Here is a 55,668-nt window from a genome sequence, read left to right as displayed (position 1 = left end):
GCGGCCCGCATCGGCAAGCACCTGCATCGGCAGGTCCTTGCCCAGACGCAGTCCCTTGTCAGGGGGAGACATGGTTGCCGGGCTCAGCACGAAAAATGCGAGCAGCCCGAGCGATACCGTGATCCATGCAATAAAAGTAAATTTTTGTGTGTTTCTCTGAACTGTGAGCATTCGAGAGTGTTCGTGCATGGCGGCGGACGTTCACCCCAATGAAAATCCGCGCACCAATAGGCAAACATCATGCAGCAGACACTAGAGCCATCGATCGAGTTCACCGTCGCCGTCGTAGAGGACGACGAGGATATTCGTATCAATGTGTGTCGATTTTTAACAAAGTCTGGCCTGCATGCCTGGGGCACGGATTCTGCAGAAGACTTCTACATAAAGCTACTGCGCGAAAAGGCAGATCTGGTCGTCGTCGACCTGGGTCTGCCCGGCGAGGACGGGCTGAGCCTGGTCAAGCGCCTGGCCGAGCAGGAGATCCCCGTGGTGGTGCTCACGGCACGCGGCGATCTGGACAGCCGCATTGCCGGCCTCAATGCCGGCGCGTTGCAGTACTTCGTCAAGCCCACCGACATGAACGAGCTGGTGGCCGGCATCCGCTCCCAGCTTCGCCGCAACACCGGTCAGCCGGGCAGGGCGTCCGCCCCATTCCTGACCTGGCGCCTTGACCCCCTGTCGGCCTGCATGGTCGCACCCAACCACCAGATCATTGCCCTGACCAGCCGCGAGCTGGAATTGCTCGGCTGCCTGATGGCAACCCCCGGGACCATGGTGTCCAAGCAGACCCTGATCGAGGCCATGGGCTATGCCGATGTGGATGACGGTTTTCATCGCATTGAATCGCAGTTGACGCGGCTTCGCCGCAAGACCCTGGATATCTCCGGGCTGGCCCTGCCGGTGAGGGCCGTGTTCGGTCGAGGGCTGGTGTTCGTGCCTTAGGCGCCTTTTTCTTCTCCATTTCAGCTTTTTGAACCGCTGCCGTCCGGGCATGCGGAAGGGATTCGTTCGCCCATTTTTTTGCTGCAAAAGCGCGTGCGCGTGATTGGGCGGCTTGGTGCTGGCGGTGTGCGCAAGCCGGCGGCGTGGGCCGTCGGGGTTTTCATCCGTGATCAAACACACATGAAGAGAGGAATGGTATGGCGAGACAGAGTTTGCATATCCGGCCCACAGGGCCGCGCATGAACGCTTGGAGGCAGGCGAGACGCCTGATCGCGGCTGGCACCCTGGCGGTGATCGGTGCGGGGGCACAGGCGGCGTTTCTGAATGGTGATTTCGAGACGGGAGACTTGACTGGCTGGACGGCTCAGGCCTGGACCAACAATGGGACCCAGACCAATCCGAAGAGCCTGAGCGAGTTGCTTTTGCAGCCGCCCGGCAGCAAGGTTCATCTGGTCGAAATCGACAGCGGCTCGGAAGGCGCTGCAGACGAAGTCCTGTTCCGGGGTGACGCCGGCCAGTCCGCCCTCAAACTGACTTTGGCAGGCTCCCACTCTGCCCGCATCAACCTCAAGGCGAACAGCACCACCCCAGCCAGCAACGTGATACCGCGGTCCAACAATGTCACGGGGGGACTCGCCGGCTGGACCCAGCAGGTCAATACGGCAAGTTCCATCACCCAGGAAGTGACGCTGACTGCGGATGACATCGACCAGGACGGCAAGATCCACATCCGATTTGTCGCGGCGCCCGTGCTTGAGTACGCCAGCAATCACGGAGGCGAGGATCGCCCCTACTTTGCCATCTCGCTGGTCAAGACCTATGACGCCCAGACCGCCACGGATCTGACGGGCTCACCCCAGGAGTTGTTCTTCAAGTACCACTACGGCGGCGAGCCGGGAGCACCCTGGAAGACCTTTACCGACAAGGGCGGTGCCATCCAGAACTACACCGACCCCCAGGCCTACGATGTCGCTCCTGGCAATGCCTACCTGCGGGTAGGCGACAAGGTCAGGCTGCAGGCCGTGGCCTCGGCCTGCAGTGCCGGTGGCCACGCAGGCCATCTGTACGTTGACAACTTCGGCACGACCCTGCCCAAGACCTTGTGGATCAGCGCGTCCGGGCCTGTCAGCGCGCCCAAGGCGGACGGCACGGAGATCACCTACACCTATACCTATACGAACAACGGCAGCACCCCGGTGAACAACGTGAAGGTCACGCCCGCGATGCCCGTGGGCACGGATGCGGGCGTCAGTCCGACCACGTTCGTGTCGCTGGCCGGCGACGGCGGCGCTTGCACGGCCCCGGCCGTGGGCAGTTCAGACCCTGCCCAGTGCAACTTTGGGACCCTGGCACCCGGGCAGTCGGGCACGTTCACGATGACCGTGAAGGTTCCTGCGGGCACGCCGTCAGACCAGATCAACAACGGCAACTACACCATCGGAGGCGACCTGACCTCGACCCTGCTCGGTGCCATGGTGCAGACCCAATTGCTGGCTCCCGCGGCGAGCAGCGACATGGTGCCTGATGTCTCCGGACTCCCGCCCACCGCCGTGGTCGGCGTCCCCTACACCGGCAGCTTCTCCTGCAAGAACGATGGTGCAGCCAGCGCAGGCCAGGCTATCTGCGATGCCTCCGGTCTGCCCCCTGGCGTGACGGCAGGCCAATGCACGATAGACGGCGCGGCCTGGATGCAGCCCGCCGTGGTGCCTGCGGGCAAGACGGTGGTCTGCCTGGTCTCCGGCACACCGACGGGTCCAGGCGGCAGCTCGACGGTCACGGTGACCACGGGCGGCGACAACGACCTGACCCCGGGCAACAACACGGCCACATCGAACATCACGGTCACCACAGCGCCGGACATGCAGGTCAATCTGAGCGGACTGCCCCCCACCTCGCCGCTGAACATTCCCTATAGCGGCAGCTTCACCTGCAGCAACCAGGGCCTGGCCAACGCCGTGAGCGGCACCTCCTGCGCCGTCTCCGGCCTGCCGGCTGGCGTGACACAAGGCGCATGCTCCATCAGCCCCGGCAATGCCGCGTGGGTGGCGGGCAATGCGGTGCCGGTGGGAGCCACGGTCACCTGCCAGGTGAGCGGTACGCCCACGGCCGCAGGTTCGTCCACGGTCACGGGCACCACGGGCGCAACGGATGATTCGAATGCGGCAAACAACACCGCGACCATGAATGTGTCCACCGTTGCAGTGCCCGACATGGGCGTCGATCTGAGCGGCCTGCCGACCGCGTTCACTGCCGGCACGCCCTACAGCGGCCGTTTTGTCTGCAAGAACCAGGGCTCGGCCGATGCATCGGCAGGCACCTCGTGCGCAGTCACGGGACTGCCGCCTGGCGTCAGCCAGGGCGCTTGCCGCATCAGCCCCTCCAATGCAGCCTGGTCCGCAGGGGATGCCGTGCCTGCGGGCGCCAGCGTGACCTGCACGGTCAGCGGAACGCCCAGCTCCGTGGGGGCGGTGGCACTGACGGGCAGTACCGGTGCGACCGGAGATGCCAACCCGGCCAACAACACGGCTTCCCGCGCGGTGGCCGTGGCCGTATCGCCCGCCTCCATCCCCACCCTCTCCGAATGGGGCCTGATCCTGATGTCCGGCTTGATGGGCATCATGGGCTGGGGCATGGTGCGCCGCCGCCGCTTCAACGCGCTGTGACCGGCAACCGGTCGTGACGCAGGGCGTCCTTCGGGGCGCCTTTTTTTTGGTTCGGAGCATGGCCGCAGCCCATTGACATGCTCAATATGTGATCGAATAAGGGTTTATACCTAGCATTCGCCCCATGATCGTCCGTGATCGCCCCGCCGGCCTCAGGCTGTTTCTGATTTTGCGGGGCTCGGTGCTCCAGCGCATCCAGGTCACGCTGCTCGTGAACATCGTGTTTGCCGCCATCATCACCCTGGTGCACGGCAATCTCTTCGACGTGAAGATCACGGTGACGCCCATCCCCTTCACGCTGATCGGCCTGCCGCTGGCCATCTTCCTGGGGTTTCGCAACAACACCGCCTACGACCGCTACTGGGAAGGGCGCAAGCTCTGGGGAGAGATGGTGATCTGCGCGCGCACGCTGGCGCGCCAGTGCCAGAGCCTGATTGCGCTGGACACGGTGCCCGATCCCCGGCGCCGCGACAGCGACGTGCGCGTGCGCATGGTGCACCGGGCTGTTGCCTTCGCGCATTCGCTGCGGTCCCAGCTGCGGGGCCTGCACGACGATGCCGAAGCCGGCCGCTGGCTCGTGGACAGGGAATGGCGCCAAATCCAGGCCCTGCCGCTGGAGCAGCGCTGCGACGCACTGATGATGTCCATGGGGCATGACCTGGCGCAGTGTGTGCGCCGTGGCGAGATGGAACCCTGCCTGGCCGCGTCCATGGACAAGATCTTCACACGCATGACGGCCGCTGCCGCCTCGTGCGAGCGCATACGCAACACGCCCATGCCGTTCTCGTATGCGCTGCTGCTGCACCGCACGGCCTATATGTACTGCTTTCTGCTGCCGTTCGGCCTGGTGGACACGACCGGGTTCATGACGCCCTTTGTCGTGGCCATCGTGGCCTACACCTTCTATGGGCTCGACGCCCTTGGCGATGAACTCGAAGAGCCCTTTGGCCTGGAGAGCAACGACCTGCCGCTGGACACCATCTGCCGCTCCATCGAGATCAGCCTGGGCCGCACGCTGGGCGAGACGGATCTGCCCGCGCCGCTCAGGCCCGAGGGCTACAGGCTGACCTGAGGCGGCGGGCAAGCATGGGAAAAAGCAAAGGCCCATGAAAAGCCCATGAAAAAGCCCCGCAGTTTCCTGCGGGGTCTGGTGGTCTGAAGCGGGACCCGAGGCTCAGGCAAACACGCCGGCCGTGTCCTGCATCTTCCCGGACACGATGCCCAGATGGTGCAGCGTGTCCCCACCCGTCATCTCCATCTGCGTCAGGCGCTTGAAGTAGTGGCTGCCTGCGTACTCGTCGGTCACGCCGATGCCGCCGTGCAGCTGCACCGACTGCTGGCCCACATAGCGCAGCGACTGGCCCAGCTGGACCTTGGCGCGCGCGATGGCCACGTGGCGCTCCGCCTCGGGCGTGTTCATCTTGAGGCTGGCGTAGTAGCTCATGGAGCGGGCCAGCTCCAGCTGCATCTTCATGTCCGCCACGCGGTGGCGCAGGGCCTGGAAGCTGGCGATCACCGTGTTGAACTGCTTGCGCTGGTTCATGTACTCGGTGGTGAGCTTCAGTGTCTGCTCCATGGCGCCCACGCCTTCGGCGCACAGGGCGGCGTTGGCCACGTCCTGGGCCAGCGTCAGGGCGGCCAGGCCATCGGTCGTCACCAGCGTGGCGGGAGCCGCCTGGCAGCGCAGCTCGGCGGCGCGGCTGCCATCCTGGGTCCGGTAGCCCTGGGTGCTGACGCCGCTGGCGCCGCGCTCCACCAGGAAGAGGGCGATCTTGCCGTCCAGCTGGGCCGGCACCAGGAAGGCATCGGCCGCGTCGCCTGCGGGCACCACGCTCTTGGTGGCATCCACCGTGTAGCCGCTGCCGCTCTTGCCGGCCGTGGCCGCGCAGACGTCGAGCCGGTAACGGGCCTGGCGCTCCTGGTGTGCCAGCACGACCAGGGCCTCGCCGCTGGCCACGCGCGGCAGCCACTGGCCGGCCACGGAGGCGTCGGCATGCTGGCCGAGCACGCTGGATGCCACGAAGGCCTGTGCCAGCGGCTCCATCACCAGGCCGCGGCCCAGCTCTTCCATCACCACCATCACGTCGGTGGCGCCCTGGCCCAGGCCGCCGTGCTCCTCGGGCACGGTCAGTGCCGTCAGGCCCAGTTCGGCCAGCTCGCCCCAGGCCTCGCGCGAGAAGCCGCCCGCCTCGACGATGGAGCGGCGGCGCTCGAAGGTGTAGCCCTTGTCCACCCAGCGGCGCACCGCGTCGCGCAGTTGCTGCTGGTCATCCGAAAAATCAAAGTCCATTTTCTGTCTCCCGAAGCTGATCGAAGCGCGTCCGGCGCACTTCTGGGGTCAGCGAAACTCCAGCCAAAATCAGCCCAGCACCGTCTGAGCGACGATGTTTCTCTGGACCTCGTTGGAGCCGCCGTAGATCGTCGTCTTGCGCATGTTGAAATAGGTCGATGCCAGCGGCGCGTTGTCCGCCACGCCGCCGGGGAAGTCGCCCTGCCAGCCGGCTTCCATGGCTTCTTCGATGAAGGGCAGGCTGAAGGGGCCTGCGGCCAGCATCATCAGCTCGGAGTAGCGCTGCTGGATTTCACTGCCCTTGATCTTGAGCAGGCCGGCGATGTCCAGCGGGTTCTTGCCCGATTTCTCGGCCGACAGCACGCGTAGCACCAGCATCTCCAGCGCCACCACGTCGACTTCGAGCTTGGCGATCTCGTCGCGGAAACGCTGGTCCTCATAGACGCCTTCGGCCTTGGCGATGCGCTTGAGGCGTTCCAGCTCGCGCTTGGCGCGGTTCACGTCGGCGATGTTGGTACGCTCGTGGCTGAGCAGGTGCTTGGCGTAGGTCCAGCCCTTGTTCTCCTCGCCGATCAGGTTCTCGGCCGGCACTTCCACATTGTCGAAGAAGACCTCGTTGACCTCACACTCGCCGTCCAGCAGCTTGATCGGGCGCACGGTCACGCCAGGGCTCTTCATGTCCACCAGCAGGAAGCTGATGCCGGTCTGGGGCTTGCCCTCGTTGCTGGTGCGCACCAGGCAGAAGATCCATTCGCCGTACTGGCCCAGCGTGGTCCAGGTCTTCTGGCCGTTGACGATGTACTTGTCGCCCACGCGCTCGGCGCGGGTCTTGACGCTGGCCAGGTCCGAGCCCGAGCCCGGCTCCGAGTAGCCCTGGCTCCACCACACTTCGCCGCTGGCAATGCCGGGCAGAAAGCGCTGCTGCTGCTCGGGCGTGCCGTAGGCCATGATCACGGGCGCCACCATCACGGGGCCGAAGGGAATGATGCGCGGCGCGCAGGCCAGGGCACATTCCTCCTCGAACAGGTGCTTTTGCACGGCGTTCCAGCCGGGTCCGCCGAACTGCTTGGGCCAGCCGTAGCCCAGCCAGCCTTTCTTGCCAAGAATCTTGGCCCAGTTCTGCAGGTCGTCGCGCGTCAGGCGCAGCGAATGGCGCACCTTGTGCGCGATGTCCTGGGGCAGGTTGGCCCGCACCCAGGCGCGGACTTCCTCGCGAAAGGACTGTTCTTCAGGGGTAAATGCCAGGTCCATGGACTGTGTCTCCTTCAATCCCGGCTTTTGTAGCACGCGCGTTCTTTTTTGAACTGTCCAGGGCGTGACAACCTATGGCAATCCCTGATGGCTTCACGGCCGCCGGATATCAGGCAGGCTGATCGGGTTCTTCCAGACCCAGCTGGGCGTAGACATGTGCCAGACGTGCCTGCAGCTGGCGTACCTGGGCTTCCAGATCGACCACGCGCTGGGCCAGGGCATCGCCGCGTGCGCCTGCTGCCGCAGGGGCCGAGGCGATCGCGTTCACGTCCACGGGGCCGCACAGCAGGTGGGCCCAGCGTTGTTCGCGCGCGCCGGGCGCGCGGGGCAGCAGGACGACCAGCGGGCCGCCTTTTTCCTCGCTGCGCTCGCGCAGCTCTTCCAGGAAGGCTTCGACCGAGGAGATGTCGGCAAAGCGGTGCCAGCGCTCGGAGTTGATGCGCAGCTCGCCAGCCGTCTGCGGGCCGCGCAGCATCAGCAGGGACAGCAGCACGGCGCTCTGGTCGGGCACACCCACGCCGCGCGGGAAGTTGTGTTCCCAGCGCGTGGCGCGTGCGCTGCTGATCTGCACGGACATGGTGCGCAGGCGCAGGCTGTCCAGCGCTTCCTGGGCTTCGCCCTCGCTGACTTCCATCACCGGATCGCGGCTGCTTTTCTGGTTGCAGCCCGTCACCAGTGCGTTGAGCGTGAGCGGGTAGCTGTCGGGCACGGTACGCGCCTTCTCCATCAGGGTGGCCAGCACGCGGGCTTCGACGGCGGTCAAGGGGGTGGAGCGGGGATCGAATGGCATGGGTCTGAGGGCAAGAGGTGACAAGGCCCGGCAGGGCCATGGGCCTTGCCGGGGCTGGCGCAGGCCGCGCGGCCCGCGGTGCGACAATCGCCGCCCATGAAAAATATCGTGATCCTGATCTCGGGCGGCGGCTCGAACATGGCTGCCATTGTGCGTGCTTCGCAGCAACAGGACTGGGCGCGGCGTTATGGCGCCCGCGTGGCCGCCGTGGTCAGCAACAAGGCCGAGGCTTCGGGCCTGGTTTTCGCGCGCGAGCAGGGCATTGCCACCGAGGTGCTGGACCACCGCCCGTTCCCCAGCCGCGAGGCCTTCGACGCCGAGCTGGCCCAGGTGATCGACCGGCACGCGCCCGCGCTGGTCGTGCTTGCCGGCTTCATGCGCATCCTCACGCCGGGCTTCGTTGCGCATTACGAAGGTCGCATGATCAACATCCACCCCTCGCTGCTGCCCGCCTTCACGGGCCTGCACACGCACCAGCGGGCCATCGATGCAGGCTGCCGCTTCGCCGGCTGCACCGTGCACCGCGTGACGGCCGAGCTGGATGTGGGCCCCATCCTGGAGCAGGCCGTGGTGCCCGTGCTGCCCGGCGACACGGCCCAGGCACTGGCCGCGCGCGTGCTGGTGCAGGAGCACATCATCTACCCGCGCGCCGTGGCGCAGTTGATGCGGGGCTAGGGTCTGCTCACAGGCCTTCGCTCTGAAAGGCCTGCTGCTCCACTTCGGGGCAGCGTGCAAAGCGGGGCTGCTCCACGCCGTTGATGACCACGGTTTCGTTGAACATGGCGGCCGGCCGCACCCACAGGCCGCGCTCGCCGTAGAGCGCGCGGTACAGGGTCATGGACTCGCGCGTTTCGCTGTGGCGCACGGTGGCAAGCACCTCGTAGGGAGCGCCCTTGTAGTGGCGGTACAGGCCCGGGGGCGTGGCAATCAGAGGGGGCAGGTCGTCATCGGTCATGGGGCGCCATGGTAGCCGTGCCAGCCCGGCGTTGCTCCGGGTTCCGACCTGCGCCCCTCTCGGATTTGCAAGGCAGTGGGACAATCGCGGCCATGCATCCCAAACAGCTTCTCGACGCCTGCGCCGAACTGGTCAAGCGCACCCTGACTTTCGAACACCCGGCCGACGCCGTGGTGTCACGCTTTTTCCGTGAAAACCGCAACCTGGGCCCGCGCGAGCGCGCTGCGCTGGCCGAGACCGCCTACACCGTGCTGCGCAAGAAGCTGCTTTTTGAGAGCCTGGCGCGTTCTGGCAGCGGCTCGCGTGAGCGCAGGCTGGCCATTTTGGGCTTTGCCCACAGCCAGGAGGCACTGGCCCGCGTGGCTGGCAAGACCGAGCAAGGTGTCAAGGACGCACGCAGCTTCGTGCGCGCCGCGCTGTCGCCGCAGGAGCTGCAATGGCTGGACGCCTGCGAGGCCGTGCGTCCCGACGAACTGATGGAGCCGCACCGCCACAACCTTCCCGAATGGCTGGTCGCGCCGCTACAGCAGCAACTGGGCGATGACTTCTGGGCCTTTGCCCAGAGCATGGAACAGGCCGCGCCGCTGGATCTGCGCGTCAATGCGCTGAACGCCAAGCGTGCCGATGTGCAAAAGGAACTGGCCGATGCCGGCATCGCCGCCGAAGCCACGCCTTACTCGCCCTGGGGCCTGCGTGTGCAGGGCAAGCCGGCGCTGGCCCGGATGGACGCTTTCACGCGCGGTGCCATCGAGGTGCAGGACGAAGGCTCGCAACTGCTGGCGCTGATGCTCGATGCCAAGCGCGGCGAAATGGTGGTCGATTTCTGTGCAGGCGCAGGCGGCAAGACCCTGGCCATTGGTGCTTCGATGCGCAGCACGGGGCGTCTGTACGCCTTCGATGTCTCGGGCCACCGGCTCGAGGCCCTGAAGCCGCGCCTGGCGCGCTCGGGCCTGTCGAACGTGCACCCCGCGGCCATCGCCCATGAGCGCGACGACCGCGTCAAGCGCCTGGCCGGAAAGATCGACCGCGTGCTGGTCGATGCGCCCTGCTCGGGCCTGGGCACGCTGCGCCGCAACCCCGACCTCAAGTGGCGCCAGTCGGCCAAGGCCATCGAGGAACTCACGCAAAAGCAGGCGGCCATCCTGGCCAGTGCTGCGCGGCTGGTCAAGCCGGGCGGGCGCCTGGTCTATGCCACCTGTTCGGTCCTGCCCCAGGAAAACGAAGCCATCGCCGAGGCCTTTGCAGCGGAGCACTCTGACTTCGTGGCCATGGATGCCGGAGAACTTCTGGCCCAGCTCAAGGTGGAGCGGGGCGATGTGCTGTGCAGCGGCGGCGAGACCGGCACGCAGTACCTGCGCCTGTGGCCCCAGCGCCATGAGACGGACGGGTTTTTCGCCGCCGTTTGGGCCCGGAAGCCGTAACTTGCAGACGCAATAAGCTGTAAATCGCGGGAGATTGCCGAACGCCTTCACGGGGGGCTCGCCTAAAATTGAGGCATCGGTGCCACTGGGCGCCGGCTTTGGCAAAGGCTTGGGTCATGTCTGTGGATTTCGCGTCGGTTTGGAACATTGCCCTGGACTGGATGGCCCATGGCCTGTGGCAGCTGTCGTGGTGGCAGCTGCTGCTGTATGCCCTGGTCACCACCCACGTCACGATTGCGGGCGTCACCATCTTCCTGCACCGCTGCCAGGCCCATCGTTCGCTGGACCTGGGGCCGGTGCCCTCGCATTTCTTCCGGTTCTGGTTGTGGTTGGGCACGGGCATGGTCACCAAGGAGTGGGTGGCCATCCACCGCAAGCACCACGCCAAGTGCGAAACCGAGGACGATCCCCACAGCCCGCAAACGCGCGGGCTGGATACCGTGATGCGCCAGGGCGCGGAGCTGTACCGCGAAGAGGCCAAGAACGCCGAGACGCTCAGGAAGTTCGGCCACGGCACGCCCGACGACTGGATCGAGCGCCATCTCTACAGCCGGCATTCGATCTGGGGTCCTTCTCTGATGCTGGTCATCAACGTGCTGCTGTTCGGCGCCATCGGACTGACCATCTGGGCCGTGCAGATGGCCTGGATTCCGTTCTGGGCTGCCGGCGTGGTCAACGGCCTGGGCCATTTCTGGGGCTACCGCAACTTCGAGGCCCAGGACGCCAGCACCAACCTCGTGCCCTGGGGCCTGGTCATCGGCGGTGAGGAACTGCATAACAACCACCACACCTATCCGACCTCGGCCAAGTTCTCGGTCAAGCGCTATGAGTTCGATGTGGGCTGGGCCTACATCCGGGCGATGCAGGCGGTCGGCTGGGCCAAGGTCAAGAAAACGCCGCCCAGGCTGGTCATGGGCGCTATCAAGCCTGTGGCCGACGAAAAGACGCTGGAGGCCGTGATCGCCAACCGCTACGAGGTCATGGCCCGCTATGCGCGCGGCGTGCGTGCCGCCGTGCAGTTCGAACTCGATGCGCTCAAGCAGCGCAAGGCGCAGCAGGCCGACCTGTCCTTGCTCAGGACGGCGCGCCGCTGGCTGCACCGCGATGCCGACAAGGTGCCCGCCCAGGCGCAGGACCAGCTGGCCCAGGCGCGCGCCGCCCATCCCGTGCTGGACCAGATGCTGGTCATGCGCGAGGAGCTGCGCCAGCTGTGGCTCAACACCTCGCTGTCGCGCGAGCAGCTGACGGCCCATCTGCAGGCCTGGTGCCATCGCGCCGAGGCCAGCGGCATTGCTGCGCTCAAGGAGTTCTCGGTCAAGCTGCGCGCTGCCCACGCCTGAAGCTGCGAAGCCAGCCGGCAAGCGTCCATTCCCGGGGCCGCATCTTCTCTTCGGAGGCGATGCGGCTTTTTGCTGCGGGGTTCGGCTGCAGTTCCAGACCTGCCGTGGCCTGGGACACGGAGCGGACTCTTATCCGCAGGTCCGCGCCTGCGCGCCAGCCCTGGCCCGGCTGCAGCCTGAGGGTCAGCCCCGGCGCTGCATCGGCCCAGGCCTGCTGCGGGACGCTGATTTCCAGGCTGCCCTGGCGGCAGAACAGCTCGCAGCCCTCCTGCATGGACAGATACAGGTCGTTTCCGGGGGCGAGATGGCGCAGTTCGAAAGAGCGGGTGTGGGCGTTGTGCATGGGTCGGTGTCCTGTAGTTCCAGGCCCCAAGCGTAGGCATTCGGCCCTCTTTGGCACAGGCACAGCCTATGGTTTGTTGCGCCGCAGCAGTGCAGGCAGTCCATGTTCTGTTCTGCTGCATGACCTGATGATCTGTATCTGTTGCGTAACAGCGCTTTGAGACAAGATCTCGGTCAAGCACTTCCATCCCCAGCCGTTTTCCATCCTGCCCATGACCGCTGCAAGCGCCGCCCCCACCCTGTACCGCCGCCTGGCGGCCGACTACAGCCTGGCCATGGAGATGGGCACGCTCAAGGCGGGCGAGCGCATGCCTTCCGTGCGCGAACTGATGCGCCGCCACGAGGTCAGCCTGTCCACGGCGCTGCAGACGCTGCGGCATCTGGAGGATCTGGGCCAGCTCGAGGCCCGCCCGCGCGTGGGCTACTTCGTGCGCGATGCCCGGCCTGCAGGGCTGGCGCCTGCCAGCGAACCGGATCTGAGCCAGCCCGTGCAGCCGTTGCCACAACAGCACTTTGCGGGCATCAATGAGCACATCTCGCTCATGCTGGAGCGCGGCCGCCAGGCCGATGTGCAGGTGGACCTGGGCGGTGCCACGCCGCCGCCGGAACTGTTCGATCGCGGCTACCTGAACCAGGCGGCTGCCCGGCTGCTGCGCGAGCAGCCCGATCTGCTGGTGCTGGGGCGTTCCATGATGGGCAGCCACCCTGATTTCCAGCGGGCCATGGCGCGGCGCGCGCTGGCGGCGGGCATCCATGTCGCACCGGCCGATGTGCTGGCGACCACGGGCAATTCCGAGGCCGTGAGCCTGGCGCTGGCCGCTGTGGCCTCGCCGGGGGATGTGGTGGCCGTGGAGTCGCCGACCTACTACGGCCTGCTGCAGGTGGTGGAGTCCTTGCAGATGCAGGCGCTGGAGATTCCCTGCAGCCCGCGCACCGGCCTGTCCATTGAGGCGTTGGAGCTGGCCCTGCAGACCCAGCCCCGGCTGAAGGCCGTGGTGGTCGTGCCCGAGCTGCAGATGCCGCTGGGCACGCGCATTCCCGATGAACACAAGGCCAGACTGGTCGAGCTGTGCGCCGCCCACGGCGTGGCGCTGATCGAGGACGACTCCTACGGCCTGTTCGTGGAAAGCAGCCAGCCCGTGCGCCCCATCAAGGCCTGGGACCGCCTGCCGGGACATGTGATCTATTGCGAGGCCTTCAACAAGAGCATGGCGCCAGGCCTGCGCCAGGGCTGGATGAACGCCGGCCAGTGGCATGGCCGTGTGCAGATGCTCAAGTTCGCGCGCAGCCGGGGGACCCAGACCCTGGCCCAGTTGCTGGCGGCCGCCTGCGTGGGCTCGCCCGCGCATCTGCGCAATCTGCAGCGCCTGAAGCAGCAGCTGCGGCGCCAGCGCGAGGGCATGGCGCAGCTGGTGGCGCGCTTTTTCCCGTTGGGAACGCGGCTGAGCCTGCCGCCCGGCGGGCTCAGCCTGTGGCTGGAGCTTCCGGCTGGCGTGTCCACGTCCGCGCTGTTCACGCAGGCGCTGGCGCGCGGCATACGCACGGCGCCGGGCAGCATGTTCTCCAACTCGGGCCGCTACGAGCACTGCATGCGCCTGGGCTGCACCCTGCCCGTGGATGGCGTGGTCGAGCAGGCCTGCCGCGATCTCGGCGCCATGGCCTGCGCGCAGCTGGGCCAGCCCGCGCGCCACGGGTGAGGGACGCAAAAAAACCGCCGGGCTTGCGCCGGGCGGTTTCTTTGTCGGTACCAGGGACAGGCTGAATTACTTCAGCTTGATTTCCTTGTACGTGACGTGCTTGCGAGCCTTGGGATCAAACTTCATGATCGCCATCTTCTCGGGCATTGTCTTCTTGTTCTTGGTCGTGGTGTAGAAGTGGCCGGTTCCTGCAGTGGATTCCAGCTTGATCTTTTCGCGTCCGCCTTTAGCAGCCATGGTGTTTCTCCTTGAGGGATTTAGGCTTGGCCACGGGCACGCAGGTCTGCGAGCACGGAGTCGATACCGTTCTTGTCGATCAGGCGCAGAGCAGCGCTGGAAACGCGCAGGCGCACCCAACGGTTTTCGCTCTCAACCCAGAAACGGCGGTATTGCAGGTTGGGCAGGAAACGACGCTTGGTCTTGTTGTTGGCGTGGGAAACGTTGTTTCCCACCATGGGCTTCTTGCCCGTTACTTCACATACGCGTGCCATGAGGACACTCCGATAGTTGTACAGCCGCCGACGCTGATGCCCTGCATTTGCTGCAGGGCCTGCCGGCAACCTCACCTCGCCATAAAGGGTGGCGGTAACCCCATCGCTGAAAGTGTCCTGGCCATGCAAGCAAGGCGCGCTTCAAATTCAGCAAAGCCACGGATTATAGCGTCTTCATGAGAAAAGCCCCTGGGCCAGCCAATCACGGCGGCAGCCAGGGGCTTTTGCCGCCCTGCACGAGGGCAGGGCGGGCGGGATGGCTTCCCGCTTATTCCTGCTCCAGGAAGCGCTGGGCGTCCAGCGCGGCCATGCAGCCCGTGCCGGCGCTGGTGATGGCCTGGCGGTAGACATGGTCCTGCACGTCGCCGGCCGCGAACACGCCGGGCACGCTGGTCTGGGTGGCGAAGCCCTTGAGGCCGCCCTGGGTGATGATGTAGCCGGTCTCGTCCATCTCCAGGTGGCCCTTGAAGATCTCGGTGTTGGGCGCGTGGCCGATGGCGATGAAGCAGCCCTGCAGCTGGATGTCCTCGGCATGGCCATCCTGGGTGCTCTTGATGCGGATGCCGGTCACGCCGGACTGGTCGCCCAGCACCTCGTCGAGCACGAAGTGGGTCTTGAGTTCGATCTTGCCGGCACGGACCTTGTCCATGAGCTTGTCCACGAGGATGGGCTCGGCCTTGAACTTGTCGCGGCGGTGCACCAGGGTGACCTTGCTGGCGATGTTGGACAGGTACAGGGCTTCCTCGACGGCGGTGTTGCCGCCGCCGACCACGCACACGGGCTGCTCGCGGTAGAAGAAACCATCGCAGGTGGCGCAGCCCGAGACGCCGCGGCCCATGAAGGCCTCTTCGGAGGGCAGGCCCAGGTACTTGGCCGAGGCGCCCGTGGCGATGATCAGGCTGTCGCAGGTATAGGTGCCGGAGTCGCCGGTCAGCGTGAAGGGGCGCTTGGAGAAATCGACGCTGTGGATGTGGTCGAACACCACCTGGGTCTTGAAGCGCTCTGCGTGCTCCAGGAAGCGCTGCATCAGTTCGGGGCCCTGTACGCCGTTCACGTCCGCAGGCCAGTTGTCCACTTCCGTCGTCGTCATCAGCTGGCCACCCTGGGCCATGCCGGTCACCAGCAGCGGGTTGAGGTTGGCGCGCGCGGCGTAGATGGCGGCCGTGTAGCCGGCAGGGCCGGAGCCGAGGATCAGGACTTTGGCGTGTTGCGTAGAAGACATGGATGCAGTTCTTGAAAAAGGCGCACGCCGGCAGTCGGCGTGCAGAAAAAAGATACATCGGGCACAGCCATGGAGTATCGCTCCGCAGCCGGGTTCCCGTTGCCATGCGGATCAATGGCCCGGATTGTCAAAAATGATCGACATGGCGCCGTCATGCTGCGGCGTCATGTTCTGTTGCAAGTGCTTGCATTACGCTAGCAGGCCGTCCTGGCTGTTTTTGCGGCCAGCCCGAGGGGGCTGGGGTAAGCTCCCGCCTGCGTATGACCTACTCATTGAACGCTCTGAACGCTTCCACATCCGCCAAGGGCAAATCCAAGTCTGCGGCGCGCCCCGGCATGGTGGCGCGCTTCGGCCATGAAATGCTGCTGTTGGCGGGGCTGCTGGCCCTGGTGTTCTGGCTTGCCTCCATGCTCAGCTACTCGCCCCAGGATCCAGCGTGGTCCACCTCCGGGGCGGGACACGCGCGCCTGGTCGCCAACTGGATGGGCCGCGTCGGAGCCTGGCTGGCCGACGCCTGCTATTTCGGCTTCGGCATGTCGGTCTGGTGGCTGGTGCTGGCCTCGGTGCAGACCTGGATGTCTTCCTTCGCCCGCTGGCTGCGGGGCGGCGTGCCCCGCGATGGCGTGCAACTGCCGCCGCTGTGGCGCCGGCGCCTGCGTTTCTGGGGTGGCCTGCTGCTGCTGCTGGGCGCAAGCTGCGCGCTGGAATGGACGCGGCTGTACCGCTTCGAGAGCGTGCTGCCAGGCCCTGCCGGCGGCGTCTTTGGCTACATGCTGGGCTACCACAGCCTGCAATGGCTGGGCTTCATGGGTTCGGGCCTGATCGGCATCTGCGTGGCCGTGATCGGCCTGGCCATGGTGTTCCGCTTTTCCTGGGGGCATCTGGCCGAATCCATGGGCGCACGCCTGGATGGATGGGTGCATTTCCTCTTCGCGCGCCGCGAGAAGGCCCGGGACGAGGCCGCAGGCCGCCGTGCCGCGCGCGAGCGCGAAGAGGTGTTGCAGGAAGAGCGCACGGAAAGCGCCGTGCAGCACCCGCAGCCCGTGCAGATCATCGAGCCCGTGCTGCAGGAGGCGGCAGCCCCCAGCGTGCGCGTGGTCAAGGAGCGCCAGAAGCCGCTGTTCTCCGAATTGCCCGACAGCAAGCTTCCCCAGGTGGACCTGCTCGATGCGGCGCAGCAGCGCCAGGAAAGCGTCTCGCCCGAGACGCTGGAGATGACCAGCCGGCTGATCGAAAAGCGCCTCAAGGATTTTGGCGTGGAAGTGCATGTGGTGGCCGCCATGCCCGGCCCCGTGATCACGCGCTACGAGATCGAACCGGCCACGGGTGTCAAGGGTTCGCAGATCGTGAACCTTGCCAAGGATCTGGCGCGCTCGCTGTCCCTGGTGTCCATCCGCGTGATCGAGACGATCCCCGGCAAGAACTTCATGGCGCTGGAGCTGCCCAATGCCAAGCGCCAGTCCATCCGCCTGTCCGAGGTGCTGGGCTCGCAGGTCTACCACGACGCCAAGAGCATGCTGACCATGGGCCTGGGCAAGGACATCGTAGGCAACCCGGTGGTGGCCGATCTGGCCAAGATGCCGCACGTGCTGGTGGCCGGCACCACGGGTTCGGGCAAGTCGGTGGGGATCAACGCCATGATCCTGTCGCTGCTGTACAAGGCCGAGGCCCGCGATGTGCGCCTGCTGATGATCGACCCCAAGATGCTGGAAATGTCGGTCTACGAAGGCATTCCTCACCTGCTGTGCCCCGTGGTCACCGACATGAAGCAGGCCGCCAATGGCCTGAACTGGTGCGTGGCCGAGATGGAGCGCCGCTACAAGCTCATGAGCAAGCTGGGCGTGCGCAATCTGGCGGGCTACAACACCAAGATCGACGAGGCCAAGGCGCGCGAGGAATCGATTCCCAACCCCTTCAGCCTCACGCCCGAGGAGCCCGAGCCGCTGCAGCGCCTGCCGCACATCGTCATCGTCATCGACGAGCTGGCCGACCTGATGATGGTGGTCGGCAAGAAGATCGAGGAGCTGATCGCGCGCCTGGCCCAGAAGGCCCGCGCGGCCGGCATCCACCTGATCCTGGCCACCCAGCGCCCCAGCGTGGACGTGATCACCGGCCTGATCAAGGCCAACATTCCCACGCGCATCGCCTTCCAGGTCAGCAGCAAGATCGACAGCCGCACCGTGCTCGACCAGATGGGTGCCGAGTCCCTGCTGGGCATGGGCGACATGCTCTACATGGCCAGCGGCACGGGCCTGCCCGTGCGCGTGCACGGCGCCTTTGTGTCCGACGAGGAAGTGCACCGCGTCGTGGGCTACCTCAAGGAGCAGGGCGAGGCCGACTATATCGAGGGTGTGCTCGAAGGCGGCACGGCCGAGGGCGACAGCGAGTTCGGCGCGGAGTCCGGCGACGGCGGCAACGGCGAGAAGGACCCCATGTACGACCAGGCCGTGGAAGTGGTGCTCAAGGACCGCAAGGCCAGCATCTCGTATGTGCAGCGCAAGCTCAGGATTGGTTACAACCGCTCGGCCCGCCTGCTGGAAGATATGGAAAAGGCGGGCCTGGTCAGCGGTCTCACGGCCAGCGGGCAGCGCGAAGTGCTGGTGCCGGCGCGCGCCGGGGAATGAGCCCGCATTTCGCAATCATGGAGAAAGAATGAAACGTCTGTTGACTGCAGTTGTGATCGCGGCAAGCGCGACGGCCTCGTGGGCCGATGGCCTCAAGAGCCTGGAAGCCTTCATGAAGAATTCCCAGGCCGGCCGCGCCGAATTCACCCAGGCCGTCACGGCCCCGTCCAAGGATGGCCAGCCGCCGCGCACCAAGAACTCCAGCGGCCAATTCGAATTCCAGCGTCCCGGCAAGTTCAGGTTCGTCTACACCAAGCCGTTCGAGCAGACCATCGTGGCCGACGGCAAGACGCTGTGGCTCTATGACGCCGACCTCAACCAGGTCACGCAGCGCGCGCAGGCCCAGGCCCTGGGCAGCACGCCTGCCGCCATCCTGGCGTCGGCCAGCGATCTCAAGGCGTTGAGCGCCGACTTCGATCTGCAGTCCGCGCCCGAGCAGGATGGCCTGCAATGGGTCCAGGCCAGCCCCAAGGACAGGAACGGCCAGCTCAAGAGCGTGCGCGTGGGCTTTGCAGCCGATGGGCAGCTTTCGGCGCTGGACATCCTCGACAGCTTTGGCCAGCGTTCGCTGATCCGCTTCAGCAAGCTGCAGACCCAGGCATCCCTGCCGGCCACGACCTTCGAGTTCAAGGTGCCTGCGGGCGCCGACGTGCTCAAGCAGTAATCCACCGCTGCGCAGGGCGGCCCTTCAAGAACCTCACACGCTGCGGTGCGCAGTTTGTGAGGTTTTGTAATGGTTTTGCCTAATATCGCCGGGACAATAGCGGCCTGCGGCCAGCGACTGTTTCGACGTCCCTTCGAGGACATGCTGGCCGGCTCTCGCATGTCTTTATGAACCTCAGTCGCAAGTTGCCGCTCGCCATTGCCATGGCGCTGCTATTCACCCTGGCCGCCGGATTCTTCGGCCTCTGGTCGGCCCATCAATCCCTTGGCGTCTTTCACGGCGACGTACAGCGCCACATGGCCGCAGAGCGCCTTGCCGCAGAAGTGGAAGGCCACTTCAAGACCCAGGTCCAGGAATGGAAGAACGTGCTGCTGCGCGGCTCGGACAACGCGCTGCGCGAACGGCACTGGAAGGGCTTTCTGTCCGATGAGCGCGCCGTGCAGGACAAGACCACCGCCTTGCTGGCCCTGGTGGAAGACACCGCCCTGCGCGAGATGGCCCAGCGCTTTGTGGCACAGCACCGCAAGATGGCCGAGGGCTATCGCGTGGGCCTGGACAAGTTCGAGGCCACGGGCTTCGACCCCTCCGTGGGCGACATGGCCGTGCGCGGCGTGGACCGCGAGCCGGCCGAGCTGCTGTCCCGGCTCAAGGCCGGCATCGCTGCCCAGAGCAAGTCCGTGGCCGATGATGCCTACAGCAGCGGCAGGCGCGCCACGGAATTGAGCCTGGCGCTGATGCTGGTGGCGGCCGTGGCCGGCGTGGCCATTGGCTGGCTCATCACCCGCGCCGTGGTGGCACCGCTGCGCAGCGCGGTCCGGCTGGCCGAGAACGTGGCCCGTGGCCATCTGACCAATGCCATAGCGAGCGGCGGCCGCGACGAGCTGGGCCAGCTGCTGCGGGCGCTGGGCGCCATGCAGGAACAGCTGCGCAGCATCGTCGTGGAAGTGCGCGGCAATGCGGAGCAGGTGGCATCCGCCAGCTCGCAGATCGCAGCGGGCAACAGCGACCTGGCCCAGCGCACCGAGCAGCAGGCGTCGGCCCTGCAGATGACGGCATCCTCCATGGACCAGCTCGACTCCACCGTGCGTGGCAATGCCGATCACGCAGAGAAGGCCAACCTGCTGGCTTCCTCCGCCAGCGACATTGCCACGCGCGGCGGCGATGCCATCTCGGCCGTCGTGGGCACCATGCGCAGCATCCAGGATGCGTCCGAACGCGTGGTCAGCATCATCGAGGTGATCGACGGCATTGCCTTCCAGACCAACATTCTTGCGCTCAACGCGGCCGTGGAGGCCGCACGGGCCGGCGAGCAGGGCCGGGGCTTTGCGGTGGTGGCCGCCGAGGTGCGCACGCTGGCCCAGCGCAGCTCGGGTGCGGCGCGGGAGATCCGCGACCTGATCCAGGCCAACGCCCAGCGCGTGGCCCTGGGCGCCCAGGAGGTGGACAGTGCGGGCGCGACCATGGCCTCGGTGCAGGAGGCGATTGCCAAGGTCTCGCGCATGATCGGCGCCATCAGCCATTCCAGCGGCGAACAGAGCGCGGGCGTGAGCCATGTCAACAGCGCCATCGTCCGCATCGAGGAAGGCACCCAGCAGAACGCCGCGCTGGTGGAGCAGACCAGTTCGGCCGCCGAGAGCCTGCGCAAGCAGGCCCATCAGCTGGTCGAACTCATGTCAAGGTTCAGGACGGCTTGAGCGCGGCGGCGGGCGCAGGGCGCAGCCGGTCGTGGAGGGCGGCCAGCACCAGGGTCGCGGCCACGGGCAGGGCCCAGCCCATGCCGTTGCCCGGCAGGCTGTTCAGGAACGCGGGCAGCCAGTCCTGCCAGCCGGCAGCCCTGGCTGCATCGATGAGACCAAACAACAGGGCCACGGCCAGCACCGGTGCGAACACCCGCTGCGCATTGCGCCACAGGCCAGACAGCAGGCTCAGCACCACCAGGGCGATGGCCAGCGGGTAGATGCCCACGAGCACGGGTCCGGATACGGCGATCAATTGGGCCAGGCCCTGGTTGGACACCAGAATGCAGGCCAGGCCGATGGCCACCACCACTGCACGGTAGGGCAGGCGCAGCATTTGGCTGAAGTAGGCGCCGCAGGCACTGACCAGGCCCACGGCCGTGGTCAGGCAGGCCAGGGAGATCACCACGGCCAGCAGCAGGCTGCCGATGGGGCCGAAGGTGTGATCCACATAGCGCGTGAGGATGAGCACGCCGGTCTGTGCCTGCGGGGCGATGGACTGGCTGGTGGCGCCCAGATGGATCAGCGACAGATACACCATGCCCAGTCCGACGGCGGCGATCACGCCCGCGACGATGGCGTAGCGCGTCTGCAGGCCGGTATCGGAGATGCCGCGGTCACGGATGGCGTTGACGATGACGATGCCGAAGGCCAGCGCCCCCAGCGCGTCCATGGTCTGGTAGCCCTCCAGGAAACCTTCGGTCAGCGGCGACACCAGGTAGTCGCCACTGGCCCTGGTGGCCTCCCCGGCCGGCAGCAGCACGGCGGCGGCGCCCAGCACCACCAGCGCCAGGATCAACACGGGCGTGATCAGCTTGCCGATGTTGTCGATCAGCTTGCCCGGGAACAGGGACAGGCCCATGACCAGGGCGAAGTACACGGCAGAGTAGATGAACAGGGCTGTGCTGCTGTGGCCCATGAAGGGCGCAAAGCCCATCTCGAACGACACCGTCGCCGTGCGCGGCGTGGCGAACAGCGGCCCCAGGATGAGATAGATCAGCAGGCCCAGCACCATTCCGGCCTTGCGGCCCACGGGCGAGGTCAGTGCGTCCATGCCGCCGCCCACGCGCGCCAGTGCGACCACCGTGAGCAGGGGCAGGCCCACGCCCGTCAGCAGGAAGCCCGTGGCCGCGGCAGCCGCGTGCTCGCCGGCGCCCTGGCCGACCATGGGCGGAAAGATGATGTTGCCCGCGCCGAGGAACAGCGCAAAGGTCATGAAGCCTAGGGCGATCAGGTCCCTGGTCTTGAGTGTTTGCATGGATGCAGAAATGAAAAGGCCCCGCATTGCCGCATGGCAGGCGGTTCCGTAAACGGAGGGAGGCGCGGGGTTGGAAGGCTGCGATGACGCAGGCCCGAAGGTCGCGCGCGGATCGCGCGGCCGGCTCCGCAAAGGGCAGCATTTTAGGGCTGCGGCCCGAAGCAGGTGTGAAATGTCAGTGATTGCTCTTGATGGGGTGCATGCAAACAATCCATGTCGTTTCAGTGACATGCCTGGAGGCGATGGCCATATTCCCGTCTGAAGATCAGGAGTTTCAGTCCACGGCCGACATCAGGCATCAAGGCCTGGCGCACCTGCGCCAGCCATGGCGTGGACAATGGCGCCATGGTTCTGCAACTGCATCTGTTCCCTTTGGCGAAGAATCCGCAACACGGGCTGCCGCACCTCGCGTGCGGGGAGCGGCTTTCGAGAGAGCTGCCCCATGGCTGATCTGTTCACCCAGGAGCCCTCCGCACCACTGGCCGAAGCCCTGCGGCCCAAGACCCTGGACGAGGTCGTGGGCCAGTCCCACCTGCTGTGCGAAGGCAAGCCGCTGCGCCTAGCCTTCCAGTCGGGCAAGCCGCATTCCATGATCTTCTGGGGGCCACCCGGCGTGGGCAAGACCACGCTGGCCCGGCTCACGGCCACTGCCTTCAAGTGCGAGTTCATTGCGCTGTCGGCGGTGTTCTCCGGAGTCAAGGACATCCGCGCGGCCATGGAGCAGGCCCAGCAGAACCTGGCCATGGGCAGGCACACCATCCTGTTCGTGGACGAGATCCACCGCTTCAACAAAGCTGTCAACCATTTTATAAATCAATGGCTTAGAAAGTCGTTTGTGCAATTTATTGTGCTTACCCGTTGTTCAGTGGGGGTGAAGCATGGCTGATCTGTTCGCACAAGAGCCCTCCGCTCCACTGGCAGAAGCCCTCCGTCCGAAGACCTTGGACGAGGTTGTTGGACAGTCGCATCTGCTGGGTGACGGTAAGCCTTTGAGGTTGGCCTTTCAGTCGGGCAAACCTCACTCCATGATCTTTTGGGGGCCGCCAGGCGTTGGCAAAACGACCTTGGCCCGACTTACTGCTACGGCCTTCAAGTGTGAGTTCATCGCCTTGTCTGCGGTGTTCTCAGGTGTCAAAGACATCCGTGCTGCTATGGAGCAAGCGCAGCAGAATTTGGCTATGGGCAAGCACACGATCTTGTTCGTGGACGAAATTCACAGGTTCAATAAGTCGCAGCAAGACGCTCTTCTTCCCTATGCCGAAAGTGGGCTTGTGACCTTCATTGGGGCCACGACTGAGAACCCTTCGTTTGAGGTCAATTCGGCGCTGCTATCGCGTGCTCAGGTCTATGTCCTGAAGTCGCTGACCGACGAAGAACTGAAGCTGCTCTTGAAGCGTGCTCAAGAAATTGCCCTCGGCCATCTGGTGTTTGACGACCTTGCTAGGGACACCATCATTGGCTACGCAGACGGCGACGCACGGCGCTTCTTGAACCTGCTGGAGCAGACCAGCACAGCAGCAAAAGCTTCGGGTATCACTACTATCACGGCTGACTTCTTGCAGAACGCCTTGACCTTGAACAGTCGGCGCTTTGACAAGGGCGGGGACAATTTCTACGACCAGATTTCAGCCTTGCACAAGTCGGTGCGCGGGTCACATCCAGACGCGGCCCTCTACTGGCTCACACGCATGTTGGACGGTGGCGCAGACGCAAGGTATCTGGCACGGCGCATCGTTCGCATGGCTTGGGAAGACATTGGCTTGGCAGATCCAAGGGCCATGCAGATAGCCAACGATGCTGCCTTGACCTATGAGCGGCTGGGAAGCCCCGAAGGTGAGCTGGCCTTGGGGCAAGCTGTAATCTATCTAGCTGTTGCTGCCAAGAGCAACGCTGGCTACAACGCCTACAACGCGGCTAAAGCCTTCGTGAAGCAGGACAAGAGCCGTGAGGTTCCTGTGCATCTTCGCAATGCTCCAACAAAGTTGATGAAAGAACTGGGCTACGGTCATGAGTATCGGTATGCTCATGATGAACCCAATGCCTATGCTGCTGGCGAGACTTACTTGCCCGACGGCATAGAAGAACCTGGCTGGTATCAACCAGTCCTAAGAGGTCTTGAAGTCAAGATTTCTGAAAAGCTAGCTGTTCTGCGGAAGTGGGATGAAGAAGCTGGCGAGTAGAGATTACACAGATTCCGATAAACATACACTGGCAAATTTGCCGGTGGCTGACAAGAAGACAGATTTATGCCGACGCTCAACTGGGTGGGAAAAAATAAGGTGGTCAACCACCATCATGATGTGCCGTTCCGCCTACTGGATAAGCAGTACATTTTCAAGGCAAATGAAGGTTTGCCGGTCAACTCTACTAACAATCGTATCATTCATGGAGACAACTTAGAGGCGTTGAAAAGTCTGCTTCCTGAGTTTGAGGGAGAGGTAAATTGCATTTACATTGATCCTCCTTACAACACAGGTAATGAAGGCTGGGTGTATAACGATGCTGTAAATGATCCGAAGATCAAAAAATGGCTTGGTCAAGTCGTCGGAAAAGAGGGCGATGATCTAAGTCGGCATGATAAGTGGCTGTGCATGATGTATCCGCGCTTGAAATTGCTTCATCGGTTATTGGCGAAGGATGGGGTAATCTTTGTTTCAATTGACGATAACGAGGTTTTCCACCTACAGCTACTTTTAAATGAAATCTTCGGAATTCAGAATTTGCTTGCAACTTTTGTATGGAAGAGAAAAGCGGGGGGTGGTGACGACAGTGAGCACGTAGCAACAGAGCACGAGTACGTACTCTGTTATGCCAAGCGCAAGCAATTGGCAAAAATTAGCCGTGTTTTGCATGAGAGTCCTGCAATGACCGCCAAGTACAACAAGATTGAAAATGGTCGTCGTTACTATCTTGAGCGTCTTGACAAGACAAGTCTCACCTATAGTGAATCTATGGATTTTCCCATCGACTGCCCCGATGGAACCTCCGTGTCCCCGCCACACCCAGACCCAAATAACCCGACAACTTCTTGGCGCTGGTCTGAAACCTCGGTTAAAGATCGACGCGACGAACTTGAATTTATTCGGGAGAAAAAAACGAACGAATGGCGAATCTACACAAGAACTTGGGAGCCCTTGGAGGGAGTTACCCCGCGCAGCCTATTGGTTGAAAAGGACTTTGGTCGAAATCGTGATGGCACTCAGGAGCTTGACTCCATTTTGGGTCCGAAGGTCTTTAACAACCCAAAGCCGACTAAGTTGCTAGATCACCTTATGCAAATGGGGGCTTCGGATAAAAATTCTGTGGTGCTTGACTCATATGCGGGTTCTGGATCGACGGCACATGCAGTATTGAAGTTGAATAAAAAAGATGGTGGAAATCGTCGATTTATCATGTGTGAAATGATGGATTATGCTGAGGCAATCACTGCCGAGCGTGTACGACGTGTGATCAATGGGTATGGCGAAGGTTCAAAAGCTGTAGTTGGGTTAGGTGGTGGATTTGATTTCTATACCGTTGGGGCTGCTTTGTTCAAGGAGGATAAGAACCTCAACGAAGAAGTTGGGGTTAATGCCATCAGAGACTATGTTGCATACACAGAAAATCTTCCTGCTGAGAAACGATTCACTCAAGAAAACCCAGTAAGTCCGTATGCATTAGGTGCAACGGAAACGGCTTTGTGGGTCTTTCGCTATGAGCGTGATCAAGTCACAACTCTTGATCTTGACTTTCTGGGTAGCTTGAATCTGAAGTCTCTTTCGGCTCGTCCAGAACAGTTTACTATTTATGCCGATAAGTGCGCTTTGGATAAGGATTTCCTCTACAAGCACTCAATCACGTTCAAGCGCATTCCGCGCGATATCACTCGTTTCTAAGAAGAAAGATAAAAATGGAGCTGAAAGACTATCAGGCCGATGTGCTCACTGATTTGAGTGTTTATCTGGATACCCTGCTTGAGTGCAAGGGCCATCTTCCAAACGCTTTTGCCAAGTTTTGGCAAGAACGGGGCGTTCTTAATCAGGTCTACAAGAACAACATCAAGGAAGTTCCTCATGTCTGCGTGAAGGTTCCGACTGCCGGTGGTAAGACTTTCATTGCAGTCAATGCTTTGGAAAGAATTTTCTCTGCGTTCTCTGAATACAACCCGACTCGTCCAAAGTTCGTGGTTTGGCTGGTTCCCTCCCTGACCATTCTTGAGCAGACTGTCAAGAATCTGTCCAACATCGATCACCCCTATCGTCAGCGTTTGAACGATCTGTTCAATGGGCGTGTGCAGGTCTATGAGAAAGCTGACGTTCTGCAAGGTGCTGGCTTCAATGCCGACACCGTAAAAGAACAGCTTTCCGTAGTTGTCATGTCTTTCGATTCTTTGAAAGCGACGAACAAAGAGAATAGGAAGGCTTTTAAAGAAAACGGTTATCTCGCTTCATTCTTAAATGATCAGACCGAAGTTGTAGAGCCTCTTGAGGATACTGATCCTTCGGCGCTCATCAACGTCATGCGCAACCTGAAGCCTATCGTCGTGGTAGACGAGAGCCACAATGCCGAAAGCACATTGTCGGTTGACATGCTTCGCAACCTCAACCCAAGCTTCATTTTTGACCTGACTGCTACGCCCCGCGATAACAGCAACATCATTAGCTACGTTGATGCGCTGCGGCTCAAGAAGCAGCACATGGTGAAGTTGCCGGTGATTGTTGCCAACCAGCGCAGTCAAGAAGATGTGATCATGGCCGCGCTCAACATGCGCCGCCAACTGGAAGAGTTCGCCAAGAAAGCAGAAGCGAATGGCGGTGGCTACATTCGGCCTATTGTGCTGTTCCAGGCTGAACCGAAGACCAAAGACGATACGACCACCTTTGAGAAGGTGCGTGAGATTCTTGTCGATCTCAACATTCCTCCCGAACACATAGCCATCAAGACAGCCAATGTGAACGAATTGAAGGGTGTTGATTTGCTCAGTCGCACATGTCAGGTGCGATACATCATCACCGTCAATGCCTTGAAGGAAGGTTGGGACTGCCCGTTTGCTTATGTGTTAGCGACGCTGGCAAACAAGTCTTCGGTTGTTGATGTGACCCAGATTTTGGGCCGTGTTCTGCGTATGCCCTACACACGCAAGCACAGTGTGGAACTGCTTAATCTGAGCTATGTCTTCACGTCTTCTAGCCAGTTCCAGAGCACGCTGAACCAGGTGGTGGCTGGTCTGAACAAGGCAGGCTTTTCCAAGCGTGACTATCGGGAGGTCGATCTCTCGTCTATTCCGGTCGATCCAGCGCCGCAGTCTGATCAGCAGAGCCTTCCTTTGCCGCTGCCAACTGACACCACACCAGCGCATCCGTCTGGTGATGCTGCTGACGTGTTGGAGGTGGAGACGAGCAAGCTCAATCCAAACTGGGAACAGCAGGCTGTTCAGCAAGCCACCGATACCTCAGAGGGTGAGCAGGCTATTGGCGAGCAAGGAGCCGAAGCCACGCCTAGCAACCCTGTTGTTGCAGGAGTAGAAGCGATCAAGGCGCAGGCCGTTGAACAAGCCAAACAATTTGAACAACAGGCCAAAGATGCCACGGGGGATAGCTCCCCTGAAGAGTTGAAAGCGCACATGAACGAACACAAGATAAAACCTATGTTCGAGCAGTCTGTGCAGGCCATCAAGCTGCCTCAATTCTTCATCAAGGTGCCTTCGGACGGTGGCTTCTTTGACGCTGGTGATGAGTGGCATAAGCTGGCTAAAGAGAACCTGCTGTCCAACTTTGTGTTGGCAAATCTAGATGCCACGGTCAACTTCACTGCTATTGAGGCAGACGTCTATGCAGTAGATGCGCAAGAGATTGGCAATGGGGAAAGTGCGCCTGCATTCAAGGCTGTCAAGAAGGCTGAGAAGGAACGGCTCAACAGCATCATCCGAAGCCAGCCACCGTCAGGTCAGATCACTTCCATCGTTGGAAGACTGTTCAGTCTTATCGGGAAGAACGCTTTTTATCCGATTGAAGATAACGACGTAAAGCACTACTTGACCCGCATTGTTCAGGCCATGAGTCATGAGCAGCGCACAGACTGCCTTGAGCGTGACTACGCCTACGTCAAGGTGATCAAGGAAAAGATCCAGAGCTTGGCTAGTGACTATGCGGCAAAAGAATTTAGCAACTGGCTGACCATTCAGAAGGTCAAGCTTCGGCCAACGTTCGCGTTTCCTGCAACGATCACACCTAGTGAGAACGCTCCGGCCATCAGCAAGAGTTTGTATGTCACTGAGGCGGGGGTGAACTCGCTGGAAGCACGCACGATTCGTGGCGTGGCTGAACTGGAGAACGTTGTTTGGTGGACCCGCAATCTGGAGCGAGGAAAGGGTTTTGCCATCAATGGCTTCCTCAATCACTATCCAGATTTTGTGGTTCTGACGGAGAACAAGAACATTGTTGTCATTGAGACGAAGGGCGATGACCGTGACAATTCAGACTCAAAGGATAAGCTGAGGCTTGGCAAGATTTGGGAGTCACAGGCCAATCAGATAGCCCATGAAACAGGCTACCGTTATCATTACATGATGGCCTTTGACAACAGCAAAATTGATGGTGCCAACACCATCGGTGAAGTGTTGAAGTTGATTGAAAACTTGTAGCAAAAAAAGAAGCACCCTTATGGGTGCTTTTTTTTGGTCAGTCGCATGGGGGACGAAGAAAAGATGCAGAGTAAAAAGCTGTTGCTAGTTGATCTGGAGAACAAGCACAAGGTTGACTTGTCACCGTTGGATGAGAGCTTCAGGGTCATCATCTTCGTGGGGGCCAACCAGAACCCTCCAAAGGCTTCCAAGAAGCCCGCCACGGCCCACAGGTTCAGCCGCGTGGACTTCCTGAAAATCTCAGGCGCTGGCAAGAACGCTCTGGACTTCCACATTGCCTTTGAGCTTGGCAGGACCTTTGAGACAGCATCTGACACCGAATGCTTCGCGCTCAGTGGCGACAAAGGCTTTGATCCCCTGCTGAACCACCTGAACAACAACGGCATGAGCTGCCGCAGAGTGGAGAGCATTGCTGAACTGGTGCCGGTCAATGTCGTGCCCTTGGTGCCAACTGACCAAGTGGTGTGTCCGTTCTGCAAGAAGGCCAGCACGATTGAGCATCATGGTGGACACTGGTGCAGCAACTGCGGTAGGTTTGCCACGCCTCCTGATCCCAAGCTACTTCCGTCCAACCAGAAGGGCTATAGAGAGCCTGAACGGTATCGGTATGAGGACACGACCAACTATGGCATGTGTGGTTGGTGCCACCAACGAACCGACCTGACGGGAGGCATCTACGATGACGGGGAGTGGATGTGTGGTGGCTGTATAGCTCGTTATGCCCGTTGAAAAAATCAGAAAGAAGGAATGCGTTTGGGTATGAGTGACGAAGAAATCTTGGGGTACACGGAGGTCTACCGTGGCATGTTGATCAAGGCTCTTGCAGAGTCTGCCAAGTTGGGCTTTACCAGGCCAGCGATCATTTCTACTGAAGCGCACATTGACGACAGTGTTCTTCGTGCGACTTCTCAACTACTAGGCGAGCTTTCAGGGTTATTGGACCGAGTTGTGCCAGGCTACTGGGGTAACTCTTGCCAAACACTTTCTACCAACATCTTTGCTCACCTGAACAATCAGGGCATACCTGCGAACATCGTTCTTGGGAATGTCTGGGTTGGTGCCACGGATGAGTTTGAGACAACCTTGGAGAGCCTGCAGCAAGAGGTGTTGGCAACAGAGCATTTACAAGGTGAGCAGAAGGTTCATGCGTGGATCTCTTTAGGAGGCGACACCATTGTTGATGCTGCGCTACCTCCGCGTCTGGTCAGGCACTACAAAGCCCCGGAGCATTTCAATGACATGATATTTATTGGAAGGGCTGCTGAAATGGTTGATCGCTACGACATCAAATATCAGCCCATCTTAGTGGGGACAGAGTTCTTTGCGAGAACCAATCCACCAGATCCAATGGATATTCTCAACAGGCTGCAATCGTTGACGGCTTAATCGGGAGCTTCGACGCCTTGGCTGTCGCCGGTCCCCGGACCTCACAGCTTAGGCAACGGTCGGAGCCGTTCCAGCCTAGCGGACATACACAAGACAAAAAAATGGAGAGGGATACATGAAACTGATCAGCACCAATGCAGACTTACGAAAGCATCTGAAACGGCTCGTGGCGAAGTATCCGCATATCTCCATTGCAACTGCATGGGCCTCTGCTGATACCGATGTTTTCAGAGCCTTGGTAAGCTATGAAGACCGGATTGTCAAAGCTGTCATTGGCACACACTTTTATCAGACTCACCCCGACGTTTTAGATCAGTTTGTCGGATCCAAGAAGGTGAGATTCATCCTCCAGCCTAACGGTGTGTTCCACCCCAAGGTGTACTTGTTCTGGAGCAGTGCGGCTTGGGAAGTCGTAATTGGCAGTCCAAATCTCACTGTTGGTGCACTAACAAAGAACTCAGAACTGTCTGTGCTGCTCACCAGTGAAGACGGACAGCCGACGTTGAAGGATGAGATCGCTTCTGTGATAGCAGGTCATTGGGATGATGCCAGGGAGGTTAATCGATATGAAGCTCAGAACTACCGAAAGCTGTGGAAGGTCAAGGCACGAGATCTAAAGAGGGTTGCAGATATATTCGGAGACAAGGTAGCAAAAAAATCGGCTGCACAGTCAAAAGTTTTACCAATGGAGTGGAGCGAATATCTGGAAGAGATCAAGAAGGATAAGTATCACGGATTCAAAGAACGACTGATGCTAATCAAGGAAATTAGGAGATATTTTGAGACCTACGCGCACTTCAATGAGATGGATCTTGATGTGCGTAAAAGCATTGCTGGCTTGCCGAACAAGGGTAAGCCAATCAAGAATTGGGCTTGGTTTGGAAGTATGAAAGGTGCAGGGGCTTTTGCTGGACGCATCAATGCCAGCAACAAAGCCTTCTCGTTGGCGCTTGATGAAATCCCCCTTGTTGGTGAGATTCGGCGTGAGCACTATGACCGTTTCATCGCTCAGTATCTCAAGGCATATCGCAACGGTAGGGACGGTCTTGCAACAGCGACACGATTGCTTGCCATGAAGCGTCCGGATGTGTTCCTGTGCGTCGATAAGCAGAACCGGAGGAAGCTCGCGCAGGACGTGGGCATTGTCAGTCCAGGCCAGCTTGATTACGCACGGTATTGGGAAGAGGTGGTGGAACGCCTCATGCAGTCACCGTGGTGGCAATCGCCTGAGCCAGCTGACTCCCTGGAGCGAGAAGCTTGGCATGCAAGGGCGGCAATGCTAGATGCTATTTTCTATGAAGCAAAGTAGAAATCGTCAAAGAGCCTCCACGTCAAAAGAGCACTGCGCTGCGACAGAAGAAGAGCTGACCCAGTAGATCATTAACGCACTCCCAGGAGGAGAAATGAAGCTGAACGTAGATTTGAAAAACTGCTATGGAATAAGCGAGTTGAATCACTGTTTTGACTTTGCGAATAGCAGTGTGTATGCGATTTATGCGCCCAACGGATTCATGAAAACCTCAATGTCGAAGACATTTGACGACTATGCTAAAGGCCGAGACTCTAGTGATCTGATATTTCCAGATCGAGTGACGACAAGAGTACTTACTGATAATGCCGCAACTGCCATTGCCGCAGATTCCATCTTCGTTATAGAGCCATACAACCAGGAGTTCTCTTCAGAGCGTACTTCGCTCCTGCTAGTGAACGCAACTATCAAGCAGCAGTATGACGACGCTCTGAAACAGATTTCCGAAAAGCTTAGTGCCTTGCTCGGGAAGCTAAAGCAGCTATCTGGAATCACCGGCAGGACGATTACCCCAGAAACCGAAATATTGAAGGTTTTTGGCTCCAAAAGTGTTGCCGATCTCCTTGAGTCGTTGGAGCAGTCTGTTGCACAGACTCAGCCAAGCAAACTAGCTGACCTTGTTGCTAGGCGCCCGGGCCGGGCTCCACCGCCACGTCCCGCGCGTGCAGGGGGGCGTGGCACTCCGAGCAGACGACCAGGGGATCGAACGTGTGGCCGCACACCGAATGCCGGTGCAGCAGGGGCCGGCCTTCCTCGCCGGACATGTGCACATCGCCCCAGTGCACGATGGCCATGACCACGGGATGCAGGTCCAGTCCCTTGGACGTGAGGCGGTACTCGTGCCGCACCGGCGCCTCTTGGTAGGCCACCTTCTTGAGCACGCCGGCCTCGACCAGCCTGGCCAGCCTGTCCGACAGCATAGGGCGTGAAATGCCCAGGCGCCCCAGGAATTCATCGAAGCGGCGCACTCCCAGAAAGCAGTCGCGCAGCACCAGCAGCGTCCAGCGGTCACCGATGACCGAGACCGTGCGTGCGATGGAGCAGCGCTCCTCTTCCAGTTCGTTCCATTTCATTGGGCAGTTCCCCGCTTGACGGGTTCAGATTTTAAACCTACTGTGCATAAAGTTCAAAAAATGAACTGACCTCTTCATCCACGGAGATTCCATGACCGACAAGAAAGCCATCCTCGTCATCGGTGCCGGTGACGCCACGGGCGGGGCGATTGCCCGGCGCTTTGCGCGCGAAGGCTATATCGCCTGCGTCACCCGCCGCGATGCCGACAAACTCCAGCCGCTGGTCGAGCAGATCCGCGCCGCAGGGGGTGAAGCCCATGGTTTTGGCAGCGACGCGCGCAAGGAAGAGGAAATGGTGGCCCTGGTGCAGAAGATCGAGGCCGAGATCGCACCCATCGAGGTCGCCGTCTTCAACATCGGCGCCAATGTGCGCTTCGGCATCACCGAAACCACGGCGCGCGTCTACTTCAAGGTCTGGGAGATGGCCTGCTTCGCCGGCTTTCTGATGGGGCGGGAGGCGGCCAGGGTGATGCTGCCGCGCGGCCGGGGCACCATCATCTTCACGGGCGCCACGGCCAGCCTGCGCGGGCGCGAGGGCTTTGCCGCGTTTGCCGGTGCCAAGCACGGCCTGCGCGCCCTGGCGCAGAGCATGGCGCGCGAACTCTGGCCCAAGGGCATCCATGTGGCCCATCCCGTGATCGATGGCGCCATAGACACCGAATTCATCCGCAGCAATTTCCCCGAGCGCTATGCCCTCAAGGAGCAGGGCGGCATCCTCAATCCCGAGCACATTGCCGACCTCTACTGGCAACTGCACCAGCAGCCGCGCGACGCCTGGACGCACGAGACCGAGATCCGTCCCTGGATGGAGCCGTGGTGAGCCGCCTTGCCTTATCGCATCGTCACTTCCTCCCACTCCCGCAGGCCACGCCATGAACACCAAGGTGCAATTTCTCTTCGACTTCGGCAGCCCCAACGCCTATCTCTGCCACCAGGTCATTCCCCGGATCGAGGCGCGCAGCGGCATCCGCTTCGAATATGTGCCTGTCCTGCTGGGAGGCCTGTTCAAGCTGGCCAACAACCGCTCCCCGGCCGAGGCCAATGCCGACATTCCCAACAAGCGCGCCTATGAGGCGCTGGAGCTGCAGCGCTTCGTGCACAGGCACAGCCTCACGCGTTTCCGGATGAATCCGCACTTTCCCGTGAACACCCTGCAGATCATGCGTGGGGCCGTGGCCGCGCAGGACATGGGCTGCTTCGAGCGCTATGTCGATGCGGTGTTCTCCAGCATGTGGGAGAAGGGCTGCAAGATGGACGATGCGCAGGTCATCGGTGTCGAGCTTTCCGATGCAGGCCTGGATGCCCAGGCCTTGGTCGCCGCGAGCCAGACGCCCGAAGTCAAGGCCAGGCTCATGGCCAATACGCAGCAGGCCTTCGAGCGCGGCGCCTTCGGCTCGCCGACCTTCTTTGTCGGCACCGAGATGTATTTCGGCAAGGACCGCCTGCGCGATGTGGAGGAGGAGGCGCTGCGGGCCTGAAGCCAGCCTCAGGCCGACCGTCCGTCGTAGCGCGTGATGCGCAAGGCTTCGGCATCCACGCCTTCCAGGCAGCGCACGTTGACGGCCGCCATGTGCCGGCCCTTGGGATCGGTGGCTTCGCCGAAAGGGTGGATGCCGCAGGTCGGGCAGAAGCGGTGCTGGATCAGATGCCGGTGGAAGGTGTAGGAGCGCATCTGCTCCTCGGGCGTGCTCAGCTGCAGCTGTTCGCGGGGCACGAACCACATGAGGGCGCCCTTGCGCGCGCAGATGGAGCAGTTGCAGGCCATGACCTGGGTGAGTTCGCCTTCCACATCGAAAGCGATGCCGCCACAGTGGCAGCTGCCGTGGTATTTCATCGGGGTTCTCCGTGGCCACCGCTTGCTGGCGGCACTGCCGTTGATGGTAGGAGTTCATGCTGGCTGCGGCAAATTGCTGCAGTGCTACATAAGAGCGCGTGGCTTGTAAAGCCTCGGGAAACCCCGCTGCAACAAGGCGTTGCAGGCCACCGGGGGGTGCCTAGAATCGCCCATCCCCTGCGGCTTCCTGATCACAAGCCGGGATGCGGCAGGAGAGCTTCCACCACCATGGCATTGCTGGCTCCGTTCGTTTGGATGCGAGGCACGCTGAATGTCTCCATCCTGAGCAAAAGGGGAGAGCGCATATGGACATACTGCTTCAGCAGGTCATCAACGGATTGGTCCTGGGCAGCATGTATGCCCTGATCGCCCTGGGCTACACCATGGTGTACGGCATCATCCAGCTCATCAACTTCGCCCATGGCGAGGTGCTCATGGTCGGGGCGCTGACCAGCTGGAGCTGCATAGGCCTGATGCAGGAGGCCATGCCGGGCGCACCGGGCTGGCTGATCCTGCTGCTGGCGACGGTGATCGCCTGCGTGGTGGCCGCCGCACTGAATTTCGTGATCGAGAAAGTGGCCTACCGGCGCCTGCGCAGCAGCCCGCGCCTGGCGCCCCTGATCACGGCCATCGGCGTCTCGCTGCTGCTGCAGACGCTGGCCATGATCATCTGGAAGCCCAACTACAAGGCCTATCCCACGCTGCTGCCGAGCACGCCCTTCGAGATCGGCACGGCGGTGATCACGCCCACCCAGATCCTGGTGCTGGTGGTCACGGCGATTGCGCTGGCTGCGCTGACCTACCTGGTCAACTACACCAAGCTCGGGCGCGCCATGCGGGCCACGGCCGAGAATCCGCGCGTGGCGGCCTTGATGGGTGTCAAGCCTGACATGGTGATCTCTGCCACCTTCATCATCGGCGCCGTGCTGGCGGCCATCGCGGGCATCATGTACGCCTCCAACTACGGCACGGCCCACCACACCATGGGCTTTCTGCCGGGGCTCAAGGCCTTCACGGCGGCCGTGTTCGGCGGCATCGGCAACCTGGCGGGCGCCGTGGTCGGCGCCATGCTGCTGGGGCTGATCGAGTCCATTGGCTCGGGCTACATCGGTGATCTCACGGGTGGCGTGCTGGGCAGCCACTACACCGACATCTTCGCCTTCATCGTGCTCATCATCATCCTGACGCTGCGCCCCTCGGGTCTGCTGGGTGAGCGTGTGGCCGACCGCGCCTGAGGAGAGACGCATGAACAGCAAGAAGACCGTGCAATGGATCCTGGGTGGCCTGGCGCTGCTGGTGCTGCCGCTGGTGCTGCAGTATTTCGGCAATGCCTGGGTGCGCATCGCCGACCTGGCGCTGCTCTATGTGCTGCTGGCACTGGGCCTGAACGTGGTGGTGGGCTACGCGGGCCTGCTGGACCTGGGCTATGTGGCGTTCTACGCCGTGGGCGCCTACATGTTCGCGCTGATGGCCTCGCCGCATCTGGCGGAGACCTTCGAGGGCTTTGCCGCCATGTTCCCGGACGGGCTGCATACCTCCATCTGGCTGGTGATACCGCTGGCGGCGCTGCTGGCGGCCATCACGGGGATTTTGCTGGGCATTCCGGTGCTCAAGCTGCGCGGGGACTACCTAGCCATCGTCACGCTGGGCTTCGGCGAGATCATCCGTATCTTCATGAACAACCTGGACCAGCCGGTCAACATCACCAATGGCCCCAAAGGCATAGGCCAGATCGACTCGGTCAAGATCCTGGGGCTGGACCTGGCCAAGCGCCAGGAGATCTTCGGCTACGACATCAGCTCGGTCACGCTGTACTACTACCTGTTCCTCTTCCTGGTGCTGGTCAGCATCGTGATCTGCTGGCGCCTGCAGGACTCGCGCATAGGCCGCGCCTGGATGGCCATCCGCGAGGATGAGATCGCCGCCAAGGCCATGGGCATCAACACGCGCAACATGAAGCTGCTGGCCTTCGGCATGGGCGCCTCTTTTGGCGGTGTCTCGGGCGCCATGTTCGCGGCCTTCCAGGGCTTCGTCTCGCCCGAGTCGTTCAGCCTCATGGAGTCCATCATGATCGTGGCCATGGTGGTGCTCGGCGGCCTGGGCCATCTGCCCGGCGTGATCCTGGGTGCGGTGCTGCTGTCGGCGTTGCCAGAGGTGCTGCGCTATGTGGCCGGTCCCCTGCAGCAGATGACCGATGGGCGGCTCGATGCCTCCATCCTGCGCCAGCTGCTGATCGCGCTGGCCATGATCGTCATCATGCTGATGCGTCCGCGCGGCCTGTGGCCGTCGCCCGAGCATGGCAAGAACCTGCCGCACCAGTCCTGAGCATGGAGAAACCGCAGATGGCGAATACGGCAGACAACAGCTCCAGCGCTCCGGTGCTCAGGGTTTCGGGCATTTCCAAACGCTTCGGCGGGCTGCAGGCGCTGTCCGATGTGGGCATGACCATTGGCCGGGGCCAGGTCTACGGACTGATCGGACCCAATGGCGCGGGCAAGACCACCTTCTTCAACGTGATCACGGGCCTGTACACGCCCGACAGCGGCAGTTTCGAGCTGGCCGGCAAGGCCTACGAGCCCACGGCCGTGCACAAGGTGGCCAAGGCCGGCATTGCGCGCACCTTCCAGAACATCCGGCTGTTTGCCGAGATGACGGCGCTGGAGAACGTGATGGTCGGGCGCCATGTGCGCACGCACTCGGGCCTGATCGGCGCGGTGCTGCGCACGCGCGGCTTCAAGGCCGAGGAGGCCGCCATCCGCGCGCGCGCCCGTGAATTGCTGGACTACGTGGGCATCTCCAAGTACGCGGACTTCAAGGCCCGCACGCTGAGCTACGGCGACCAGCGGCGCCTGGAAATCGCCCGCGCCCTGGCCACCGACCCGCAACTGATCGCGCTGGACGAGCCTGCCGCCGGCATGAATGCCACCGAGAAAGTGCAGCTGCGCGAGCTGATCGACCGCATCCGCCGCGACCAGCGCACCATCTTGCTGATCGAGCACGACGTGAAGCTGGTCATGGGCCTGTGCGACCGCGTCACCGTGCTCGACTATGGCAAGCCCATTGCCGAAGGCACGCCGGCCGAGGTGCAGAAGAACGACAAGGTGATCGAAGCCTATCTGGGCACGGGAGGACACTGAACCATGGGCGAGCAAGAGCAAGACAAGGGCGTGTCCCCTCCGGTGCTGCTGAAGGTCGAGGGCCTGAAGGTGGCCTATGGCGGCATTCAGGCCGTCAAGGGCGTGGACTTCGAGGTGCGCCAGGGCGAGCTGGTCTCGCTGATCGGCTCCAACGGTGCCGGCAAGACCACCACCATGAAGGCCGTCACGCGCAGCCTGCAGATGGCGGACGGCGATGTCCACTACCTGGGCCGCAGCATCCGGGGCGTGGGCGCATGGGATCTGGTGGCCCAGGGCCTGGTCATGGTGCCCGAAGGGCGCGGCGTGTTCGCGCGCATGACCATCACCGAGAACCTGCTCATGGGCGCCTACACGCGCAACGACAAGGCCGGCATTGCCGCCGACATCGAGCGCATGTTCGGCATCTTCCCGCGGCTGAAGGAGCGCCGCGACCAGCTGGCCGGCACCATGTCGGGTGGCGAGCAGCAGATGCTGGCCATGGCGCGCGCGCTGATGAGCCAGCCCAAGGTGCTGCTGCTGGACGAGCCCTCCATGGGCCTGTCGCCCATCATGGTGGACAAGATCTTCGAGGTCGTGAGCGACGTGCACGGCCTGGGCGTGACCCTTGTGCTGGTCGAGCAAAATGCCAGCCGTGCGCTGGCGCTGGCCGATCGCGGCTATGTGATGGAGTCCGGCCTGATCACCATGACGGGGCCCGGCCAGACCCTGCTCAGCGACCCGCGCGTGCGGGCTGCCTATCTGGGCGAGTGAGCGCCACGGCTGCCGTGAGCGCGGGGATGGATGGAATGCCCCGTGCCACTGACGGGATATGGCAAAAATATGACGATTTGATGAAGATTCATCAAGCGTTGATCGATGCGAGACTTTGCGTATTTGTGCGATGGAATGGGTTATTCGAGGAAATTCGCGCAAAAAGGCAATTTTTGGAAAGAAATCGAAAATCCGCCCTGCCCAGTGCCGGACGCGATAATTTGGGTTTCCCGCGTCGGGCTGCACATCACATGAACTGGCTCCAACACATCCCCGTCGGGCTGCAGACCGTGGTCCTGCTGGCCATGAGCAATGTCTTCATGACCTTCGCCTGGTATGGCCACCTGAAGAACCACGCCTCGTCGCCCTGGTACGTGGCAGCCCTTGTCAGCTGGGGCATCGCGCTGTTCGAGTACCTGCTGCAGGTGCCCGCCAACCGCATAGGCCACACGCAGTTCAGCGTGGCGCAGCTCAAGATCATCCAGGAGGTGATCACGCTGGCGGTGTTCGCGCCCTTTGCCGTGCTCTACCTGAACCAGCCGCTCAAATGGGACTTCCTCTGGGCCGGGCTGTGCATGGTGGGCGCGGTGTACTTTATTTTTCGCAGCGGCTGACAGGGCGGCGCGCCGGCGCGCAAAAACGCGCCTGGGACTCAAGAGTACACTTCGCCCCGTTCAAGCCGGGAAGCCATGCCAAGCATCCGCAATGTGACGCAGTGAGTCGCCTGGTTCCCCCTGTTTCCCGGTAAGGAGCATTCATGCTTTTTGGCAAGTTATTGCCGCGCGAAGGCAATTTTTTCGAGATGTTCAACCAGCATGCCGATCGCATCGTCGAAGCCGCGCATGCCTTCTCGCAGCTTGTCGCCAACTACAACGATCCTCATCTTCGCGAGAAGTACAACGAGGACGTGAACAACGCCGAGCGTGCCGCAGACCGCGTGACGCACGACGTCACCAAGGCGCTGCACAAGACCTTCATCACGCCGCTGGACCGCGAGCACATCCACTCGCTGATCAACACCATGGACGACGTGGCCGACCTGATCCAGGACTCGGCCGAGACCATGGCGCTGTACGACGTGCGCCACATGACGGAAGAGATCACGCGCCTGACGGACCTGTGCGTGCGCTGCTGCGAGCGGCTGCGCGATGCGGTCAAGCTGCTGTCGCGCATCTCCGATCCCTCGGTGGTGGACGCGGCGATGAAGACCTGCGAGGAAATCGACCGCCTCGAATCGGACGCCGACCGCGTGATGCGCTCGGCCATGAGCAAGCTGTTCCGCGAAGAGCCCGATGTGCGCGAAGTCATCAAGCTCAAGGCCATCTACGAGCTGCTGGAGACGGTGACCGACCGCTGCGAGGACGTGGCCAACCTGATCGAGGGCATCGTCCTCGAGAATTCCTGAGCCCTCGCGGAGTCGTTTCTCTATGGAATCCGTACAAGCGGCCCTGTGGGTCGTGATCCTGCTGGTGGTGCTGGCCCTGCTGTTCGACTTCATGAACGGCTTCCACGATGCTGCCAACTCGATCGCCACCGTGGTCTCCACGGGCGTGCTCAAGCCCACGCAGGCCGTGGCCTTCGCGGCCTTCTTCAACGTGGTGGCGGTCTTTGTCTTTCACCTGAGCGTGGCAGCCACCGTGGGCAAGGGGATCGTGCAGCCCGGCATCGTCGACACGCATGTGGTCTTCGGTGCCCTGGTCGGTGCCATTGCCTGGAACGTGATCACCTGGCACTACGGCATCCCCAGCAGTTCCTCGCATGCGCTGATCGGCGGCATCGTGGGCGCGGTGATGGCCAAGGCCGGCGCAGGCGCGCTGATTGCCAGCGGCATCGGGAAGACCGTGGCCTTCATCTTCGTCTCGCCGCTGCTGGGCTACCTGCTGGGCTCGCTGATGATGGTGCTGGTGGCCTGGGTCTGCCGGCGCGCCGCGCCCAACAGGGTGGACCGCTGGTTCCGCAGGCTGCAGCTGGTCTCCGCCGGTGCCTATAGCCTGGGCCACGGCGGCAATGACGCGCAAAAGACCATCGGCATCATCTGGCTGCTGCTGATCGCCACCGGCTATGCCAATGCCGGCGACGCCGAGCCGCCGCTGTGGACCATCGTCAGCTGCTACCTGGCCATCGGCCTGGGAACCATGTTCGGCGGCTGGCGCATCGTCAAGACCATGGGCCAGAAGATCACCAAGCTCAAGCCCGTGGGCGGCTTCTGCGCCGAAAGCGGTGGTGCGCTGACGCTGTTCTTTGCAACCTTCCTGGGCGTGCCGGTCTCGACCACGCACACCATCACCGGCGCCATCGTCGGCGTGGGCTCCACCCAGCGCGCCAGCGCCGTGCGCTGGGGCGTGGCAGGCAACATCGTCTGGGCCTGGGTGCTGACGATCCCTGCCAGCGCCTTCGTGGCATCGATTGCCTACTGGATCAGCCTGCAGCTGTATTGAGCCGGGGCTGCTGCCGCCAAAAAGAAAGACCGCCCATGGCGGTCTTTCTTTTTTCGGGGGAGGCGTTGGCTGCGCCTCACTGCGAAATCTTGCGCGCCTCCTCCACCTGGTGCTCGAAGTAGTGCTGGAAACTGTAGGCAATGCTGGCCATGAGCACGGCGGCGCCCAGCATCAGCGACAGCGCAATGGCAAAGATGGTTGACCAGCCCGTGCGTCCGGCCTGCGCCTGCACGTCAATGCCGGGGTTGTGGCGCCGGTTCCAGGCTTCGGTGTCGGTCAGCCCGTAGAGGATGGCGCGCAGCGCACAGCCGGCGATGGTGAAGCCCAGCAGCGGAATCAGCAGCCAGCTGAGCTGGTCGTCCTGTCCCAGTTGCTGCACGCGTTCGATGCCGTACACGCCCAGCGCCGTGGGCACGGGCAGCAGCCAGCCCAGCCAGTCGCCGAGCCCATGCAGGTAAAAGCGATGCAGCCCCAGCGGCCCGCCCACAAAGGCCAGCCAGGCGGCCAGTGCCTTGTTCCTGGGGCGGGGAGCCCGGTCGGCGCCGGTGGTCTGGGGCAGGGGCGTGCTGGGTCGGTTCATGCGCTCATTATTCGGGCGAACTGCGGTCGCCGTCTCCCAGGGTCTTCTCCATGAGCACGATGTCCAGCCAGCGGCCGAACTTCCATCCCATGGAGCGCAGCGTGCCCGCAGGGGTGAAGCCTGCAGCGCGGTGCACCCCGATGGAGCCGGCATTGGCCGAGTCGCCGATCACCGCCAGCAGCTTGCGCACGCCGGCCGCCTCGCAGTCGTGCGACAGCGCATCGATCAACAGGCGGCCCACGCCCTGGCCGCGTGCCGCGTCATGCACATAGATGGAATCCTCGGCAGAAAAACGATAGGCCGGGCGCGGCTTGAACCAGTTGGCGTAGGCAAAGCCCAGCACCTGGCCCTGTGCGTCCACGGCGACCAGATAGGGCAGGCCCTTGGCCAGCACATCCGCGCGGCGCGTGGCCATGTCGGCTTCGGAAGGGGGATCGGTCTCGAACGTTCCTGTGCCATGCAGCACGTGGTGGCGGTAGATGGCGGTGATGGCAGCGAGATCGCTGTCCTGGCTTGGGCGGATGGTAGGCATGAGAAAATAAGTTCGATATAATCGCTGGTTTTACGGCGTGTCGCTGGCCGGGTGGCCATGTCGCGTGTCTCAAACGCCGCAAAACTCTGTGCAGCCATTTATTGTGTGTTAATTACGTGGTGGCTGCGCCACCCGAAGGAAAATCATGGTCGTCATTCGACTCTCTCGCGGCGGTTCCAAGGCCCGTCCGTTCTACAACATCGTTGCTGCTGACAAGCGCGTTCGCCGCGATGGTTCGTTCATCGAACGTCTGGGCTTCTACAACCCCAACGCCCGTGGTGGCGAAGAGGGTCTGCGCGTTGCTCTGGACCGCGTGAACTACTGGAAGGGCGTTGGCGCGCAGGCTTCCGAGACCGCAGAGCGCCTGATCAAGCAGGCCACCCAGAAGACTGCTGCCTAATTCAGCACCCCTTCTGAAATCGGGTTCCGTTGGCTTGTCTGACGGGGCCCGTTTTTGTTTTCCCCCTCCGGATCGCCTTGCACCGATCTGCATTGACCGTCCACCTACTGCCTACCGACTGCCATGAGCCACATGCCTGAACTCGAAGCCAGCGTCCTGCCTGCCGATGCCGTGGAGGTCGGGCGCATCGCCGATGCCTGGGGCATCAAGGGCTGGTTCAAGGTGGCGGCCTTCAGTTCCGACCCCGAGGCCCTGTTCACGGCCAAGCAGTGGTATCTGCAGCCCGCCGAAAAAGGCGCCCGGCAGTTCACCGGAACCGTGCTGCTGCCGGTCAAGCAGGCGCGCGTGCACTCCGACTCCGTCGTCGCCACCTCGCCCGCCGTGAACGACCGCAACGCTGCCGAGGCCCTGCGCGGTGCGCGCATCTTCGTGGCGCGCAGCGATTTTCCGCAGCCCGAGGATGGCGAGTATTACTGGGTCGACCTGCTGGGCCTGTCCGTGGTCAACCGCGAAGGCGTGGCCCTGGGCATCGTCCGAGACCTGCTGTCCACCGGCCCGCAGACCGTGCTGGTGCTGGCCTATGAAGAGGATGGCAAGGAGCGCGAGCGCATGATTCCCTTTGTCGACGCCTATGTGGACAAGGTGGATCTGCCGGGCAAGACCATCGTTGCCGACTGGCAGCCCGACTACTGATCGCCGACATCCATGCGCTTCGACATCCTCACGCTGTTTCCCGAGCTGTTCACGCCGTTTCTCGAAAGCGGCGTGACGCGCCGGGCCTATGCCTCGGGCCAGGTCGGCGTGCACCTGTGGAATCCGCGCGACCATGCCCAGGGCAACTACCGGCGCGTGGACGACCGGCCCTTCGGCGGCGGGCCGGGCATGGTGATGATGGCCGAGCCGCTGCAGCGCTGCCTGCAGGCGGCGCAGCAGGCGCGCCGCGACGCGGGCGAGACCGAGCCGGCGCCGGTGGTGCTGTTTTCGCCGATAGGCACGACGCTGCGCCACTGCGTGGTCGCCGACTGGGCGCAGGGGCAGGGTGCCATCTTGCTGTGCGGCCGCTACGAGGGGTTGGACCAGCGCTTCATCGATGCCCATGTCACGCACCAGCTGAGCCTGGGCGATTTCGTGCTCTCCGGCGGCGAGATTGCTGCCATGGCCTTGCTCGATGCCGTGGCCCGGTTGCAGCCCGGCGTGCTCAACGACGAGGGCAGCTTCCAGCAGGACAGCTTCAATCCCGCGCTCGACGGCCTGCTCGATTGCCCGCACTACACGCGCCCCGAAGTCTGGGAAGGGCGCGAAGTGCCGGCGCCGCTGTTGTCTGGGCACCACGCGCAGATCGAGCGCTGGCGCCGCGACCAGCGCCTGTCCATCACGGCCAGGCACCGGCCCGAGCTGATAGAGCAGGCGCGCGCCCAGGGCCTGCTCAATGCCAAGGACGAGGGGTTTTTGGCAAAAAACGCCGCCGGGCTATAATGCGCGATTCTTCGATCCTCTATCCGGCCGCTGCTACGAACAAAGCAGCCATGGCGCCAATCCCGGCGCTTGCCAATCCTGGCGCGGACAAGATCGATTGGATGTTGACCATGAATCTGATCCAGACCCTCGAGCAAGAGGAAATCGCCCGTCTGAACAAGACCATCCCCCAGTTCGCCCCCGGTGACACCGTCATCGTGAGCGTGAACGTGGTCGAAGGCAGCCGCAAGCGCGTGCAGGCCTACGAAGGCGTCGTGATCGCCAAGCGCAACCGTGGCCTGAACAGCGGCTTCACCGTGCGCAAGATCTCCAGTGGTGAAGGCGTGGAGCGTACGTTCCAGACCTACTCGCCCCTGATCGCCGGCATCGAAGTCAAGCGTCGCGGTGATGTGCGTCGTGCCAAGCTGTACTACCTGCGCGAGCGCAGCGGCAAGTCGGCCCGCATCAAGGAAAAGCTGCCGTCGCGTGTCAAGGTTTCTGCCGAAGCCTGAGCACCTGCGTCACAGCTGGAAAGCCGCTACAGTCGCCTGTAGCGGCTTTTTTGTTGCCCGGTCGTTTCTCACCACATTCCTTCATTCGTGTCCTCTCTGCCCGATACCGCCATACCCGTGCCGACCGGCGGCCCGACGCCAGCGGCCGTCGCCTCGGTCGCCGACCCGCGCATGGCGCAACTGGTGGGCAGGGACAGCCACCTGCCCGCCGTGCCTCTGGAGGCCCGCGCGCCGGATGCCCTGCGCCAGCGCTTTGCGCGGCCGCCCCGCTGGGCTCCCGAGGTGGTGCGCGAGAAACGCTTCAGTGATCGCCAGCCCACCGATGCCGCCGTGCTCGTGCCCATCGTGCTGCGCTCCGAGCCCACGGTGCTGCTGACCGAACGCACGGCCCATCTGTCCACGCATTCGGGCCAGGTGGCCTTTCCGGGTGGCAAGCGCGATCCTGAGGATGTGTCTGCCCAGGCCACGGCCCTGCGCGAGGCGCAGGAGGAAGTCGGGCTTGCTGCCGGCGATGTGGAAGTGTTGGGCACCCTGCCCATCTACACCACGGGCACGGCCTTTCTGATCACGCCGGTGGTGGCCCTGGTCGATCCCCGGGCGCGCCTGCATCCCAATCCCTACGAGGTGGCGGACGTGTTCGAGGTGCCGCTGTCCTTTTTGCTCGATCCTGCCAACCATGAGCGCCACGCCATGGTCTGGAACGGCGTGCCGCGCGAATGGTTTGCCATGCCCTACCAGGATGGAGACCGCCAGCGCTACATCTGGGGCGCCACGGCCGGCATGCTGCGCAATCTTTACCGATTCCTGTCGGCCTGATGCCCGGATGGGGTGCCGTGCCACCCCGGGGTCACGGGCCTGCCCGCATGCGCCAGTATGATGGCCGGATGAGTTTCTTTGCCATTCTGATCGCCTTGCTGATCGAGCAGGCGCGCCCCCTGACGCCGGCCAACCTGGTGCACACAGGCTACAGGGCCTGGACGGTTTCGGTGCGCCGCAACTTCGATGCCGGCCAGGCGCACCACGGCTGGCTGGCCTGGACCGTGGCGGTGGCGCTGCCCTGCGTGCTGGTGACAGGCATCTATCTGCTGCTGCTGTGGGGCGTGGGCTGGCCGCTGGCCATGGTCTGGAATGTGGCCGTGCTCTACGTCACGCTGGGCTTTCGCCAGTTCAGCCACCACTTCACGCGCATCCGCGATGCGCTGGATGCAGGTGACGAGTACGCGGCGCGCGAAGCCCTTGCCCACTGGCAGCAGGTGGACGCCAGCGAAGTGCCCCGCAGCGAGGTGGTGCGCCATGTGATCGAGTATTCGGTGCTGGCAGCGCATCGCCATGTGTTTGGCGTGCTGTTCTGGTTCTCTGCATTGGCAGCGCTGGGCCTGGGCCCGCTGGGCGCCGTGTTCTACCGCATGACCGAGCACCTGTCGCGCTCCTGGTCGCGCAAGGGCCTGCTGGGTGGCAGCCAGGTCAGTGTCCAGTTGCAGCACGCCTCACGGTTGGCCTGGACCGTGATCGACTGGCTGCCCGCACGGCTGACGGCTCTTTCCTTTGCCGTGGTCGGCAGTTTCGAGGAGGCCATCGAGGGCTGGCGCTTCCATGCCCAGCGCTTTCCCAACGACAACGACGGCGTGATCCTGGCCGCCACCTCGGGCGCCATCAACGTGCGCCTGGGCGGCGAGGCACTCAAGCGCCGCGAGGGCATCTCGGTGACCCGTGACGACGGCGAGGAGATCGACCTCGACGTGGACAGCGAAGCCACGCCGGGCCGTGAGCCCGAGATCGGCCACCTGCGCAGCGTGGTCGGCTTGGTCTGGCGCTCGGTCGTGGTCTGGCTGCTGCTGCTGGCCCTGCTGTCGCTGGCGCGCCTGTTGGGCTGAGTGCGGAGCCTGCGGGTGAGTCCTGGATGACGCCCCTTTGGAGGCGTCGTTTCCTCCCTCCCGGAGCGGCCCCGTGGCGTTTGGGGGAGGCTCAATACTTCGTGGCCTGACTCAACTCATCAAACAGCTCGGCATAGATGCAGTACCGGTTGGCACTGATGTCATGGTCGGCGTCCATGCCGTGTTCCTCATCCTCCACGCGCGGCATGACCGCGCATCCGGGCTCGTGCAGGTGGGTGCAGTTGTAGAACTTGCATTCCTGCGCATGGGCGCCGATGTCGGGCATGCAGCGGGGCAGGTCGGTGGGTTCGATGTGGCGCAGGCCGAACTCCTGGAAGCCCGGCGAGTCGATCAGGGCTGTCGTGCGCTCCTCGTCCATCCAGTACCAGCTGGTCGTGGTGGTCGTGTGCTTGCCGGAGTTCAGTGCCTGCGAGATCTCGTTGGTGGCCGCGCGTGCGCCGGGGACCAGCAGGTTGATCAGGGTGCTCTTTCCCGAGCCGGAAGGGCCCAGCACCAGCGTGGCCTTGCCCTTGAGGTGCTTCATCAGCAGCTGCCGATCGGCCTCGCCCTCATTGGCCAGCGACAGCGACAGCACCTCGTAGTGCGGCTTTTCCTGGCCCAGGTACATCTCGCGATAAGGCTCCAGGCGCTCCCAGGCGTCGGCAAAGGGCTCGGCCAGGTCACGCTTGTTGAGGGCAATCAGGGGCTTGATGTGGGTGGCTTCGGCAGTGATCAGGGCGCGGGCCAGCTGGCTTTCGGAGAAGACCGGCTCGGCGGCGATCAGGATCAGCACCTGGTCGATGTTGGCTGCAAAGGACTTGGTGCGTATCTCGTCCTGCCGGTAGAACAGGTTGCGCCGCTCCAGCACCTTTTCTATGGTGCCTTCCTCCCCCTGGCCTGGGGGCGGAAGTTGCCAGCGCACGCGGTCGCCCACCACGGTCTGGCTCTTCTTGCCGCGCGGGTGGCAGATGTGGCGCGAGCCGTCTTCGGTCTCGACCACGCAATGGCGGCCATGGCTGGAGACGACCAGGCCTTCGTGCAGTGCGGAGCGCTCAGCCATGGGTCAGCGGGGTGCGATTCATGGGCGCGCCAGCAACGCATCGATGCGGCGTGCGCACTCGATGTCGGTGGACGAGATGCCGTTCACGTCATGCGTGTTCAGGCGTACACCGCAGCGGCCGTAGCTGACGGTCAGGTCGGGATGGTGGTCCTGCTGGTGGGCGATCAGGGCCAGCGCATTCACGAAGGCCATGGTCTCGTAGTAGTTGGCGAAGGCGTAGCTCTTGGCGATGGCATCGCCATCGAGCTGCCAGCCCGGCAGGGCGGCCAGTGCGGTGTGCAGTTCGTCGGAAGTCAGCGCGCGGCGCTGCTGGTTGGACCAGTCCTGTTGTTGCAAGCGTTGTGTGCTCATGGTGAGTGCGTATGGTTCAGGTCGGAGAGGGCATGCGCGCCAGCCGGGCGAGGGCGGGCGGATGCGAGTAGTAGAAGCCCACGTACCAGGGATCGGGCGTGAGCGTTGAAGCATTGTCCTCGTACAGCTTGAGCAGTGCCGAGGCCAGGTGGGCGCCGCTGGCCTGTTGCATGGCGTAGGCATCGGCTTCGAACTCGTCGCGGCGCGACAGGGCCGAGAACAGCGGGGTGACAAAGAAGCTGAACACCGGCACGGCCAGCAGGAACAGCAGCAGCGCCACGGCCTCGTTGCCGGCGCCGATGCCGCTGTGTCCCAGCGCAAGGTCCAGACCCGGACGCACGCCCAGGCCCAGGTAGAACCACAGCTGCTGCGACAGCCAGCCCAGCAGCGCAAAGCCCGCCAGGCTGGCGGCAAACATCAGCAGCATGCGCTTGAGGATGTGGCGGTGCTTGAAATGGCCCAGCTCATGCGCGAGCACGGCCTCCACCTCGTCGGCGTCCAGCTGCTTGAGCAAGGTGTCGAAGAACACCACGCGCTTGGAGTGGCCGAAGCCCGTGAAATAGGCATTGGCATGTGCCGAGCGGCGGCTGCCGTCCATCACGAACAGGCCCTTGGCCGTGAAGCCGCAGCGCTGCATCAGTGCGCTCACGCGCTCCTTGAGCGGGCCGTCCTCCAGCGGATCGAACTTGTTGAACAGCGGTGCGATGAAGGTCGGGAAGATCCACATCAGCAGCAGGTTGAAGCCCGTCCAGACGGCCCATGCCCAGAGCCACCACAGGTCGCCGGCCGAACCCATGAGCCACAGGATCAGTGCCGCAATCGGAAGGCCGATGGCTGCGCCCATGGCCGTGGACTTGGCGGCATCGGCCAGCCACAGCCGCAGCGTCATCTGGTTGAAGCCGAAGCGCTGCTCCAGCACAAAGGTCTGGTAGAGCGACAGCGGCAGCTCCACCAGGCCGGAGATCAGTGCAAAGCTGGCCAGCAGCGCCAATTGCTGCCACAGGCCGGCGCCCATCCATTCCAGCAACTGCTGGTTGAGTGCATCCAGCCCGCCCAGCAGCGTCCATGCGAGCAGCACCACGGCGCCCAGCGTCATGTCGATCAGGGCAACGCGTGCCTTCGCCAGTGTGTAGTCGGCGGCCTTCTGGTGGGCGGCCAGGCTGATGCGCTGCGCAAAGGCCTCGGGCACCTGCGCTCTGTGGCCTGCCACATGGCGAACCTGGCGCGAGGCCAGCCAGGCGCGCAGCAGCCACTGGGCCAGCACGGCTGCGGCAAACAGCAGGGAAAGCGTCGAGGAAAAATCGGGGTTGAAGACCATGTGGCCGCAGTGTAGGCGACAATTTGGGCCATGTCCGAAGCCTCCAGCGCCTGCATTCCCGTCCCCGCCGAATCCGGCACGCCCGTCACCCTGAGCAAATCCGACCTCAATCTCGTCTGGCTCGACTGCGAGATGACCGGGCTGCAGCCCGACACCGATCGCATCATCGAGATCGCCGTGGTCGTCACCAGCCCGGACCTTGCCACGCGCATCGAGGGTCCTGTGTTCGCCATCCATCAAAGCGATGCCCTGCTCGACGGCATGGACGCCTGGAACAAGGGCACGCACGGCAGGAGCGGCCTGATCGAGCGCGTCAAGGCATCGACCACCACCGAGGCCGATGCGGAAGCCGCGCTGATCAAGTTCCTGGCGCAGTACGTTCCCAAGGGCAAGGCGCCGCTGTGCGGCAACAGCATTGGCCAGGACCGGCGCTTCATGGAGCGCTACATGCCCAAGCTCAACGACTTCTTTCACTACCGCAACGTTGATGTCAGCACCCTCAAGGAACTGGCCAGGCGCTGGAAGCCCGATGCCTACGCATCCTTCAAGAAGGCCCAGCGCCACACGGCGCTGGCCGATGTGCATGAATCCATCGATGAGCTGGCGCACTATCGCGCACGCCTGCTGAGCGTCTAGCGCCCGGAGCCGGGCCCTCCGGCCATTTTTGTGCAGGGGGCTTGCGGGAAAACCCCAGGAGTGCGACAATCTACAGCTTGCCTCCATCAACAAGGGGCAATTTGCACATCTCCATCACACAAGGGCTCCTGCGCTGTGTGTCTGAGGTCGATGTCCACAGACCTCCATGAAGGCTTTCATGGATGGCGGGACCATCGGTTTCGGACCAGCCGAAAACGCCCATCCGCCCTTTTGCGAAGGGCCGGTCAAGTCTGACGGTGGATGTTGACCCAACCGTCGAGAAAAGCGTGGCAGATCGCTGACTGCGCGTGCTTTTCGTTAGAGCCATTCATGAACGACATCTCTCAAGAGCAGGGCATCATTGCCGCTGCCGATTCCTCTTTTGCTTGCGCTGCCCAAGCCTCTTCCGTGCTGGACGCCGCCGTTGCCGGTGCCGAGCAGGCCGCCGAGTCGCAGGCCGCTGCTGAAACCGTCGAGGGCGCCGAAGCCGCTCAGGCAGCTCCCGAACTCCCCAACGCCTTCGTCGAGCTGGGCCTGGCTGAAGAGCTGGTCCGCGCCGTTGCCGATCTGGGCTACACCCAGCCCACGGCCGTGCAGGCGCAAGCCATTCCCCTGGCCATGGGCAGTGGTGATCAGGCCTTCATCGACCTGATGGTTTCCAGCCAGACCGGCTCGGGCAAGACCGCCGCCTTCCTGCTGCCCGTGCTGCACACGCTGATCCAGCAAAAGGCTGACGAGGAAGCCGCCATCCGCGCCGAATATGACCGCCAGTGCGCCGAGGCCACTGCCAGCGGCCAGCCCACGCCCAAGCGCAACAAGCGCAAGGACCCCACCAATCCCCGCAACTTCAAGGCGGCCGTTCCCGGCGCCCTGATCCTGTGCCCCACGCGCGAGCTGGCTCAGCAGGTGGCGCATGACGCCATCGAACTGGTCAAGCACTGCCGTGGCATCCGCATTGCCAATGTGGTGGGCGGCATGCCCTACCAGCTGCAGATTGCCAAGCTGCAGAACGCCAACCTCGTGGTGGCCACGCCTGGCCGTCTGCTGGACCTGCAGCGCTCGATGCAGATCAAGCTCGACCAGGTGCAGTTCCTGGTGGTCGACGAGGCCGACCGCATGCTGGACCTGGGCTTCTCGGACGATCTGGCCGAAGTCAACGACCTGACGGCCCAGCGCAAGCAGACCATGATGTTCAGCGCCACCTTCGCGCCCCGCATCCAGCAGCTGGCCATGCGCGTGATGCATGACGGCGGATCGGGCGTGAAGAAGGTCACCATCGACACGCCCCAGGAGAAGCACGCCAACATCAAGCAAGTGCTGTTCTGGGCCGACAACTCCCAGCACAAGCGCAAGCTGCTGGACCACTGGCTGCGCGACACCACCATCAACCAGGCCATCGTCTTCGCATCGACCCAGGTCGAGTGCGACGGCCTGGCCAACGACCTGCAGCAGGACGGCTTCTCTGCCGTGGCGCTGCACGGCGCCCTGAGCCAGGGCCTGCGCAACCGCCGCCTGATGGCGCTGCGCAGCGGCCAGGTGCAGGTGCTGGTGGCGACCGATGTGGCGGCACGCGGCATTGACGTGCCCTCCATCACCCACGTCTTCAACTACGGCCTGCCCATGAAGGCCGAGGACTACACCCACCGCATCGGCCGCACGGGTCGTGCCGGTCGCGAAGGCGTGGCCGTGACGTTCGCGGAATTCCGTGACCGCCGCCGCATTTTCGATATCGAAGGCTACAGCCGTCAGCAATTCAAGGCCGAGGTGATTCCTGGTCTCGAGCCTGCACAGCGCGCACCCAGCAGCAACGAAGGCCGTGGCGGCCGTCGTGGCGGCGGCTTTGAAGGCCGTGGTGGTGATCGCCGAGGCTCCGCCGGCGGTGGTCGTGGTGGTTTCGGTGGCGACCGCGGCTTCGGCGGTGGTGACCGCGAGCGCAGCTTTGGTGATCGCGGTGGCGACCGTGGCTTCGGCCCCCGCCGTGATTCGGAAGGCTATGGCCGCAAGGCTGGCTTCGGCAGCTTCGGTGGCGGCCAGCGTGAAGGCGGCTTCGGCCAGGGTCAGCGTGAAGGTGGCTACAGCCAGGCTCCGCGTGAAGGCGGCTTTGGCCGTGGCGGCGAAGGCCGTGGCTTTGGCGGCGACCGTGGCGCTGCGCGCGGCGGCGACCGTCGTGAGGGTGCTCCCCGCGATGGCGGCCACCGCGATGGCGGCTTCCGTGGTGCATCCGGGGAGTCGCGTGGCTTCGGCGGTGAATCCCGCGGCGGCTTCGGCGGTGGTGAGCGCCGTCCGGCCTTTGGCAAGAGCGCTCCCAAGCCTTACTCGCCCCAGGGCGGCGATCGCAAGCGCGCCGTGCGCTGATCGATTCCGGCTTTGCATGCAGACCGGCCCTTCGGGGCCGGTTTTTTTTTGGGCAATCCGCCTGCCTGCCTGGCGCTGCCTGTGTTCGTGGCGCAGAACCTGCTGTCTGGCGGGCTCTGCGACTGCCATAATCGCGGCGCGGAGGTGCCCTGTGGAGTCTTTGATCGCGTCCAGTGTGGATTTTGAGCACATGTTCGAACTGGCCCCCGTCTCGCTATGGCTGGAGGACTACAGCGCGCTCAAGCGCCTGCTCGACCAGTGGCGAGCACAGGGCGTGACCGATCTGCAGGCGCATTTTTCTGCCCATCCGCAGGCACTGCAGCAGTGCAGTGCCGCGCTCAGGGTGGTTCGCGTCAACCAGCGCACGCTGGACCTGTTCGGCGCCGCGGACCAGCAGACCTTTCTCGACAGCCTGGGCCAGGTGTTCCGTGACGACATGCATGCCGGCCTGGCCTGCGAGCTGCAGGAGCTTTGGAAGGGCTCGCCGACTTTTGCCAACCGCACCGCCAACTACACGCTGGACGGGCGCCGGCTGGACGTGCAGATCCGTGGCCGCATCCTGCCCGGCCATGAGGAGCTTTGGGACTGCGTGCTGGTGTCGCTGGAAGACGTGACGGCCGAGATGCGCAGCACGCGGCAGCTGCACCGCAGCGAGCAGTACTCGCGCGACCTGTTCGAGTACTCGCCCGTGTCGCTGTGGGTCGAGGACTTCAGCTCCATCAAGCGCCTGCTTGACGATGTGCGCGCCCAGGGCATCAGCGATTTCGCCACCTTCCTCAAGGTGCATCCGGAATTCATCTCGCGCTGCATGCAGGAGATTCGCGTCATCGACGTGAACCGCCAGACGCTGCGCATGTTCGGTGCCACCGACAAGCTGCAGCTGCTGAGCCGGCTGGGCCGCATCTTCCGCGATGAAATGATCGACTCCTTTGCCGATCAGTTGCAGGACCTGTGGAACGGCAAGCTCGTGCAGCACCGCGAAGTGGTGAACTACGCGCTGTCGGGCGACACGCTGCACATCCACATGCAGCTGGCCGTGCTGGACGGCCATGCGGACGACTGGGGGCTGGTGCTGCTGTCCCTGGTGGATATCACGGCACGCAAGAAGGCCGAGGCCTATCTGGAATACCTGGGCAAGCACGACGTGCTCACCCAACTGCGCAACCGCGCCTTCTATATCGAGGAATTGAACCGCCTGGCGCGCAAGGGGCCGTGGCCGCTGGCCGTGATCGCCATCGACATGAATGGTCTCAAGGAGGCCAATGACGAGCATGGCCATGCCGCAGGCGACGACATGCTTCGCCGCGTGGGCGAAGTGCTGACCAAGGCCGTGGATGCGCCCGCTTGTGCGGCACGCGTGGGCGGCGACGAATTCATGGTGCTGCTGCCAGCCTCGGACGAGCGCGGCGCCGAAGCCGTCAAGGAGCGCATCCTGTCCCTGCTGGAGCTCAACAACCAGTTCTATCCGGGTCAGCTGGTCAGCCTGTCCATGGGCGTGGCCTGTTGCAACGAGGGCAGCCAGCTGGAGGCCACCGTGTCACGCGCGGACCAGGCCATGTATGCCGAAAAGGCGCGCTACTACAAGGAAAAAATGCTGGACCGCCGCGCGGGCCGGGCATAGACGCTCGGGATCCCGGGAGCAGTGGCCTTCAGGCCTCCGAGGCGTGCCGCCCGATTTCGGGCCAGCGGTGATGCAGGTAGATCCACGACGCGAGCCCGATCAGCATCATGCTGATCGAGCCCAGGGCCAGCAGCACCGTCGAATGCATCACCAGAGGCGCCAGCACGCCGGCCACGATGCCATTGGCCGTGGAGCCCACCACGGCCTGCAGCGATGAGGCCAGGCCGCGCCGCTCGGGATGGATGTCCAGCACCAGCAAGGTCACGACGGGCACCATCATGGCCCAGCCGAAGGCGAACACACCCACGGGAATCAACGCCCAGCTCACATGGGCAGGCCAGATCAGGTTGGCAACCAGGTTGACGATGGACACCACGAACATGATCAGAAAGCCGTGGCGGATCTGGTGCTTGGGTGGAATGCGCCCGGCCAGCCGGCCGCTCACCCAGGCGCCGCCCATGATGCCCGAGATCGAAATCACGAAGAACCAGAAGAACTGCTGCGGCTGCAGGTGCAGCAGGTCGCCCAGGAAGGCGGGGGCCGACAGCACGTACAAAAACATGCCGTTGAACGGCACGCCGCTGGCAAAGGCCAGCAGCACAAAGCGCGGATCGCTGCACAGCGCCTTGTAGCCCTGCATCAGTGGCTTGAACCGGAAGGGCTGGCGCTGCGCCTGCGGCAGAGACTCGGGCAGAAAGCGCCAGTTGATGCTCCACAGCAGCACGCCCACCAGCGTCAGGAACCAGAATACGGCCGCCCAGCCCAGGTGCACGAACAGCCAGCCGCCCAGCACCGGCGCCAGCGCAGGGGCAATGCCGAAGAAGATGGTGATCTGGGCCATCACGCGCTGGGCCTGGGCAGGCGGAAACAGGTCGCGCACCACGGCGCGCGACACCACGATGCCGGCGCCCGTGGACAGGCCCTGCAGCGCCCGGAACAGCACCAGTTGCGTGATGTTCTGCGACAGCGCGCAGCCTGCCGAGGCCAGCGTGAACACGGCCAGTCCCCATAGCACCACGGGGCGGCGGCCAAAGCTGTCGGCCATGGCGCCATGGAAAAGGTTCATGAAGGCAAAGCCGAACAGATAGGCCGACAGCGTCTGCTGCATCTGCAGCGGCGTGGCGTTCAAGGCCTGGGCGATGCCCGAGAAGGCCGGGATGTAGGTGTCGATCGAGAACGGTCCCAGCATGCCCAGGATGGCTAGCAGGACGGCCAGGGCCCAGCGCGGGCCCTGCCAGAGCGGGGAAACATTTTGTGGCATGCAGGCGAGGCGGTTGTGCGCTGCAGGCGGGCCACAGGCGCAGAAGAGGGCCGCACACTCATGCGTCTGCGGCAGGGTGACACTGTAGCGGCTTGGCTGGAATCCGGTGTGACGGATGGCTTGGCGAATGACCTGGGCGATGGAATGAATCGATAGTTTGTATCTAAATGATATAAATGTCGATAGAATTTATCTTTTCCGCCCGCATACACAGGTCCGCCGTCGGGTGGATGGCATGGTTCTGGGCGCTTTCGCCAAGGATCTTTCATGACTGTTTCTCGCCGCACGTTGATATCAGGCCTGGCTCCGGCCGCGTTGCAACTGACCGCCGGCGCTGCCTGGTCCAAGGGCCACCGGCTGCAGCTGTCGGCGGCCTATGGCGATGGCATCTTCCACACGCAGAACCTGCGCAATTTCGCGGCACGCGTGGGTGCCGACACCCGGCAGTCGCTGGAGATCGAGGTGGTGTCCGGCTCGGCGCTCAAGCCCATGGCGCAGGTGCTGCCTGCGCTCAAGCGCAATGACCTCCAGTTCGGCGAAGTGCTCATGTCGTCCTGTGCGGATATCCACCCGCTGCTGGCCATGGACTCGCTGCCTTTCATGGTGCGTGGCTTTGACGAGGCCGCGCGCCTGTGGCAGTTGACCCGCCCCGTGCTGCAGGAGTTCTTGCTGGCCCAGCAGGGCGCGCGCCTGCTGTTTGCCGTGCCCTGGCCGGCGCAGGGTCTCCTGAGCCGGCGCCCGGTCCACAGCATCGCGGATCTCAAGGGCCTCAGGCTGCGTGTGCAAAGCGATGCGACCAAGCGGTTGGCCGAGCTCTGGGGGGCGCAGCCGGTGGTGATTGCCGCAGGCGATCTGGGTGCCGTTGTGGAGCAAGGTGGCATTGATGCCATGATTACCTCCAGCGCCACGGGCGCCGACATCCAGGCCTGGAAGGCCATGAAGGTGTTTCTGGATATCAAGGCTTGGATTCCCAAGAACATGCTTTGCGTCAGCGAACTTGCCTGGAGGGGCTTCACCGAGCCCGAGCGCCAGGCCATCGACCGCGCTGCCGAGTCGGCTGAAAAAGAGGGCTGGGCGCTGGCCCAGCAGGCCGATGAGCTGGGCAAGAAGATCCTTGCCGACAACAAGGTGTCCGTGGCCGCGCCGTCGGCGGATCTGCGCCACATGCTGGATTTGGTGGGCGAGCGCTTTGGTCGCGAGTGGGTGACCAAGGCCGGCAGCAGCAATATGTCGGTGCTGATGGAGTACAACAAGAAAAGGCACTGAGCGCCGGTGCGCTGAGTGCCTTTTGGGGTGTTGGTGGTGGGCCCTGAGTGATTCGAACACTCGACCAACGGATTAAGAGTCCGCTGCTCTACCAGCTGAGCTAAGAGCCCCACGTATTTCTGCGTGGCTGCCTGAAGAGATCAGGCAAAGGAATTCTTGGTGGGCCCTGAGTGATTCGAACACTCGACCAACGGATTAAGAGTCCGCTGCTC

Annotated in this window: 54 protein-coding genes and 2 tRNA genes (2 of these 56 running past the window's edge); 36 read left to right on the top strand and 20 right to left on the bottom strand. The window is 63.0% G+C overall.

Translation table 11 applies throughout. The features are described from left to right. A protein-coding gene (locus AC5I49_RS14825) for a sensor histidine kinase (protein ID WP_016451095.1) crosses the window boundary here: on the bottom strand, positions 1–72 show its 5' portion. It extends 1,908 nt beyond the left edge of the window; only the first 72 of its 1,980 coding nucleotides appear in the window; the start codon lies at positions 70–72; its stop codon lies off the left edge, out of view. 168 nt (positions 73–240) lie between these two features. Here AC5I49_RS14825 and AC5I49_RS14820 point away from each other — a divergent pair, with 168 nt between their 5' ends. The 3 genes from AC5I49_RS14820 (at position 241) to AC5I49_RS14810 (ending at position 4,677) form a co-directional block, all read left to right on the top strand. Beyond that, positions 241–942 carry a response regulator transcription factor gene (locus AC5I49_RS14820; RefSeq protein WP_016445751.1) on the top strand — a complete coding sequence of 234 codons (702 nt, stop codon included), beginning with the start codon at positions 241–243 and terminating at the stop codon, positions 940–942. Between the two features lie 347 nt (positions 943–1,289). Beyond that, positions 1,290–3,605, top strand: a complete 2,316-nt coding sequence (locus AC5I49_RS14815; protein WP_495789569.1) for an IPTL-CTERM sorting domain-containing protein — start codon at positions 1,290–1,292, stop codon at positions 3,603–3,605. A 124-nt stretch (positions 3,606–3,729) separates the two neighbouring features. Further along, positions 3,730–4,677, top strand: a complete 948-nt coding sequence (locus AC5I49_RS14810) for a bestrophin family protein (RefSeq protein WP_495789568.1) — start codon at positions 3,730–3,732, stop codon at positions 4,675–4,677. 102 nt (positions 4,678–4,779) lie between these two features. On the opposite strand, the gene AC5I49_RS14805 is transcribed toward AC5I49_RS14810, so the two are convergent. The 3 genes from AC5I49_RS14805 to AC5I49_RS14795 all read right to left on the bottom strand — a co-directional run bounded on the left by AC5I49_RS14805 (position 4,780) and on the right by AC5I49_RS14795 (position 7,936). Beyond that, complete coding sequence (locus tag AC5I49_RS14805; RefSeq protein ID WP_016451097.1) at positions 4,780–5,895, bottom strand: acyl-CoA dehydrogenase family protein; 1,116 nt, start codon at positions 5,893–5,895, stop codon at positions 4,780–4,782. 69 nt (positions 5,896–5,964) lie between these two features. Next, entirely contained in the window at positions 5,965–7,146 is a 1,182-nt protein-coding gene (locus AC5I49_RS14800; RefSeq protein WP_017405188.1) for an acyl-CoA dehydrogenase family protein, read from the bottom strand. 109 nt (positions 7,147–7,255) lie between these two features. Next, positions 7,256–7,936, bottom strand: a complete 681-nt coding sequence (locus AC5I49_RS14795) for a YceH family protein (protein ID WP_016445756.1) — start codon at positions 7,934–7,936, stop codon at positions 7,256–7,258. Between the two features lie 96 nt (positions 7,937–8,032). Here AC5I49_RS14795 and purN point away from each other — a divergent pair, with 96 nt between their 5' ends. After that, a complete protein-coding gene (gene purN / locus AC5I49_RS14790) occupies positions 8,033–8,611 on the top strand; it encodes a phosphoribosylglycinamide formyltransferase (RefSeq protein ID WP_016445757.1) in 579 nt (192 codons plus the stop codon). A 7-nt stretch (positions 8,612–8,618) separates the two neighbouring features. Here purN and AC5I49_RS14785 read toward each other — a convergent pair whose 3' ends face one another. Then, entirely contained in the window at positions 8,619–8,891 is a 273-nt protein-coding gene (locus tag AC5I49_RS14785; RefSeq protein WP_016445758.1) for a DUF1653 domain-containing protein, read from the bottom strand. Between the two features lie 92 nt (positions 8,892–8,983). Between AC5I49_RS14785 and AC5I49_RS14780 the strand changes: the two genes are divergently transcribed. Both AC5I49_RS14780 and AC5I49_RS14775 read left to right on the top strand, forming a co-directional pair. Beyond that, positions 8,984–10,312: an RsmB/NOP family class I SAM-dependent RNA methyltransferase gene (locus AC5I49_RS14780; protein WP_133072215.1), complete on the top strand. Its 1,329-nt coding sequence runs from the start codon at positions 8,984–8,986 to the stop codon at positions 10,310–10,312. Between the two features lie 116 nt (positions 10,313–10,428). Beyond that, positions 10,429–11,652 carry a DesA family fatty acid desaturase gene (locus AC5I49_RS14775; RefSeq protein WP_016451099.1) on the top strand — a complete coding sequence of 408 codons (1,224 nt, stop codon included), beginning with the start codon at positions 10,429–10,431 and terminating at the stop codon, positions 11,650–11,652. On the opposite strand, the gene AC5I49_RS14770 is transcribed toward AC5I49_RS14775, so the two are convergent. Continuing rightward, complete coding sequence (locus tag AC5I49_RS14770) at positions 11,627–11,995, bottom strand: hypothetical protein (protein WP_016445761.1); 369 nt, start codon at positions 11,993–11,995, stop codon at positions 11,627–11,629. The two genes, AC5I49_RS14775 and AC5I49_RS14770, sit on opposite strands and share 26 nt — an antisense overlap. Before the next feature lie 211 nt (positions 11,996–12,206). On the opposite strand from AC5I49_RS14770, the gene AC5I49_RS14765 reads away from it, so the two are divergent. Then, positions 12,207–13,691: an aminotransferase-like domain-containing protein gene (locus AC5I49_RS14765; RefSeq protein WP_016445762.1), complete on the top strand. Its 1,485-nt coding sequence runs from the start codon at positions 12,207–12,209 to the stop codon at positions 13,689–13,691. A gap of 66 nt (positions 13,692–13,757) precedes the next feature. Here the strand turns inward: AC5I49_RS14765 and rpmG are convergent, their stop codons facing one another. From rpmG to trxB, 3 genes are all read right to left on the bottom strand, one after another. Continuing rightward, entirely contained in the window at positions 13,758–13,928 is a 171-nt protein-coding gene (gene rpmG, locus AC5I49_RS14760; RefSeq protein ID WP_012207164.1) for a 50S ribosomal protein L33, read from the bottom strand. 20 nt (positions 13,929–13,948) lie between these two features. Next, positions 13,949–14,182, bottom strand: coding sequence for a 50S ribosomal protein L28 (rpmB, locus tag AC5I49_RS14755; RefSeq protein WP_012207163.1), 234 nt, complete (start codon positions 14,180–14,182; stop codon positions 13,949–13,951). 268 nt (positions 14,183–14,450) lie between these two features. Then, complete coding sequence (trxB, locus tag AC5I49_RS14750; RefSeq protein ID WP_016445763.1) at positions 14,451–15,404, bottom strand: thioredoxin-disulfide reductase; 954 nt, start codon at positions 15,402–15,404, stop codon at positions 14,451–14,453. 260 nt (positions 15,405–15,664) lie between these two features. Between trxB and AC5I49_RS14745 the strand changes: the two genes are divergently transcribed. The 3 genes from AC5I49_RS14745 to AC5I49_RS14735 all read left to right on the top strand — a co-directional run bounded on the left by AC5I49_RS14745 (position 15,665) and on the right by AC5I49_RS14735 (position 20,386). Then, positions 15,665–18,028, top strand: a complete 2,364-nt coding sequence (locus AC5I49_RS14745; RefSeq protein ID WP_016445764.1) for a DNA translocase FtsK — start codon at positions 15,665–15,667, stop codon at positions 18,026–18,028. A gap of 28 nt (positions 18,029–18,056) precedes the next feature. Then, on the top strand, positions 18,057–18,692 hold the full coding sequence (gene lolA / locus AC5I49_RS14740; protein WP_026062340.1) for an outer membrane lipoprotein periplasmic chaperone LolA: 636 nt from the start codon (positions 18,057–18,059) through the stop codon (positions 18,690–18,692). Positions 18,693–18,859: 167 nt separating this feature from the next. Continuing rightward, the gene (locus tag AC5I49_RS14735) at positions 18,860–20,386 is read left to right on the top strand and encodes a methyl-accepting chemotaxis protein (RefSeq protein ID WP_017405194.1); all 1,527 of its coding nucleotides are present in this window, start codon (positions 18,860–18,862) and stop codon (positions 20,384–20,386) included. Here AC5I49_RS14735 and brnQ read toward each other — a convergent pair. Beyond that, on the bottom strand, positions 20,373–21,686 hold the full coding sequence (gene brnQ / locus AC5I49_RS14730; RefSeq protein WP_017405195.1) for a branched-chain amino acid transport system II carrier protein: 1,314 nt from the start codon (positions 21,684–21,686) through the stop codon (positions 20,373–20,375). The two genes, AC5I49_RS14735 and brnQ, sit on opposite strands and share 14 nt — an antisense overlap. A gap of 442 nt (positions 21,687–22,128) precedes the next feature. Between brnQ and AC5I49_RS14725 the strand changes: the two genes are divergently transcribed. The 7 genes from AC5I49_RS14725 (at position 22,129) to AC5I49_RS14695 (ending at position 31,003) form a co-directional block, all read left to right on the top strand. Then, complete coding sequence (locus tag AC5I49_RS14725; protein ID WP_495789567.1) at positions 22,129–22,572, top strand: AAA family ATPase; 444 nt, start codon at positions 22,129–22,131, stop codon at positions 22,570–22,572. Next, positions 22,565–23,866 carry a replication-associated recombination protein A gene (locus tag AC5I49_RS14720; RefSeq protein WP_495789566.1) on the top strand — a complete coding sequence of 434 codons (1,302 nt, stop codon included), beginning with the start codon at positions 22,565–22,567 and terminating at the stop codon, positions 23,864–23,866. Before AC5I49_RS14725 ends, AC5I49_RS14720 begins: the two co-directional genes overlap by 8 nt. A gap of 66 nt (positions 23,867–23,932) precedes the next feature. Beyond that, positions 23,933–25,561 carry a site-specific DNA-methyltransferase gene (locus AC5I49_RS14715; protein ID WP_495789565.1) on the top strand — a complete coding sequence of 543 codons (1,629 nt, stop codon included), beginning with the start codon at positions 23,933–23,935 and terminating at the stop codon, positions 25,559–25,561. A gap of 14 nt (positions 25,562–25,575) precedes the next feature. Continuing rightward, positions 25,576–28,308, top strand: coding sequence for a DEAD/DEAH box helicase (locus tag AC5I49_RS14710; RefSeq protein ID WP_495789564.1), 2,733 nt, complete (start codon positions 25,576–25,578; stop codon positions 28,306–28,308). A gap of 45 nt (positions 28,309–28,353) precedes the next feature. Continuing rightward, entirely contained in the window at positions 28,354–29,037 is a 684-nt protein-coding gene (locus AC5I49_RS14705; protein ID WP_495789563.1) for a PIN domain-containing protein, read from the top strand. 30 nt (positions 29,038–29,067) lie between these two features. Next, on the top strand, positions 29,068–29,694 hold the full coding sequence (locus AC5I49_RS14700) for a hypothetical protein (protein WP_495789562.1): 627 nt from the start codon (positions 29,068–29,070) through the stop codon (positions 29,692–29,694). Between the two features lie 115 nt (positions 29,695–29,809). Further along, positions 29,810–31,003, top strand: coding sequence for a phospholipase D family protein (locus AC5I49_RS14695; RefSeq protein WP_495789561.1), 1,194 nt, complete (start codon positions 29,810–29,812; stop codon positions 31,001–31,003). A 623-nt stretch (positions 31,004–31,626) separates the two neighbouring features. Here the strand turns inward: AC5I49_RS14695 and AC5I49_RS14690 are convergent. Further along, positions 31,627–32,076, bottom strand: a complete 450-nt coding sequence (locus AC5I49_RS14690; protein ID WP_495789560.1) for a winged helix-turn-helix transcriptional regulator — start codon at positions 32,074–32,076, stop codon at positions 31,627–31,629. A 91-nt stretch (positions 32,077–32,167) separates the two neighbouring features. On the opposite strand from AC5I49_RS14690, the gene AC5I49_RS14685 reads away from it, so the two are divergent. Together AC5I49_RS14685 and AC5I49_RS14680 are read left to right on the top strand one after the other, a co-directional pair. Beyond that, entirely contained in the window at positions 32,168–32,896 is a 729-nt protein-coding gene (locus AC5I49_RS14685; RefSeq protein WP_016445770.1) for an SDR family oxidoreductase, read from the top strand. Between the two features lie 52 nt (positions 32,897–32,948). Continuing rightward, positions 32,949–33,554 (top strand): 2-hydroxychromene-2-carboxylate isomerase, encoded by a 606-nt coding sequence (locus AC5I49_RS14680; protein ID WP_016451108.1) that lies wholly within the window; start codon positions 32,949–32,951, stop codon positions 33,552–33,554. 8 nt (positions 33,555–33,562) lie between these two features. Here AC5I49_RS14680 and AC5I49_RS14675 read toward each other — a convergent pair whose 3' ends face one another. Further along, a complete protein-coding gene (locus tag AC5I49_RS14675; RefSeq protein ID WP_016445772.1) occupies positions 33,563–33,910 on the bottom strand; it encodes a GFA family protein in 348 nt (115 codons plus the stop codon). 305 nt (positions 33,911–34,215) lie between these two features. Here AC5I49_RS14675 and AC5I49_RS14670 point away from each other — a divergent pair, with 305 nt between their 5' ends. The 7 genes from AC5I49_RS14670 (at position 34,216) to AC5I49_RS14640 (ending at position 40,235) form a co-directional block, all read left to right on the top strand. Then, positions 34,216–35,145 carry a branched-chain amino acid ABC transporter permease gene (locus AC5I49_RS14670; protein ID WP_016445773.1) on the top strand — a complete coding sequence of 310 codons (930 nt, stop codon included), beginning with the start codon at positions 34,216–34,218 and terminating at the stop codon, positions 35,143–35,145. Between the two features lie 10 nt (positions 35,146–35,155). Next, the gene (locus AC5I49_RS14665) at positions 35,156–36,235 is read left to right on the top strand and encodes an ABC transporter permease subunit (RefSeq protein ID WP_016445774.1); all 1,080 of its coding nucleotides are present in this window, start codon (positions 35,156–35,158) and stop codon (positions 36,233–36,235) included. A gap of 17 nt (positions 36,236–36,252) precedes the next feature. After that, positions 36,253–37,047: an ABC transporter ATP-binding protein gene (locus AC5I49_RS14660; RefSeq protein ID WP_016445775.1), complete on the top strand. Its 795-nt coding sequence runs from the start codon at positions 36,253–36,255 to the stop codon at positions 37,045–37,047. A 3-nt stretch (positions 37,048–37,050) separates the two neighbouring features. Then, positions 37,051–37,797 (top strand): ABC transporter ATP-binding protein, encoded by a 747-nt coding sequence (locus AC5I49_RS14655; protein WP_016445776.1) that lies wholly within the window; start codon positions 37,051–37,053, stop codon positions 37,795–37,797. Positions 37,798–38,048: 251 nt separating this feature from the next. Beyond that, on the top strand, positions 38,049–38,411 hold the full coding sequence (locus tag AC5I49_RS14650) for a DMT family protein (RefSeq protein WP_016445777.1): 363 nt from the start codon (positions 38,049–38,051) through the stop codon (positions 38,409–38,411). Positions 38,412–38,554: 143 nt separating this feature from the next. Further along, positions 38,555–39,202, top strand: a complete 648-nt coding sequence (locus tag AC5I49_RS14645) for a DUF47 domain-containing protein (protein WP_016445778.1) — start codon at positions 38,555–38,557, stop codon at positions 39,200–39,202. A gap of 22 nt (positions 39,203–39,224) precedes the next feature. After that, positions 39,225–40,235, top strand: a complete 1,011-nt coding sequence (locus AC5I49_RS14640; RefSeq protein ID WP_016445779.1) for an inorganic phosphate transporter — start codon at positions 39,225–39,227, stop codon at positions 40,233–40,235. Positions 40,236–40,311: 76 nt separating this feature from the next. Here AC5I49_RS14640 and AC5I49_RS14635 read toward each other — a convergent pair whose 3' ends face one another. Together AC5I49_RS14635 and AC5I49_RS14630 are read right to left on the bottom strand one after the other, a co-directional pair. Then, on the bottom strand, positions 40,312–40,815 hold the full coding sequence (locus AC5I49_RS14635; protein ID WP_209799601.1) for a TM2 domain-containing protein: 504 nt from the start codon (positions 40,813–40,815) through the stop codon (positions 40,312–40,314). Positions 40,816–40,822: 7 nt separating this feature from the next. Further along, positions 40,823–41,347 (bottom strand): GNAT family N-acetyltransferase, encoded by a 525-nt coding sequence (locus AC5I49_RS14630; RefSeq protein WP_016445781.1) that lies wholly within the window; start codon positions 41,345–41,347, stop codon positions 40,823–40,825. 145 nt (positions 41,348–41,492) lie between these two features. On the opposite strand from AC5I49_RS14630, the gene rpsP reads away from it, so the two are divergent. The 6 genes from rpsP (at position 41,493) to AC5I49_RS14600 (ending at position 45,588) form a co-directional block, all read left to right on the top strand. Then, positions 41,493–41,747, top strand: coding sequence for a 30S ribosomal protein S16 (gene rpsP / locus AC5I49_RS14625; protein ID WP_012207143.1), 255 nt, complete (start codon positions 41,493–41,495; stop codon positions 41,745–41,747). Between the two features lie 123 nt (positions 41,748–41,870). Beyond that, positions 41,871–42,440 (top strand): ribosome maturation factor RimM, encoded by a 570-nt coding sequence (gene rimM, locus AC5I49_RS14620; RefSeq protein ID WP_016445782.1) that lies wholly within the window; start codon positions 41,871–41,873, stop codon positions 42,438–42,440. A gap of 12 nt (positions 42,441–42,452) precedes the next feature. Beyond that, positions 42,453–43,223 (top strand): tRNA (guanosine(37)-N1)-methyltransferase TrmD, encoded by a 771-nt coding sequence (gene trmD, locus AC5I49_RS14615; protein ID WP_043789810.1) that lies wholly within the window; start codon positions 42,453–42,455, stop codon positions 43,221–43,223. A gap of 110 nt (positions 43,224–43,333) precedes the next feature. After that, positions 43,334–43,714, top strand: a complete 381-nt coding sequence (gene rplS / locus AC5I49_RS14610) for a 50S ribosomal protein L19 (protein ID WP_016445784.1) — start codon at positions 43,334–43,336, stop codon at positions 43,712–43,714. A gap of 87 nt (positions 43,715–43,801) precedes the next feature. Next, the gene (locus AC5I49_RS14605) at positions 43,802–44,530 is read left to right on the top strand and encodes a CoA pyrophosphatase (RefSeq protein WP_016445785.1); all 729 of its coding nucleotides are present in this window, start codon (positions 43,802–43,804) and stop codon (positions 44,528–44,530) included. Positions 44,531–44,598: 68 nt separating this feature from the next. Then, a complete protein-coding gene (locus AC5I49_RS14600) occupies positions 44,599–45,588 on the top strand; it encodes a CobD/CbiB family protein (protein ID WP_026062341.1) in 990 nt (329 codons plus the stop codon). A 91-nt stretch (positions 45,589–45,679) separates the two neighbouring features. Here AC5I49_RS14600 and rsgA read toward each other — a convergent pair whose 3' ends face one another. The 3 genes from rsgA to AC5I49_RS14585 are packed head-to-tail and all read right to left on the bottom strand — an operon-like array spanning position 45,680 to position 48,317. After that, complete coding sequence (gene rsgA, locus AC5I49_RS14595; RefSeq protein ID WP_016445787.1) at positions 45,680–46,648, bottom strand: ribosome small subunit-dependent GTPase A; 969 nt, start codon at positions 46,646–46,648, stop codon at positions 45,680–45,682. A gap of 18 nt (positions 46,649–46,666) precedes the next feature. Further along, complete coding sequence (locus tag AC5I49_RS14590) at positions 46,667–46,999, bottom strand: 4a-hydroxytetrahydrobiopterin dehydratase (RefSeq protein WP_016445788.1); 333 nt, start codon at positions 46,997–46,999, stop codon at positions 46,667–46,669. Positions 47,000–47,015: 16 nt separating this feature from the next. Beyond that, positions 47,016–48,317 (bottom strand): M48 family metallopeptidase, encoded by a 1,302-nt coding sequence (locus AC5I49_RS14585; RefSeq protein WP_034366313.1) that lies wholly within the window; start codon positions 48,315–48,317, stop codon positions 47,016–47,018. A 30-nt stretch (positions 48,318–48,347) separates the two neighbouring features. On the opposite strand from AC5I49_RS14585, the gene orn reads away from it, so the two are divergent. The 3 genes from orn to AC5I49_RS14570 all read left to right on the top strand — a co-directional run bounded on the left by orn (position 48,348) and on the right by AC5I49_RS14570 (position 52,929). Continuing rightward, on the top strand, positions 48,348–48,953 hold the full coding sequence (gene orn, locus AC5I49_RS14580; RefSeq protein WP_016445790.1) for an oligoribonuclease: 606 nt from the start codon (positions 48,348–48,350) through the stop codon (positions 48,951–48,953). A 330-nt stretch (positions 48,954–49,283) separates the two neighbouring features. Continuing rightward, a complete protein-coding gene (locus AC5I49_RS14575) occupies positions 49,284–51,308 on the top strand; it encodes a DEAD/DEAH box helicase (RefSeq protein WP_280047536.1) in 2,025 nt (674 codons plus the stop codon). A 151-nt stretch (positions 51,309–51,459) separates the two neighbouring features. Then, a complete protein-coding gene (locus AC5I49_RS14570) occupies positions 51,460–52,929 on the top strand; it encodes a sensor domain-containing diguanylate cyclase (RefSeq protein ID WP_016451114.1) in 1,470 nt (489 codons plus the stop codon). A gap of 28 nt (positions 52,930–52,957) precedes the next feature. On the opposite strand, the gene AC5I49_RS14565 is transcribed toward AC5I49_RS14570, so the two are convergent. Then, positions 52,958–54,190, bottom strand: coding sequence for a multidrug effflux MFS transporter (locus AC5I49_RS14565; protein WP_047217405.1), 1,233 nt, complete (start codon positions 54,188–54,190; stop codon positions 52,958–52,960). Positions 54,191–54,457: 267 nt separating this feature from the next. Between AC5I49_RS14565 and AC5I49_RS14560 the strand changes: the two genes are divergently transcribed. Further along, positions 54,458–55,456: a TRAP transporter substrate-binding protein gene (locus AC5I49_RS14560; protein ID WP_495789559.1), complete on the top strand. Its 999-nt coding sequence runs from the start codon at positions 54,458–54,460 to the stop codon at positions 55,454–55,456. Positions 55,457–55,490: 34 nt separating this feature from the next. Here the strand turns inward: AC5I49_RS14560 and AC5I49_RS14555 are convergent. Both AC5I49_RS14555 and AC5I49_RS14550 read right to left on the bottom strand, forming a co-directional pair. Then, positions 55,491–55,566, bottom strand: a tRNA-Lys gene (locus AC5I49_RS14555). A 47-nt stretch (positions 55,567–55,613) separates the two neighbouring features. Further along, positions 55,614–55,668: transfer RNA gene (locus tag AC5I49_RS14550), tRNA-Lys, on the bottom strand (it continues 121 nt past the right edge of the window).

The sequence above is a fragment of the Delftia sp. genome (assembly GCF_059499305.1).
This window is presented reverse-complemented; position numbering and strand designations above follow the sequence as displayed.

Coding starts and splice junctions, on each gene's coding strand:
- brnQ (WP_017405195.1), bottom strand. CDS start 21,686: ATGCAAACACTCAAGACCAGGGACCTGATCGCCCTAGGCTTCATGACC.
- AC5I49_RS14690 (WP_495789560.1), bottom strand. CDS start 32,076: ATGAAATGGAACGAACTGGAAGAGGAGCGCTGCTCCATCGCACGCACG.
- AC5I49_RS14810 (WP_495789568.1), top strand. CDS start 3,730: ATGATCGTCCGTGATCGCCCCGCCGGCCTCAGGCTGTTTCTGATTTTG.
- AC5I49_RS14665 (WP_016445774.1), top strand. CDS start 35,156: ATGAACAGCAAGAAGACCGTGCAATGGATCCTGGGTGGCCTGGCGCTG.
- trmD (WP_043789810.1), top strand. CDS start 42,453: ATGCGCTTCGACATCCTCACGCTGTTTCCCGAGCTGTTCACGCCGTTT.
- AC5I49_RS14725 (WP_495789567.1), top strand. CDS start 22,129: ATGGCTGATCTGTTCACCCAGGAGCCCTCCGCACCACTGGCCGAAGCC.
- AC5I49_RS14710 (WP_495789564.1), top strand. CDS start 25,576: ATGGAGCTGAAAGACTATCAGGCCGATGTGCTCACTGATTTGAGTGTT.
- AC5I49_RS14635 (WP_209799601.1), bottom strand. CDS start 40,815: ATGAACCGACCCAGCACGCCCCTGCCCCAGACCACCGGCGCCGACCGG.
- AC5I49_RS14745 (WP_016445764.1), top strand. CDS start 15,665: ATGACCTACTCATTGAACGCTCTGAACGCTTCCACATCCGCCAAGGGC.
- AC5I49_RS14805 (WP_016451097.1), bottom strand. CDS start 5,895: ATGGACTTTGATTTTTCGGATGACCAGCAGCAACTGCGCGACGCGGTG.
- AC5I49_RS14630 (WP_016445781.1), bottom strand. CDS start 41,347: ATGCCTACCATCCGCCCAAGCCAGGACAGCGATCTCGCTGCCATCACC.
- AC5I49_RS14765 (WP_016445762.1), top strand. CDS start 12,207: ATGACCGCTGCAAGCGCCGCCCCCACCCTGTACCGCCGCCTGGCGGCC.
- AC5I49_RS14770 (WP_016445761.1), bottom strand. CDS start 11,995: ATGCACAACGCCCACACCCGCTCTTTCGAACTGCGCCATCTCGCCCCC.
- AC5I49_RS14670 (WP_016445773.1), top strand. CDS start 34,216: ATGGACATACTGCTTCAGCAGGTCATCAACGGATTGGTCCTGGGCAGC.
- AC5I49_RS14715 (WP_495789565.1), top strand. CDS start 23,933: ATGCCGACGCTCAACTGGGTGGGAAAAAATAAGGTGGTCAACCACCAT.
- AC5I49_RS14685 (WP_016445770.1), top strand. CDS start 32,168: ATGACCGACAAGAAAGCCATCCTCGTCATCGGTGCCGGTGACGCCACG.
- AC5I49_RS14650 (WP_016445777.1), top strand. CDS start 38,049: ATGAACTGGCTCCAACACATCCCCGTCGGGCTGCAGACCGTGGTCCTG.
- rpmG (WP_012207164.1), bottom strand. CDS start 13,928: ATGGCTGCTAAAGGCGGACGCGAAAAGATCAAGCTGGAATCCACTGCA.
- rpmB (WP_012207163.1), bottom strand. CDS start 14,182: ATGGCACGCGTATGTGAAGTAACGGGCAAGAAGCCCATGGTGGGAAAC.
- AC5I49_RS14565 (WP_047217405.1), bottom strand. CDS start 54,190: ATGCCACAAAATGTTTCCCCGCTCTGGCAGGGCCCGCGCTGGGCCCTG.
- AC5I49_RS14600 (WP_026062341.1), top strand. CDS start 44,599: ATGAGTTTCTTTGCCATTCTGATCGCCTTGCTGATCGAGCAGGCGCGC.
- AC5I49_RS14700 (WP_495789562.1), top strand. CDS start 29,068: ATGAGTGACGAAGAAATCTTGGGGTACACGGAGGTCTACCGTGGCATG.
- AC5I49_RS14820 (WP_016445751.1), top strand. CDS start 241: ATGCAGCAGACACTAGAGCCATCGATCGAGTTCACCGTCGCCGTCGTA.
- AC5I49_RS14795 (WP_016445756.1), bottom strand. CDS start 7,936: ATGCCATTCGATCCCCGCTCCACCCCCTTGACCGCCGTCGAAGCCCGC.
- rplS (WP_016445784.1), top strand. CDS start 43,334: ATGAATCTGATCCAGACCCTCGAGCAAGAGGAAATCGCCCGTCTGAAC.
- AC5I49_RS14560 (WP_495789559.1), top strand. CDS start 54,458: ATGACTGTTTCTCGCCGCACGTTGATATCAGGCCTGGCTCCGGCCGCG.
- AC5I49_RS14575 (WP_280047536.1), top strand. CDS start 49,284: ATGAACGACATCTCTCAAGAGCAGGGCATCATTGCCGCTGCCGATTCC.
- AC5I49_RS14645 (WP_016445778.1), top strand. CDS start 38,555: ATGCTTTTTGGCAAGTTATTGCCGCGCGAAGGCAATTTTTTCGAGATG.
- rpsP (WP_012207143.1), top strand. CDS start 41,493: ATGGTCGTCATTCGACTCTCTCGCGGCGGTTCCAAGGCCCGTCCGTTC.
- AC5I49_RS14720 (WP_495789566.1), top strand. CDS start 22,565: ATGGCTGATCTGTTCGCACAAGAGCCCTCCGCTCCACTGGCAGAAGCC.
- orn (WP_016445790.1), top strand. CDS start 48,348: ATGTCCGAAGCCTCCAGCGCCTGCATTCCCGTCCCCGCCGAATCCGGC.
- AC5I49_RS14660 (WP_016445775.1), top strand. CDS start 36,253: ATGGCGAATACGGCAGACAACAGCTCCAGCGCTCCGGTGCTCAGGGTT.
- trxB (WP_016445763.1), bottom strand. CDS start 15,404: ATGTCTTCTACGCAACACGCCAAAGTCCTGATCCTCGGCTCCGGCCCT.
- AC5I49_RS14585 (WP_034366313.1), bottom strand. CDS start 48,317: ATGGTCTTCAACCCCGATTTTTCCTCGACGCTTTCCCTGCTGTTTGCC.
- AC5I49_RS14675 (WP_016445772.1), bottom strand. CDS start 33,910: ATGAAATACCACGGCAGCTGCCACTGTGGCGGCATCGCTTTCGATGTG.
- AC5I49_RS14800 (WP_017405188.1), bottom strand. CDS start 7,146: ATGGACCTGGCATTTACCCCTGAAGAACAGTCCTTTCGCGAGGAAGTC.
- AC5I49_RS14655 (WP_016445776.1), top strand. CDS start 37,051: ATGGGCGAGCAAGAGCAAGACAAGGGCGTGTCCCCTCCGGTGCTGCTG.
- AC5I49_RS14785 (WP_016445758.1), bottom strand. CDS start 8,891: ATGACCGATGACGACCTGCCCCCTCTGATTGCCACGCCCCCGGGCCTG.
- AC5I49_RS14775 (WP_016451099.1), top strand. CDS start 10,429: ATGTCTGTGGATTTCGCGTCGGTTTGGAACATTGCCCTGGACTGGATG.
- lolA (WP_026062340.1), top strand. CDS start 18,057: ATGAAACGTCTGTTGACTGCAGTTGTGATCGCGGCAAGCGCGACGGCC.
- AC5I49_RS14590 (WP_016445788.1), bottom strand. CDS start 46,999: ATGAGCACACAACGCTTGCAACAACAGGACTGGTCCAACCAGCAGCGC.
- rimM (WP_016445782.1), top strand. CDS start 41,871: ATGAGCCACATGCCTGAACTCGAAGCCAGCGTCCTGCCTGCCGATGCC.
- AC5I49_RS14695 (WP_495789561.1), top strand. CDS start 29,810: ATGAAACTGATCAGCACCAATGCAGACTTACGAAAGCATCTGAAACGG.
- AC5I49_RS14705 (WP_495789563.1), top strand. CDS start 28,354: ATGGGGGACGAAGAAAAGATGCAGAGTAAAAAGCTGTTGCTAGTTGAT.
- AC5I49_RS14680 (WP_016451108.1), top strand. CDS start 32,949: ATGAACACCAAGGTGCAATTTCTCTTCGACTTCGGCAGCCCCAACGCC.
- AC5I49_RS14640 (WP_016445779.1), top strand. CDS start 39,225: ATGGAATCCGTACAAGCGGCCCTGTGGGTCGTGATCCTGCTGGTGGTG.
- AC5I49_RS14780 (WP_133072215.1), top strand. CDS start 8,984: ATGCATCCCAAACAGCTTCTCGACGCCTGCGCCGAACTGGTCAAGCGC.
- purN (WP_016445757.1), top strand. CDS start 8,033: ATGAAAAATATCGTGATCCTGATCTCGGGCGGCGGCTCGAACATGGCT.
- AC5I49_RS14735 (WP_017405194.1), top strand. CDS start 18,860: ATGAACCTCAGTCGCAAGTTGCCGCTCGCCATTGCCATGGCGCTGCTA.
- rsgA (WP_016445787.1), bottom strand. CDS start 46,648: ATGGCTGAGCGCTCCGCACTGCACGAAGGCCTGGTCGTCTCCAGCCAT.